Origin of the sequence: Bacteroides sp. D1 (assembly GCF_000157095.2) — a bacterium.
Taxonomy (GTDB): Bacteria; Bacteroidota; Bacteroidia; order Bacteroidales; family Bacteroidaceae; genus Bacteroides; species Bacteroides xylanisolvens.
This window is the reverse complement of record NZ_JH114332.1, coordinates 13098-56708: the sequence shown is the minus strand read 5'-3', so window position 1 is coordinate 56708 and position 43611 is coordinate 13098. Positions and strand designations below refer to the sequence as shown.

The 43611-nt window shown below is 43.2% G+C and carries 35 protein-coding genes and 1 pseudogene; 15 read left to right on the top strand and 21 right to left on the bottom strand.

The window, feature by feature from the left end; translation table 11 throughout:
• Positions 1–229, top strand: a 229-nt coding sequence (locus tag BSAG_RS18150) for a transposase (protein ID WP_008997370.1), incomplete at its 5' end; no start/stop codon positions are given.
• Between the two features lie 198 nt (positions 230–427).
• Entirely contained in the window at positions 428–1594 is a 1167-nt protein-coding gene (locus BSAG_RS18155; RefSeq protein WP_004314303.1) for a hypothetical protein, read from the top strand.
• A gap of 60 nt (positions 1595–1654) precedes the next feature.
• Here the strand turns inward: BSAG_RS18155 and BSAG_RS24865 are convergent.
• Positions 1655–2995 (bottom strand): annotated as a pseudogene (locus BSAG_RS24865) (sigma-54-dependent transcriptional regulator).
• 129 nt (positions 2996–3124) lie between these two features.
• Between BSAG_RS24865 and BSAG_RS18160 the strand changes: the two are divergent.
• The 4 genes from BSAG_RS18160 (at position 3125) to BSAG_RS18175 (ending at position 7537) form a co-directional block, all read left to right on the top strand.
• Complete coding sequence (locus tag BSAG_RS18160) at positions 3125–5650, top strand: FAD-dependent oxidoreductase (protein ID WP_008771272.1); 2526 nt, start codon at positions 3125–3127, stop codon at positions 5648–5650.
• A gap of 31 nt (positions 5651–5681) precedes the next feature.
• The gene (locus tag BSAG_RS18165; protein WP_004314299.1) at positions 5682–6032 is read left to right on the top strand and encodes a winged helix DNA-binding protein; all 351 of its coding nucleotides are present in this window, start codon (positions 5682–5684) and stop codon (positions 6030–6032) included.
• 227 nt (positions 6033–6259) lie between these two features.
• Positions 6260–6895: a DUF4136 domain-containing protein gene (locus BSAG_RS18170; protein ID WP_004314298.1), complete on the top strand. Its 636-nt coding sequence runs from the start codon at positions 6260–6262 to the stop codon at positions 6893–6895.
• A 15-nt stretch (positions 6896–6910) separates the two neighbouring features.
• Positions 6911–7537: an outer membrane beta-barrel protein gene (locus BSAG_RS18175; RefSeq protein ID WP_008019936.1), complete on the top strand. Its 627-nt coding sequence runs from the start codon at positions 6911–6913 to the stop codon at positions 7535–7537.
• Between the two features lie 88 nt (positions 7538–7625).
• Here the strand turns inward: BSAG_RS18175 and BSAG_RS18180 are convergent, their stop codons facing one another.
• The 3 genes from BSAG_RS18180 to BSAG_RS18190 are packed head-to-tail and all read right to left on the bottom strand — an operon-like array spanning position 7626 to position 12284.
• Positions 7626–10637: a glycoside hydrolase family 3 N-terminal domain-containing protein gene (locus tag BSAG_RS18180; protein ID WP_004315011.1), complete on the bottom strand. Its 3012-nt coding sequence runs from the start codon at positions 10635–10637 to the stop codon at positions 7626–7628.
• Complete coding sequence (locus BSAG_RS18185) at positions 10634–11473, bottom strand: bifunctional metallophosphatase/5'-nucleotidase (protein WP_004315010.1); 840 nt, start codon at positions 11471–11473, stop codon at positions 10634–10636. The genes BSAG_RS18180 and BSAG_RS18185 overlap by 4 nt, the downstream gene beginning before the upstream one ends.
• A 25-nt stretch (positions 11474–11498) precedes the next feature.
• Positions 11499–12284, bottom strand: coding sequence for a 5'-nucleotidase C-terminal domain-containing protein (locus tag BSAG_RS18190; protein ID WP_004315009.1), 786 nt, complete (start codon positions 12282–12284; stop codon positions 11499–11501).
• A gap of 155 nt (positions 12285–12439) precedes the next feature.
• Here BSAG_RS18190 and rplS point away from each other — a divergent pair, with 155 nt between their 5' ends.
• Positions 12440–12793 carry a 50S ribosomal protein L19 gene (gene rplS, locus BSAG_RS18195; RefSeq protein WP_004315008.1) on the top strand — a complete coding sequence of 118 codons (354 nt, stop codon included), beginning with the start codon at positions 12440–12442 and terminating at the stop codon, positions 12791–12793.
• A 316-nt stretch (positions 12794–13109) separates the two neighbouring features.
• Here the strand turns inward: rplS and BSAG_RS18200 are convergent, their stop codons facing one another.
• Positions 13110–14090, bottom strand: a complete 981-nt coding sequence (locus BSAG_RS18200; protein ID WP_004315007.1) for an ROK family protein — start codon at positions 14088–14090, stop codon at positions 13110–13112.
• A 179-nt stretch (positions 14091–14269) separates the two neighbouring features.
• Here BSAG_RS18200 and BSAG_RS18205 point away from each other — a divergent pair, with 179 nt between their 5' ends.
• The 6 genes from BSAG_RS18205 to msrB all read left to right on the top strand — a co-directional run bounded on the left by BSAG_RS18205 (position 14270) and on the right by msrB (position 21205).
• Positions 14270–14986, top strand: coding sequence for an ABC transporter ATP-binding protein (locus BSAG_RS18205; protein WP_004315006.1), 717 nt, complete (start codon positions 14270–14272; stop codon positions 14984–14986).
• Positions 14987–15069: 83 nt separating this feature from the next.
• Positions 15070–16329, top strand: a complete 1260-nt coding sequence (locus BSAG_RS18210) for an ABC transporter permease (protein ID WP_004315005.1) — start codon at positions 15070–15072, stop codon at positions 16327–16329.
• Positions 16330–16333: 4 nt separating this feature from the next.
• Positions 16334–17575, top strand: coding sequence for an ABC transporter permease (locus BSAG_RS18215; protein WP_004315004.1), 1242 nt, complete (start codon positions 16334–16336; stop codon positions 17573–17575).
• A gap of 56 nt (positions 17576–17631) precedes the next feature.
• Positions 17632–18732 carry an efflux RND transporter periplasmic adaptor subunit gene (locus tag BSAG_RS18220; protein ID WP_004315003.1) on the top strand — a complete coding sequence of 367 codons (1101 nt, stop codon included), beginning with the start codon at positions 17632–17634 and terminating at the stop codon, positions 18730–18732.
• Between the two features lie 19 nt (positions 18733–18751).
• On the top strand, positions 18752–20092 hold the full coding sequence (locus BSAG_RS18225) for a TolC family protein (protein ID WP_004315002.1): 1341 nt from the start codon (positions 18752–18754) through the stop codon (positions 20090–20092).
• Between the two features lie 84 nt (positions 20093–20176).
• Positions 20177–21205, top strand: coding sequence for a peptide-methionine (R)-S-oxide reductase MsrB (msrB, locus tag BSAG_RS18230; RefSeq protein WP_004315001.1), 1029 nt, complete (start codon positions 20177–20179; stop codon positions 21203–21205).
• Positions 21206–21347: 142 nt separating this feature from the next.
• On the opposite strand, the gene BSAG_RS18235 is transcribed toward msrB, so the two are convergent.
• The 9 genes from BSAG_RS18235 to BSAG_RS18275 all read right to left on the bottom strand — a co-directional run bounded on the left by BSAG_RS18235 (position 21348) and on the right by BSAG_RS18275 (position 32716).
• The gene (locus BSAG_RS18235) at positions 21348–21863 is read right to left on the bottom strand and encodes a DUF3836 domain-containing protein (protein ID WP_004315000.1); all 516 of its coding nucleotides are present in this window, start codon (positions 21861–21863) and stop codon (positions 21348–21350) included.
• A gap of 262 nt (positions 21864–22125) precedes the next feature.
• A complete protein-coding gene (locus tag BSAG_RS18240; protein ID WP_004314999.1) occupies positions 22126–23586 on the bottom strand; it encodes a hypothetical protein in 1461 nt (486 codons plus the stop codon).
• A 75-nt stretch (positions 23587–23661) separates the two neighbouring features.
• Positions 23662–24555: a hypothetical protein gene (locus BSAG_RS18245; RefSeq protein ID WP_004314998.1), complete on the bottom strand. Its 894-nt coding sequence runs from the start codon at positions 24553–24555 to the stop codon at positions 23662–23664.
• Between the two features lie 2 nt (positions 24556–24557).
• Positions 24558–25787: a hypothetical protein gene (locus tag BSAG_RS18250; protein WP_008026214.1), complete on the bottom strand. Its 1230-nt coding sequence runs from the start codon at positions 25785–25787 to the stop codon at positions 24558–24560.
• A 32-nt stretch (positions 25788–25819) separates the two neighbouring features.
• A complete protein-coding gene (locus BSAG_RS18255; RefSeq protein WP_004314996.1) occupies positions 25820–27343 on the bottom strand; it encodes a M14 family metallocarboxypeptidase in 1524 nt (507 codons plus the stop codon).
• Between the two features lie 7 nt (positions 27344–27350).
• On the bottom strand, positions 27351–28721 hold the full coding sequence (locus BSAG_RS18260; RefSeq protein ID WP_004314995.1) for a hypothetical protein: 1371 nt from the start codon (positions 28719–28721) through the stop codon (positions 27351–27353).
• An 18-nt stretch (positions 28722–28739) separates the two neighbouring features.
• Positions 28740–29885, bottom strand: coding sequence for a beta-aspartyl-peptidase (iadA, locus tag BSAG_RS18265; RefSeq protein ID WP_008997369.1), 1146 nt, complete (start codon positions 29883–29885; stop codon positions 28740–28742).
• A gap of 18 nt (positions 29886–29903) precedes the next feature.
• Positions 29904–31280 carry a C4-dicarboxylate transporter DcuC gene (gene dcuC / locus BSAG_RS18270; protein WP_008026208.1) on the bottom strand — a complete coding sequence of 459 codons (1377 nt, stop codon included), beginning with the start codon at positions 31278–31280 and terminating at the stop codon, positions 29904–29906.
• Between the two features lie 20 nt (positions 31281–31300).
• Positions 31301–32716 carry a leucine-rich repeat domain-containing protein gene (locus BSAG_RS18275; protein ID WP_004314992.1) on the bottom strand — a complete coding sequence of 472 codons (1416 nt, stop codon included), beginning with the start codon at positions 32714–32716 and terminating at the stop codon, positions 31301–31303.
• Positions 32717–32937: 221 nt separating this feature from the next.
• Here BSAG_RS18275 and BSAG_RS18280 point away from each other — a divergent pair, with 221 nt between their 5' ends.
• Positions 32938–34890 (top strand): transglycosylase domain-containing protein, encoded by a 1953-nt coding sequence (locus BSAG_RS18280; protein ID WP_004314991.1) that lies wholly within the window; start codon positions 32938–32940, stop codon positions 34888–34890.
• 27 nt (positions 34891–34917) lie between these two features.
• Here the strand turns inward: BSAG_RS18280 and BSAG_RS18285 are convergent, their stop codons facing one another.
• From BSAG_RS18285 to BSAG_RS18295, 3 genes are all read right to left on the bottom strand, one after another.
• Positions 34918–36153 (bottom strand): hypothetical protein, encoded by a 1236-nt coding sequence (locus BSAG_RS18285; RefSeq protein ID WP_004314990.1) that lies wholly within the window; start codon positions 36151–36153, stop codon positions 34918–34920.
• Positions 36154–36239: 86 nt separating this feature from the next.
• Complete coding sequence (locus tag BSAG_RS18290; RefSeq protein WP_004314989.1) at positions 36240–36932, bottom strand: DUF4476 domain-containing protein; 693 nt, start codon at positions 36930–36932, stop codon at positions 36240–36242.
• Positions 36933–37047: 115 nt separating this feature from the next.
• Positions 37048–37887: a S1 RNA-binding domain-containing protein gene (locus BSAG_RS18295; protein WP_004314988.1), complete on the bottom strand. Its 840-nt coding sequence runs from the start codon at positions 37885–37887 to the stop codon at positions 37048–37050.
• Between the two features lie 187 nt (positions 37888–38074).
• Between BSAG_RS18295 and BSAG_RS18300 the strand changes: the two genes are divergently transcribed.
• Entirely contained in the window at positions 38075–39076 is a 1002-nt protein-coding gene (locus BSAG_RS18300) for a malate dehydrogenase (protein ID WP_004314987.1), read from the top strand.
• A 71-nt stretch (positions 39077–39147) separates the two neighbouring features.
• On the opposite strand, the gene BSAG_RS18305 is transcribed toward BSAG_RS18300, so the two are convergent.
• The 4 genes from BSAG_RS18305 to BSAG_RS18320 all read right to left on the bottom strand — a co-directional run.
• Entirely contained in the window at positions 39148–39588 is a 441-nt protein-coding gene (locus BSAG_RS18305; RefSeq protein ID WP_004314986.1) for a Fur family transcriptional regulator, read from the bottom strand.
• A gap of 7 nt (positions 39589–39595) precedes the next feature.
• The gene (locus BSAG_RS18310) at positions 39596–41542 is read right to left on the bottom strand and encodes a heavy metal translocating P-type ATPase (RefSeq protein ID WP_008019914.1); all 1947 of its coding nucleotides are present in this window, start codon (positions 41540–41542) and stop codon (positions 39596–39598) included.
• A gap of 66 nt (positions 41543–41608) precedes the next feature.
• On the bottom strand, positions 41609–42244 hold the full coding sequence (locus tag BSAG_RS18315; RefSeq protein ID WP_004314984.1) for a porin family protein: 636 nt from the start codon (positions 42242–42244) through the stop codon (positions 41609–41611).
• Positions 42245–43358: 1114 nt separating this feature from the next.
• Positions 43359–43611 (bottom strand): transposase (locus tag BSAG_RS18320; protein ID WP_232287643.1); only part of this gene is annotated, 253 nt, incomplete at its 5' end.

Below are 43611 nucleotides of genomic sequence, written 5' to 3'. Positions count from 1 at the left end.
GGATATTAGAAAGTGGATTGAAAAAGCGAAGGCAACACGGAATATGGCACTGACGAACTTTGCATATGGTATTGAAAAAGACTGGGAGGCAGTACAGGCAGCTATTGATATCCCCTTTAATAACGGATTACTGGAGGGGACAGTGAATAAAATTAAAGCGGTAAAAAGGCAGATGTACAATAGGGCAGGAAGTAAACTACTGAGAGCCAAGATTCTTTATTCACAATAGAAGAAGTACCACCAAATTTGACGAAGAACCACTTATAGTAAAGAAATGTATTAAAAACATTGATTGCAACATTAACAGATTGATTTATACAGATATACCATATTCTAAAGCTAAGGAATGATTCTTAAATATCTTTCTCTTTTGAAAAAAGGCATATCATTTTGAAAAGAGTAGTAACCAATAAATAACCAGATAACAATGAAAGTTTGTAAATTCGAGAAAATTAAAGATGAGGATGAAATGAAGCAAGTAATCAATTGTATTCAGAAAGAACATCCTTATGTAGCTGTAGTCCCTATATTGGCACAATTACAGGAGTGGTTACAGGCTATTTCCAGCAGTTGGTTTCACGAAGAAGATGAAGCTTCTCATGCCACAGTCAATGCCATCGAAGCATATTGCTGTACCCTTGCCAATCATCTCATTACAGATTCGCACTTAAATCAGGAAATTAAGAACCGGATTCTGGAGTGCATAAAGAAAATACATATACTTGTAGAAGACAAAGCAGATTTGCTGATTGATAAAATGATAAAAGCGGAAATATACGGATTATCCAGCGATTTATTCACTTATTGCTTACGTCAACAGGGTCTTCGTGCCCAAACATTAGATACCGGCAAACTTATACAGATCAACCTGGAAAGAAAGCCGGACATCCCATATATTCAGGAATCTATCCAACAATACATTGACGAGAACCGGAATGTAGATATTTTTATCGCCCCACTTTCCATTTGCAGGAATGTGTATGGTGAAATAGACTTCATGAGCGAACAACGCAATGATTACTATGCAACAGTGCTTGCCACCCTATTCAAAGCGGACGAAATACTGTTATCCACCCCTATCAACCATATCTACGCAAACCGGAATTGTCTGCGAGAACAACATTCACTAACTTACATAGAAGCCGAACAACTGATTAACAGCGGAGTACACCTGCTCTACGCAGATTGTATCACCCTTGCGGCACGCTCTAATATAGTTATCCGCCTAACCGATACACACGATCTGTCAACAGAACGCCTCTATATATCTTCCCATGACACAGGCAACAGTGTCAAGGCCATTCTCTCACAGGATTCGGCTACCTTTGTACGTTTTACCTCATTGAATGTATTGCCCGGATATTTGTTTATGGGTAAGATATTGGAAGTTATCAACAAATATCAAATCAATGTCATCTCAATGGCCTCATCCAATGTATCTATCTCGATGATGCTGACAGCCAGCCGGGACACCCTGCGAATCATTGAAAGGGAACTACACAAATATGCCGAAATGGTTATGGACGAAAATATGTCTGTAATACATATCATCGGCTCACACTATCTGTGCACAGCACAGATAAAAACAAACTAATCAGTTCGCTATCCAAACAATTTCTCGAAAGCCAGTGCGTGGCCTGATTAAAATGTATATTCAGATTTTATATTCCTCTATCTTCCGATACAACGTAGTAAGTCCGATTTTCAACAAGCGGGCAGCTTCCGTTTTATTCCCTTTCGTATATTCCAACACACGCGCAATATGCCTGCGCTCCATTGCAGCCAGTTCAAAACGACCTGTACTATCGTCCGAACATTCATAATGAGTGTTCTGGATTTCCAAAGGAAGGTCGCAGATATCCAGCCGTCCACCTTCGCAAACAATCAGGCTACGCTCAATCACATTTCTCAACTCACGGATGTTCCCTTTCCATGGCTGTTGTTCCAGCGCTTCCAGAAAAGCAGGAGGCATCTCATTGATGGCATACGAAAGTTTTTCGGAGAAACTTTTGGCAAAAGCAGTTGCAAGAATTCTGATATCACCGGTACGTTCACGAAGCGAAGGAAGATGCACCTGAAAAACCGAAAGACGATAAAACAAGTCTTCACGGAAATGTCCTGCTTTGATCTCCTCCTACAGGTTGCGGTTGGTAGCAGCAATGATACGCACATTGACTCTTGTCGGCTTGGTATCACCGATCTTTATATATTCTCCTGTTTCAAGGATACGCAGTAACTTTGCCTGCAATTCGAAAGCCATCTCTCCGATTTCATCCAGAAAGATCGTTCCGTTATTGGCCTCTTCAAAAAGCCCTTTCTTATCTTTCAACGCACCGGTAAACGAACCTGCCTTATGTCCGAACATCTCGCTTTCGAGCAGTTCTTTGCTGAAAGACGAACAGTTGACCGCCACAAAATTCTGTTTGCTCCGCTTGCTGTTATAATGTATAGCCTGCGCAAAGACCTCCTTTCCTGTTCCGGTTTCTCCGGTCAGCAATACGGGAACATCTGTCACAGACACCTTCTGCGCCAAAGACACCGACTCTTTCAGCACTTTTGACTCCCCCAGGATAGAATCGAACGAGTACATTTGCCCGACCTTCTTTTCCAGTTTTTCGAGACGGACATTCATTTTTGCTTTCTCTACGGCACGACTAATGAGAGGGATAATCTTGTTATTATCGTCTCCTTTCGTTATATAATCAAACGCACCGTTTTTAATAGCCTGCACCCCGTCGGGAATATTGCCGTGAGCAGTAAGAAGAATCACTTCCACATTGGGAGCTATTTTTTTGATATTCAAAACCAGATCCACTCCGTTTCCATCAGGAAGAAAAACATCACATAAAGCTACGTCGGGCGATTGAATTTCCAGTTGTTTGATGGCAGTTTTGCAATCACCTGCCTGACACACTTCATAGCCCTCAAGTTCCAGCATACGAGCTAAAAGGCTGCGAATCTGGACTTCATCGTCAATAATAAGAATTTTATTCATACAATTTGTCTACATTAAATAGAAGAATGAAAAACAGGGTGCGCAAATATAGTTTTTTTATCTGAATCCATGAACTTTTCTTCCATGCAGTTTGTTATTTCCACAGGAAACTATTTACACTATAAACAGATGAAAATAATTATTATTGGGGGAGTTGCAGGAGGAGCCACCACTGCTGCCCGAATCAGACGAGTAGATGAAACAGCAGAAATTATCCTTTTGGAAAAAGGAAAGTATATATCATACGCCAATTGCGGCCTTCCTTATTATATAGGAGGAGTGATAGAGGAACGGGATAAATTGTTCGTGCAAACGCCCGAAGCCTTCTCTACACGCTTCCGTGTAGATGTACGTACAGAAAACGAAGCGATTTTTATTGACCGGAAAAGAAAGACAGTGACCATCCGGCAAAGCAGTGAAGACACTTATGAGGAGAGCTATGATAAATTAGTCATCTCCACCGGAGCCTCCCCGGTACGTCCTCCTCTTCCGGGAATCGACCTTAGCGGAATCTTCACGTTAAGGAATGTCACCGACACGGATCGGATCAAAGAATATATCAAGAGCCACGCTCCGCGAAAAGCCGTTATCGTAGGAGCCGGATTTATCGGTCTGGAAATGGCGGAAAACTTACATACACAGGGAGCGAAAGTGTCGATTGTGGAAATGGGCAATCAAGTGATGGCTCCTATCGACTTCTCGATGGCATCGCTCGTCCACCAGCACTTGATGGATAAAGGAGTCAATCTTTATCTGGAACAAGCTGTCGCCTCTTTTAGCCGGGAGGGAAAAGGATTGAAAGTAACGTTCAAAAATGGTCAGTCCATTTCTGCCGATATCGTTATCCTGTCGATCGGAGTACGCCCGGAAACCAGTCTGGCACGAGCTGCCGAACTGACTATCGGCCCCGCAGGAGGTATTGCCGTGAATGATTACCTGCAAACGTCTGATGAATCGATTTATGCCATCGGTGACGCAATCGAGTTCCGCCATCCGATCACCGGAAAACCCTGGCTCAACTATCTTGCCGGACCTGCCAACCGTCAGGGACGCATCGTTGCAGACAACGTTCTCGGGGCAAAAATACCTTACGAAGGTTCTATCGGCACTTCAATCGCAAAAGTTTTCGACATGACCGTTGCTTCAACCGGTTTACCCGGCAAGCGCCTGCGCCAGGAAGAGATAGATTATATGTCATCTACCATCCATCCCGCCTCTCATGCCGGCTACTATCCGGATGCCATGCCGATGAGTATCAAAATCACTTTCGACAAAAAGACGGGAAGATTGTACGGCGGGCAAATCGTCGGTTACGACGGAGTGGACAAACGGATTGACGAACTCGCGCTTGTCATCAAACACGAGGGAACGATCTACGACCTGATGAAAGTGGAACAAGCGTATGCTCCTCCGTTCTCTTCGGCCAAAGATCCGGTAGCACTGGCAGGATATGTAGCGGAAGACATCATTACCGGCAAAACCAATCCGGTATATTGGAGAGAGTTGCGGGACATTGAAATGGAAAATAAGTTCCTCCTGGATGTCCGCACCCCGGACGAATATTCTTTAGGCAGCCTACCGGGTGCCGTGAATATTCCGCTGGATGAGCTTCGTGACCGGCTGGCCGAACTGCCGAAAGATAAAATGATTTATACCTTCTGCGCTGTCGGACTACGGGGCTATCTTGCCTACCGGATATTGACTCAACATGAATTTGACAAGGTGCGTAATCTCTCGGGAGGACTGAAGACTTATCGAGCCGCCACTGCTCCGATTATCATACGCGAAGAAAATGGAAATGAAATAGACGAATCACCCGAACAACAGGGAGGTAGTCCCCAAGTTGGGCAACCTGCGGTTGCTAAGGTTTCGGATACCACGGTTACTGCCACGGCTGCCGTCACCGCCGATGCCCTTGCAACCCCCGCTAAAACAGTTCGGGTAGACGCCTGCGGGTTACAATGTCCCGGCCCGATTTTGAAAATGAAAAAAACAATGGATACACTGGCTTCAGGCGAACGGGTGGAAATCACCTCAACCGATCCGGGATTTCCGCGTGACGCCGCCGCATGGTGCAGTTCAACGGGCAATCAACTGATTTCGAAAGACAGCTCCGGAGGAAAATCTGTTGTTGTCATAAAAAAAGGAGAACCAAAATCGTGCAATATTGTTACTTCATGTGAGGGCAAAGGAAAAACCTTTATCATGTTTAGTGATGATTTGGATAAAGCTTTGGCCACTTTTGTACTAGCAAACGGCGCAGCAGCTACGGGGCAGAAAGTCACCATCTTCTTTACGTTCTGGGGACTGAACGTCATCAAGAAGTTGCACAAACCGGAAACCGAAAAGGATATTTTCGGAAAAATGTTTGGCATGATGCTGCCTTCCAGCTCCAAAAAGCTGAAACTTTCTAAGATGAGTATGGGCGGAATAGGCGGAAAAATGATGCGGTATATCATGAACAAAAAAGGGATTGATTCACTGGAATCCCTGCGCCAGCAAGCGCTGGAAAACGGTGTGGAATTTATTGCTTGCCAGATGTCAATGGACGTGATGGGAGTCAAACAAGAAGAACTCCTGGACGAGGTGACCATTGGCGGCGTAGCAACGTATATGGAACGGGCGGATAACGCAAACGTTAATCTATTTATTTAAAAAATGAACAAATGAAATATTTAAATAAGGTATGAAAACAATATGTGCAATGCGTGATGTATTCAAAGCAATGGGAAACTTTGAAACAGCATTTGAAAAAATGTACCAGATAACGCTTAATGAAGCAATGATATTGTGTGCCCTTAAAGAGGCTTCGGACAAAGTGACGGCTACCAACCTGTCTAAACAAACCGAACTAAGCCCCTCACACACATCCAAAATGCTGCGGATACTGGAAGAAAAAGGACTAATCGTCCGATCACTCGGAAGTGAAGACCGGAGACAGATGTATTTCCATCTGACTCAATTGGGTAAACAACGGGTAACTGAACTGGAACTTGATAAGGTAGAAATACCGGATCTACTAAAACCTCTGTTTTAATAAACGGATTTTTCAAATAAATATCTGTAAATAATAAACGGTGAGCAAACTCCCTGATAATAGGGCAGAGCGCTCACCGTTTTTCTTTCCGCCGGGCCAAAGAAATATGTTAATTTTCCGGCAAAAGAAATTTCCACGCGAACCTTTTTCCACCTTTCTTGTTGTTTGTATCAAAAGCCCAAGGTACCTGGGCGTGATTTTTATATAACCTAAACATTATAAAAGATATGAAGAAATTAATTCCTATTTTATTGGCGGTCTTTGCACTCGCTTCATGTGAAAAAGACCCGGACATGGGTAAACTGGATGACAATTATCTGGTATACACTAACTACGACAAGAAAGCCGATTTCAAAGTTCCTACATTCTATCTGGCACCACAGATTCTGGTCATCAGTGATAGTAAAGAACCGGAATATCTCGAAGGTGAAGGCGCAGAACAAATTCTGGCAGCTTATACAGACAATATGGAAGCTAGAGGTTACGAAGCAGCAGCTGACCAGGAAAGCGCAGATCTTGGTATCCAGGTAAGCTACATCGCAAGTACTTATTATTTCACCAGCTACACACAACCTGAATGGTGGTGGGGTTATCCCGGATATTGGGGCCCTGGCTACTGGGGTGGCAACTGGGGTGGTGGATGGTACTACCCGTATGCAGTAACTTATAGTTATAGCACCAACTCCTTCCTGACAGAAATGGTGAACTTGAAAGCCGAACAGGGAGACAGTAAAAAACTGCCTGTTGTATGGACAAGTTATCTGACCGGATTTGAAACTGGTTCCAAAGCTATCAACCGTACTCTTGCAGTAGAAGCTGTCAACCAGTCATTTACACAGTCACCTTATCTTACTAACAAATAAACAACTACAACTGTTATGAAAACAAGAAAAAATATATACTTCAAGGTAGTAGCCTTGGCGGCTATTGCCATCGCCTTCGCCATGCCGGCTAAGGCACAGCTATCGGACAATGGATATGCAAATATCGACTGGCAGTTCAACGCTCCGCTAAGTAACAATTTTGCTGATAAAGCAAGCGGTTGGGGTATGAACTTCGAAGGTGGTTATTTCGTGACTCCTAACATCGGTTTGGGTCTTTTCCTCAACTATCACAGCAACCACGAATATGTAGGTCGCGAAACCTTCCAGATGGGCGCCGGTGAAGTGACTACCGATCAGCAACATACCATTTTCCAATTGCCTTTCGGTGCTGCTGCACGTTACCAGTGGAATCGTGGTGGAGCCTTTCAACCATACGTCAGTGCTAAATTAGGTGCTGAATATGCTAAAATCCGCTCTAATTTCAGCATGCTGGAAGCAAGAGAAAACAGTTGGGGATTCTATGCTTCTCCTGAAGTAGGTATCAATGTATTCCCATGGGTTTACGGACCGGGGTTGCACTTTGCTTTGTACTACAGCTATGGTACCAACAAGGCTGACGTACTGCATTACAGTGTAGATGGATTGAGCAACTTCGGCTTCCGCCTGGGTGTATCCTTCTAAGACTGGCTGACAACTATCAGAATATTACGTTAATAATAAAAAAGGTAAAAGGTAGCTTTTAATATAGGCACCTTTTACCTTTCTTTTTTTATTTTTTCTTCATCGCATCATAAATAGCTCCCTGTATTCGCTCACGAATGTGCAGTTGGTTCAGTTTGCGATTTGTCACATCCGGATAAATCCGGTTGCTAAGGAATACATAAACCAGTTCATTGACCGGATCTACCCATGCACATGTACCGGTAAAGCCGGTATGACCGTACACTCCGGCAGGTGCGGCAGGAGCACAATTTCCTTTCTTCGGATCATCAGCATCCGGTTTGTCAAAGCCCAAGCCACGCCGGCTGATCTTTGAAGTTTCCGTAGTAAACAACTGGCAGGTTTCTTTGCTTAGATAGCGTTGACCGTCTATTTCTCCTCCATTCAGCAACATCTGATAAACGCGGGCTACATCACGGGCAGTAGAGAAAAGTCCGGCATTCCCGGCCAATCCGCCAAAGAAAGCGGAAGCCTCATCATGCACAAATCCCTGCAAAGTCTCTTTACGCAAGAAACGGTCTTTGTTGGAAGGGACAATTTCCGATTTGGCAAAACGGCGTAAAGGCAAGTAGCCTGTATGCTCCAACCCCATCGGTTCGTAAAACTCACGTTGCAGATAGGCTTCCATAGGCATACCGGCCAGTTGTTCTACCAACATACCCAACAGAATAAATCCGACATCACTATATACATAGCGTTTCTGCTTTAACGGAGCTTCCATTATTTTCTCTTCCATCACCTTCCGGAAGGAACGGTTTAACCACAAGCTATCACAGATTTGAACAGTGTAATCACCAGTCTTGACGGGAGAGACGTATTCACTTTTGAATTTGAACTTCGGATTCGCCCATGAAGTCGTTCCCAACTGTAACGGATGATGCGCGTCTTTGCGTGCGCTGAACAATCTTCCGTCATAACTATCTTTATCAATGGCTTCTTGGTAGAAAGGAATCCAGGAAGGTAAACCGGACTGATGATACAGGATTTCCTGAATCGTTATATCTTTCTTATCAGTACGTTGCAAAAACGGTAAATGATCCGAAATCTTATCTGTCAGATTGAAACGTCCCTTATCGTAGAGTTTCATGATGGCAAGCAAAGTGCCCGTCGTCTTTGATAGGGAAGCCAAATCGTAGATACTGGTAGATTCGACACGCGGACTTCCTTTACCCGCATAAGTGCCGAAAGATTTGTCGAACATGCTATGGCCGTTTTTCAACACTACCACCTGGCAACCGGGATAAGCTCCTTGGCGAATACCGTCTAATGCGATAGAATCGATGCGTTTCAGATGAGTGGAAGAAAGCCCATATTCTTCCGGCACGAAATGCAATGGCGTCTTGGGGGTAATGGTCACTCCTGCTCCCGTTGGAAACAGTTCTCCCAAGCTTGCCGACAACTGTCCGTCTGCGGATGCCTTGGCAAATAACACATCTGCGACCTGACGCTGCACGTCTACATTGTAACTATGTCCCAACACGACTGCCGAAGCATGAGACACGGCCCGCTGAATCTGCAACATCATCTTCCCCGGAGTGAAAAACAGATAAATAGCCGGACTTTGAGGAGCAAACTTCGCAAAGAAAGGCTGATAAGACGCCAAGCGCTGTTCGCTAACGGCTACAATGATTCGTTTATAGGTAGACAGAGAATCACGCAACCGTTGATTTTCCTCTTCTGTCTGATTGGCACGAAGGCAAAAGCGAGCTAAAGAGGTATAACGGGAAAGTTGTTTGGCCAATACATCAGTTTTTCCAGGATTTCCCACTTCGAGCAGTGCAATCTTCTGTTCCTTGTCTGTATGTAGAGGAAGGATATGATTCTTGTTATTCAAAACGGTTATTGCCGCTAAATTCAACCGACGAACCAGGTCACGTGTCTGCGGACTGTTAATGCGTTGTTCCAGACCGGATAATTGTACATACGATTTCTTCTTAAGTCCCAACACATATTTATAAGTCAAGACTTTGCGGCATTTGCTTTCAATCTCTTCACGGCTTAGTTCCCCTTTTTCAACAGCTGCCAGTACGGCCGGTATCTCTTCCTTCAGGTTACGGGGAGACAGTACCATGTCATTACCTGCTTTCAAAGCCTGCAAACTGACATTTCCATTTCCTGCCACACCTTTCATGGCAAGCGCGTCGGTAAATATCAGCCCTTTGAACGCCAGTTCATCGGTCAGCAAATCATACACGACATTGCGGGACAAGGAAGACGGAAGTCCGCCAATAGGTTCAATCACCGGAACTTGCAGATGCCCCACCATCATACCGCCCAGTCCGGCACGGATGGCCTCTTTAAAAGGATAAAGCTCCACACTATCCAGACGCTCGCGAGTGAAAGGAAGTACCGGAAGCGCTTTATGCGAATCGACATCGGTATCCCCGTGTCCGGGAAAGTGTTTGCACACAGATAACACCCCTCCACTTTCCAAACCGGAAGCATAAGCGATAACCTTATCAGCCACCTGTATCGGATCTTCTCCAAAAGAACGGGTATTGATTACGGGATTTTCAGGATTTATATTCACGTCCGCCACCGGAGCAAAGTTGACCTGTACTCCAATCTGTCGGCATTGACGAGCAACTTCACGCCCGTATTCATAGAGCAGCTTGTTGTCACGGATACATCCCAATACCATATTCCGTGGAAAAACAGGCATACCACGCAAACGCATGGCCAGTCCCCATTCTCCATCAAAGGTAATCATCAAAGGGACTTTTGCCTGCCGTTGCGCCCGGTTTGTCAGTTCAACCTGATTTTGCATCTTCCCACCGGAAAAGAGAAGTCCGCCCACTTTATAGGTGTCGATTACTTCGCGCAACAGTTCCAGATTTCGTTTGGTATCTACCGGGGCAATGGTATAGATGAACAACTGCCCTACCTTTTCTTTAAAGGAAAGCTTATCCATAACCGAATCAACCCAGTGCCGGCAGTCTTTGTCCTGAAGGGCTTTATACACCAGCAGAGGTTCAACGGTTGTAGCATTCTGCGCCGGACTTGAAACCGTGCCGGCCGCAATAAGGAATAAAAGCGTTACTATTGAGGGGATTATCTTCATTTATGTTTCAAAGTCAAATCGAGACGGCCTACACGAACACCATTTTTTCCCGTGTGCATAACAGGCACCTCTTTTCCGTCCATATTCAAGTATGTTTTGGGGCCTTTCATAAATGTATGAGAGTGCCCGCCCAGAATCACGTCGATATTGCGTGTTCCGGCAACCAGATGTTCATCCATTTGAATGCCCAGATGAGACAGGCATACTACCAAATCACAACCTTCTTCGTCTTTCAACAAAGCAGCTATTTCGTTGGATACGCGGACAGGATCTTCATAAACGACTCCTTCGCATTTATTAGCCTGAATCATCCCTTCCGGTTGGGTTCCAAGACCAAACACACCAATTCTCAAACCATATTTCTCAAGAACGACGTAGGGTTTAACTATATCTTTCAATACCGTAGCATCCAGATTATAGTTGGCACAAACGACCGGGAAATTAGCCATCTTGAAAATACGTTCCATATTATCCACATCAAAATCAAACTCATGGTTACCGATAGTCATAGCGTCATAACCCATTTCATTCATTAGTTTAACTTCCACTTCTCCGCGGAACATATTATAATAAGGTGTCCCTTGAGAAATATCTCCGCAGTCGAAAAGCAGCACATTCTTATGCTCCTTGCGGAACTGTTCGAGAAAAGCAGCCCGGCGAAGAAAACCACCTTTATTATAGTATTCGTCCCCCTTCTGATTGACAGGTTCGATACGACTATGCACATCGCTTGTTTGTAAAATAATCACTTCTTTGGTATCCTTATCCTGCGCAAAGATTGAGAAAGTAAAGCTCAATGCAAGACATAACAGGAATAATATCTGAAATCTTTTCATATTCAATATTTTTAGATTCTCCTTTTTATTTTATGGTAATACGTCCATCCAGTTTAGAGGTAATCGCTTTGCCTTCGGCAGTCTGTTTGCGTACATAATCAAGAAATAGTCCGCGTAAGGTTGCGTCTTCGGGGCATACTCTCTTTTCCGCCTGCAGGAAAGCATCCATCCGTCCGTTTCCATCTGCCAGATAGTCGATAGTAGCCACCGTGTAGAGCTGGTCATCCTTTAGTGGTTTTTCACCGACAAAGGCGTTCAGCAACTTTCCATCTTTGGTGATTTCAAGACGGATACCGCTCACTCCTTCTCCGTGTAGAGATGCAATCGCTTCAAAAAGACGTCTCAAATCTGTTCCTTTCATAGTCAGTACGCAAAGAGAATTCTCAAAAGGAAGAATTTCAAACACATCGCCTACCGTAATATCTCCTTCGGGCAAGATATTACGCAAGCCGCCCATATTTACCAATCCCATATCAGCAGGTTTCCCCAACACCTGAACAGCCGCTTGCTGCAAAACACCTGCAACAAGGTTGGAAAGTAAACTTTCGGGACCTCCTTTGTCCATTTTCATCGCACTGGTGCCGATGACTTCATACATCATCGCATCCACCTTTTCCTTATAAGGCTTTAAGATTTCGGCAGCTTTCGCGTTGGGATGGGTATCCCAAACAGAATCAATCGTTATCATGCTGCCCTCTACTTTAGTTACTTCGTACTGAGCCGTAGTCTCGCGTGCGGTCCGGCAGGAAGTAAACAGGAAGCCTCCTGCCAACGCTGCCACCATCAGATACTTTGCATAAGTCTGTTTCATGTTCGCTATTTTTAGATATGCTACAAATATACAAAAACATTTGGCTATCTGGCAAATAATTCGTTACTTTGCACCGCTTTCGCGCAATCGCTGTCAAGAGAAGAGATACTTGGTATGTTGCGTTGTAACGATGAAACAATTTAATAATAACAACAATGGATTTAATTAAAATTGCAGAAGAAGCATTCGCTACCGGAAAACAGCACCCGAGCTTCAAAGCAGGAGACACTGTAACAGTAGCATATCGTATTATCGAGGGTAACAAAGAACGTGTACAGCTGTACCGTGGTGTTGTTATCAAAATCGCCGGTCACGGAGACAAAAAACGTTTTACTGTACGTAAAATGTCAGGAACTATAGGCGTAGAAAGAATTTTCCCAATCGAATCACCGGCTATCGATAGCATCGAAGTGAACAAGGTAGGTAAAGTTCGTCGCGCTAAATTGTACTACCTGCGCGCTCTTACTGGTAAGAAAGCTAGAATCAAAGAAAAAAGAGCTAACGGCTAAGCCGAACTTTTCGATTCGAAATAAAAAAGGGAACTTCATAATGAATGAAGTTCCCTTTTTTATTGCTACCATTCTCGCAAAGCTATTATCTGGGAAGTACATTTTCTCAACTATACTCACACCTGTGAGAAAAAATACTCATACCTATGAGAATATATTCCCATTAGTATGAGTATTATTTCTCATACTAGTGAGAATAAACCCTTTTCTGAATAGGCTGTAGATGCCTTGTAGATGGCGGAAAGGAATAATAAAACAAAGCCCCGAAAGTCATAGACTCCCGAGGCTTCATCACCTTTATTATAATAATGATATATTATTCTTTCAAATCTTTCAGTTCCCAAGCCAATGCACTGGCACCCAGTACAGCAGCATCAGAATCCTTCAATTCGGAAACGAGCAATTTCGTCTTACCTTTATAGATATTCAGGATATTATCATCAATGGCCTTCTGAATCGGTTTCATGATATAGTCACCGGACTTAGCCAAGCCACCGAACAATACAATGGCTTCAGGGCTGGAGAATGCAATAGCATCCGCCAAAGCTTCACCCAAGATATTACCTGTAAATTCGAAGATCTCCTGTGCCAATTTATCTCCTTGTACAGCTGCGTCATATACATCTTTTGAAGTAATGTTTTCTGCAGGAATGTTACGAAGCAAGCTGGCATCCGTACGAGCGGCAAGGAATTCGCGAGCTGTGCGAGCTACACCGGTAGCCGAACAGTAAGTTTCCAGACATCCCTTACGTCCACAACCGCAAAGACGACCATCGCGACGAGCGATCACGTGTCCTAATTCGCCTGCAAAACCGTCATGTCCATATACCATCTGGCCGTTGATAACAATACCACTACCCACACCGGTACCCAGTGTAATCATGATAAAGTCTTTCATACCACGGGCAGCGCCATAAGTCATTTCACCGATAGCAGCAGCATTTGCATCGTTTGTCAAAGCAGTGGGGATACCCAGTCTTTCTTCAAACATGGCAGCCAACGGAAGAATTCCTTTCCAAGGCAAGTTTGGAGCAAATTCAATCGTTCCCGTGTAATAGTTACCATTCGGAGCACCGATACCGATACCTCTGATTTTATCAACGCCACCATTAGCAATAATCAATGGAAGCAGGCTTTTACACACTTCATCAGCGTATTCTTCTACTGTAGGATAACCAGATGTTTTGATTGAACTGCTGGCAATAATAGTTCCGCGTGCGTCTACAATTCCAAAGACGGTATTCGTTCCGCCTATGTCAATACCTACTACGTAGGGCTTTTCCATGTTTGAATTCATGATACTTTTATTTAAAAGGGTTAGTTAATCATTAAGTTTACTGCACACAAATTACGTAAAGAAGATTGAGTCTACAAAATGTTTTTCAAAAAAAGTTCAACCTCTTTGCAACTTTTCGTATCTTGCAGCCGTCTAATAGTAGAAAATTATTAGAAAACAGAATCTAAATAAAGAAAATTGTGATACAACTAACAAACGTCAACAAGACCTACAACAACGGAGCGTCTCTCCATGTACTTAAAGGTATCAATCTCAATATCGAACAGGGAGAATTTGTTTCCATCATGGGAGCATCCGGGTCTGGGAAATCAACTTTACTCAATATATTGGGAATTCTCGACAACTACGACACCGGAGAGTATTATCTGAATAACGTACTCATCAAGAACTTAAGCGAAACCAAAGCTGCCGAATACCGGAATCGCATGATCGGATTTATCTTCCAGTCATTTAACCTGATTTCCTTTAAAGATGCCGTAGAGAATGTAGCACTTCCTTTATTTTATCAAGGGATAAGCCGCAAGAAGCGAAATGCACTTGCCTTGGAATATCTCGACCGTCTGGGTTTAAAAGACTGGGCACATCACATGCCCAACGAAATGAGTGGCGGTCAGAAACAACGTGTGGCAATCGCACGGGCTTTAATCACCCAACCGCAAATCATTCTGGCAGATGAGCCTACAGGAGCTTTGGACAGTAAAACTTCCGTGGAAGTGATGCAAATTCTGAAAGATCTTCATAAGCTGGGAATGACGATTGTAGTTGTCACCCACGAAAGCGGAGTTGCCAACCAAACAGACAAGATTATACACATCAAGGACGGGGTTATCGAACGCATTGAAGATAATATCGACCACGATGCCTCTCCGTTCGGCAAAGACGGTTTCATGAAATAAGTATTAATTCCATGCGGTCGCAGCGCAGCCTAATACTTAATACCTAATACTTAATACTTACTTATCACCTAATACTTAAAAAAATGATTGATATTTGGCAAGAAATATACAGTACCATCAAGCGTAACAAGCTAAGGACTTTTCTCACAGGATTTGCTGTGGCATGGGGTATCTTTATGCTGATCGTCCTGTTAGGCGCAGGAAACGGATTGATCCATGCATTCGAGCAATCGGCTTCCGAACGTGCCATGAACTCCATCAAGATTTTTCCGGGATGGACCAGCAAATCATACGATGGACTGAAAGAAGGAAGACGAGTGCAATTGGATAATAAAGACGTGGACGCTACCGACCATTATTTTCCGGACCATGTCATTAAAGCCGGGGCAACTGTGTGGCAAGGAGGTATTAACTTAAGTTTCGGACAAGAATACGTCAGTTTGAATCTTTCCGGCGTATATCCCAACCATACGGAAGTAGAAGTGGTGAAACTCTTCAAAGGACGTTTCATCAATGAAATTGATATTAAAGAGCGCCGGAAAGTAATTGTGCTCCATAAAAAGACAGCAGAGATTCTTTTCGATAAAACGCATACCGAGCCTATCGGGCAGTTTGTCAATGCCAGTAATGTGGTTTATCAGGTAGTAGGGCTGTATAATGATAAAGGAGACAGCGGAGACAGCGATGCTTACATCCCCTTCACCACCCTGCAAACGATTTACAACAAAGGAGACAAGTTGAATAACCTTGTCATGACTACCAAAAATCTGGAAACGATAGAAGCGAATGAAGCATTTGAAGCTCATTACCGCAAGGTGCTGGGGGCTAATCATCGCTTTGACCCGACAGATCATAGTGCTATCTGGATTTGGAACCGGTTTACCAACTACTTGCAACAGCAGCAAGGCTCGAACATGCTACGCATCGCTATCTGGGTGATCGGTATCTTCACACTGTTAAGCGGGATTGTAGGAGTATCCAACATTATGCTGATTACCGTAAAAGAACGTACCCGTGAATTCGGTATCCGCAAAGCTCTGGGTGCCAAGCCGCTTTCTATTCTCTGGCTGATTATCGTAGAGAGTGTCACCATTACCACGATATTCGGATATATAGGAATGGTGGCGGGCATCGGAGTGACCGAATGGATGAATAACGCCTTTGGCAATCAGACAATGGATACCGGAATGTGGACGGAAACTGTTTTCCTGAATCCGACAGTAGATATAAGAATCGCCATACAGGCTACACTCACATTAATAATAGCTGGTACGTTAGCCGGATTATTCCCTGCCCGAAAAGCAGTCAGCATCCGACCAATCGAAGCACTTAGAGCAGATTAAGACTATGAGAATAGACATGGATACCTGTGAGGAAATCCTCATTACCATTACAAGAAATAAAACGAGAAGCCTGCTGACTGCATTCGGTGTTTTCTGGGGAATCTTTATGCTCGTCGCCCTGATCGGCGGCGGACAAGGACTGGAAGGCATGATGAAAAAGAACTTTGAAGGATTCGCAACCAACTCCGGCTTCCTTGCCGCACAGAAAACGGGCGAAGCTTACAAAGGTTTCCGCAAAGGCAGGTGGTGGAATCTGGAAGCTATCGACATCGAACGTCTCCGCTCGAAGGTCAAAGATGTGGAGGTCATTACTCCTTCCATTGCCCGTTGGGGTTCCAAAGCTGTATACGAAGATAAGAAATACGATTGCAGCGTGAAAGGATTATATCCGGACTATCTCCACATCGAATCACAAGAAATGGCCTACGGCAGGTTTATCAACGAAGTGGATATACAGGAAGCACGTAAAGTGTGCGTTATCGGAAAACGTATCTATGAAAGCCTGTTCAAACCGGGAGAGGATCCTTGTGGAAAATACATACGTGTGGACGGAATTTATTATCAGGTGATCGGCATGTCTTCCTCCGAAGGGGATATGAACATACAGGGACGGGCTTCGGAAGCTGTCACCCTGCCTTTCACCACGATGCAGCAAACGTATAACTTAGGGGGACGGATCGACGTCATCTGCTTCACCGTGAAGCATGGAATCAAAGTGTCCGACGTACAACCGGAAATGGAGCAGATTATTAAAGCTGCGCATTATATCGCGCCTAACGACAAACAGGCACTTATGTACCTGAATGCGGAAGCGATGTTCTCGATGGTAGACAATCTGTTTACCGGTATCAATATACTGGTTTGGATGGTAGGATTGGGGACTCTGTTGGCAGGTGCCATCGGCGTATCTAATATTATGATGGTAACCGTGAAAGAACGTACCACCGAAATTGGTATCCGCCGGGCAATCGGCGCACGCCCCAAAGATATTCTGCAACAGATTCTATCGGAAAGTATGGTGCTTACTACTATTGCAGGAATGTGTGGAATCTCTTTTGCCGTCATGGTGTTGCAATTGGTAGAGATGGGAGCAAACGCCGATGGAGGAGACGTCCGTTTTCAGGTTACCTTCGGACTGGCAATCGGCACTTGTGCTCTTCTGATCGCACTGGGAATGTTGGCAGGTCTCGCACCTGCTTATCGGGCTATGGCTATCAAACCGATTGAAGCTATCCGCGACGAATAAAGAAGTGCGAGGGATTTCAATTATTAATCGTAAACAATAAAAATATAAATAAAGTCATGAAAAAGTATCTGAAAATCACATTATTGGTAGTCATTGCTATCATTCTTGTCGGAACATTCGTATTCCTTTATCAGAAGTCTAAACCCAAGGTAATCACTTACGAAATAGTAAAACCGGAAGTCACTGAGCTCCAAAAGACTACAGTAGCTACCGGAAAGGTGGAACCGAGAGACGAAATTTTAATCAAACCGCAGATTTCGGGTATTATCGACGAAGTGTACAAAGAAGCCGGACAAGCTGTGAAGAAAGGGGAAGTTATCGCCAAAGTAAAAGTAATCCCTGAACTCGGTCAACTGAATTCTGCGGAAAGCCGTGTGCGCTTGGCAGAGATTAATGCAACACAGGCAGAAACGGATTTTGCCCGTGTAAAGAAGTTGTACGAAGATCAGCTGATTAGCCGGGAAGAATATGAGAAAAGTGAAGTAGCCTTGAAACAGGCTCGTGAAGAGAGACAGACGGCTAAAGATAATCTGGAAATCGTAAAAGAAGGGATTACTAAAAACAGTGCATCGTTCAGTAGTACGATGATTCGTTCTACCATTGACGGGTTGATTTTGGATGTACCTGTAAAAGCCGGTAACTCTGTGATTATGAGTAACACGTTCAATGATGGAACCACGATTGCTACGGTAGCCAATATGAACGACATGATTTTCCGTGGTAATATTGATGAAACGGAAGTGGGACGTATCCACGAACAGATGCCGATCAAACTGACAATCGGAGCTTTGCAGAATCTGACTTTCAACGCCATTCTGGAATATATCTCTCCGAAAGGGGTAGAAACCAATGGTGCCAACCAATTTGAAATCAAGGCTGCAATTACCATTCCAGATTCCGTTCAGATTCGTTCCGGATATTCGGCTAATGCGGAAATCGTGTTGCAAAGGGCAAATCAAGTATTGGCAGTGCCCGAAAGCACTATTGAGTTTAATGGCGACTCTACATTTGTGTACATCATGACAGATTCAGTGCCCGAACAAAAGTTCCAGCGTACGCAGGTGACTGCCGGCATGAGTGATGGAATCAAGATAGAAATCAAGAAAGGAATAACTGCACAGGACAAAATACGGGGTGCAGAGAAAAAAGATAAATAATTTAGTTTGACCCATAACAATGAGAATAAAAATAGCAATCCTGTTCTTTGCGGGAGCAATCACTTGTTCCGCACAAGAAACTGAAGTTCCCTTACGTGATTACACATTACGGCAATGTATCGATTATGCCATCAGTCATAATATCACCGTTCGCCAATCTGCTAATAATGTAGAACAGAGTGCCGTTGATATAAGCACCGCCAAGTGGGCACGCTTGCCAAACCTAAATGGCTCTGCCGGACAAAACTGGCGCTGGGGACGTAACAGTGTGACAGAGACTGATAAAGATGGAAACCAATATCAAGTTTATAAGAACACATATAATTATGGAACCAATGCATCTCTTTCGACTGAAATTCCGCTTTTCACAGGTTTTGAGCTACCCAATCAATATGCGCTAGCCAAACTGAATTTTAAAGCAGCCATAGCCGATTTGGAGAAAGCCAAAGAAGATATAGCTATTCAGGTTGCTTCTGCGTATTTAAAAGTTCTGTTAACTCAGGAACTGAAACAAGTTGCAATCAATCAGGTTGAACTCAGCAAAGAACAGTCCAACCGAATCGCCCGCCTTTTTGAAGTAGGCAAAGCTTCCCCTTCAGAAGTAGCGGAAGCGAAAGCACGTGTTGCCCAAGACGAATTGAGCGTAACACAGTCCGATAATGATTACCAACTAGCGCTCCTTGATCTGAGCCAACTATTAGAATTAAGCAATCCGCACCTTCTCTCCATACAGAAGGCTGACACTACATTTGTCACTACCCTGCTGACACCTCCGGATGAAATTTACCAATATGCACTTACCAACAAACCAGAGATTCAAGCAGCACAATACAGATTATTGGGAAGTGAAAAAAGTATCCGTATTGCACAAAGCGGGTTCTATCCGAAACTCAATCTGGGTGGTAATTGGGGAACGGGGTTCTCTTCTGATTTAAAAAACAATTTCGGTACTCAAATGAGAGAAAATCGAAACAAAAGCATTGCATTCAGTCTCAGTGTACCTTTATTCAATCGGTTCGCTACTCGAAACCGCGTTCGTACAGCACGTTTACAACATTTCAATCAAAATCTGAAACTGGATAACGCAAAGAAAGTACTCTACAAAGAGATTCAACAGGCTTGGTATAATGCTCTAGCTGCAGAAAGCAAGTACAACTCCAGTGAGGTGGCAGTGAAAGCTAACGAAGAGTCTTTCCGCTTGATGAGTGAGAAATTCAATAATGGCAAGGCTACCTTTGTAGAATATAATGAAGCAAAACTTAATCTGACTAAATCTCTCTCTGATAAATTACAATCTAAATACGAGTATCTATTCCGGACTAAAATTCTGGATTTCTACAAAGGACAAGTCATTGAATAAAAAGAAATATATTTGAGTTTAGTATAGTAGTTCCTTCAAACATATCCGTTGGTTCATTCGTTATTATAGAAAGAACTAACGGATATGAAGTATTTTATCATCATAGTGATCGTAGTGATTAGTAATACATTTTTAGGAGTTGCTAAACCAATGAAAAATCAAGCAGAAATCTATTTTGCAGGAGGATGCTTCTGGGGAACAGAACATTTCCTGAAACAAATTCGAGGAGTAGAAAGTACTCAAGTAGGATATGCCAACAGTAATGTTGCCAACCCAAGTTATGAACAGGTCTGTTCAGGAAAAACCAATGCTGCGGAAACAGTAAAGGTGGTTTATGATCCTAAAACGGTAGATTTAAATTTGCTGCTCGATCTGTATTTCAAGACAATTGATCCTACCAGCCTCAACCGTCAGGGTAATGACCGGGGAACACAGTATAGAACCGGAATTTATTATATAAATAAAGAAGATCTTCCTGTCATTAACCAGGCTATTAAACTATTGTCTACACAATATAAGACTCCTATCGCTATAGAAGTAAAGCCATTGACTAATTTCTATCCGGCAGAGACTTACCATCAGGACTATCTGGATAAAAATCCGGGAGGATACTGCCATATCAATCCTGCTTTATTTGAAATGGCACGCAAAGCCAATGCACCGAAAACAAAAGTGTATCAAAAACCGGATGACTCAACCCTCCGCAAGGAACTGTCGGCGGAACAATATGCAGTAACCCAGAAGAATGCCACCGAACCGGCCTTCCACAATGAATACTGGAATGAGCATCGCCCAGGCATTTATGTTGATATTACCACCGGAGAGCCTTTGTTTGTTTCTACCGACAAGTTCGATTCGGGTTGCGGGTGGCCTAGCTTTTCCCAGCCGATTCAAAAAGATATCATCGCAGAGAAGAAAGATACTTCGCATGGCATGATACGTACGGAAGTACGCAGTAAAACCGGAGATGCACATCTGGGACATGTATTCACAGATGGTCCGAAAGAGAAAGGCGGATTACGCTATTGCATCAATAGCGCCTCCCTTCGTTTTATCCCGAAAGAGAAAATGAAAGAGGAAGGTTATGGAGAATATTTGCCGCTCGTTAAATAGGCACCGCACCGGAAAGTAATACAAATCAATATAAGCTGTTTATCAGATAAACAGAACGGTGGACTTCCTCATAGGGCAATCCACCGTTTTTAATGCAGTTAAATTAAGAGAGAGAAGGAGTTTCACAACTCCTAATTTATTTTTATCTGCTGGCAGTCAACAGAGTTGCTTCATTCGTTGCCGGAGTAGCCACGTTCATAGCCCAGTTCACACTAGATTCTTCAATCCATTTATCATTCCATTTATAGTTCATATAAGCTACCGGCATATTAGCGTCGTTCAATTCGTACACGCTCTTTTCAACAGCCGCATCGTAAGCTCTGTGAGAATCATTCCAACGTGCGTATACCAAAGTGATTTCATTAGAAGAATAAGTATAATCAATCTTGAAGTACGGCAGCCATTTGTCAGTGGAAGCATCCCATTTGAAAGCCTCTTTGGTAGCCATTCTCTTTTGATCGTCATAGGTAAAATCATATTTCATGTGGCGATAAAGAGAGCCATCTAATCTGTAAATCACCTTCAATACTACAAGATCACCTACTGTTTCTTCATTAGTAATGAAGTTATTGTTTTGTGCCTTCACTGTTGCATTAGAGATACCTGCAAATACCATAGCAACTAAAACGATCATTCTGAATAATACTGTAGTTTTCATAATTGTATATTTTTTATTTGTTCAACATTCTGTTTTTTGTTCTTCTGTTTATTAGACGGATCAAGTGTCTCAAACGGTTGCAACATTCTGAACTTTTTTCATGTTTCTTCGTTGTCCGCTTGCGACTATAGATATGCAACGAGCGTGCCAAAAAGATAACAAGCTAATAATCAGAAAGATTGCAAAACAGAATGGTGTACGAAAATGAACAGTTGTACGCTTAGAATCGAACAACCAATTAAAAAACGAACAAATAAATAAATTACTGACTAATAATGCTATTGAAAGAATGTTCGAAAGGTTCGTCATACAGTGATTTATATTCCCTGCAGAAGTGTTCATAGGTAGTCTTAGCCATATATTGCTTACGCATGAATACGTATGTGGCACATTTGAGTCTAAGTGCCGCTTCGTTCACGGAGTCGAACCGGAAGATAATATCGGATATTAATAGTTTGGTATCAAAAGCTTCATGCTCATCCAGTAAAGTGGCGTACTTTAATAAAGACTCAATAAGATTGTCTGCTATCCGGCTTTTAAAAGCGTCAAGCCACAGATAGTCACATTCATTCAGCAAGCCCCCCTTAGCAGTCAGTGCTGCAATGATTTTGATTCGTTCAGTTGTCAGGCTATCGGGACGAATCCGCTCCGGAAGACATTCATAGTAATCCACAAAAGCGTTCTTCTCAAATTGCACCCGCCAGTTACCCGAGATCTTGGAAATCGTACACCCGCCAACAGATTCTACCAGCACCCGCAACTTGGAAAGATTAACCGCCCGATTGTTTTTGGCACTTACATCATCTTTATCAAACCACAACATGGTAGTGAGTTCTTCCGACGATATTCCATTCTCCGCCGACCGCAAGATCAGCAAAACAAACAACTCACGCAAAAGCGGAGAAAAACGTTGCGAGACTTCTTCACCATTACGGTCAAAAACCTGCAATCCACCAAACAGATAAACGGCATTATAGCGGGGCAACCTGACCTTTTCTCCTTCATCGCCAAATGAAGTGAGTATTTCAACCCGGTTGCTTGCCTTCAACCTCTTCTGGCGCCTACGCCGCCAATGCATCCCCAGAAATACAATCATGTCCACCACTATAATCAACAGAATCCAATACCAGGCGGACAGATGTTGTTCTTCCTTTCCAACCGACAACAATTCAGCGTGCCTCTCAAGTAACTTCAAATGAGAACGTTTATCGCCAAGAATATGGAACCGATACCCCCGGTCCGAACGGATACCATGCGACGAAAAGGCATAAGAATGTCCATTTGCGGATATATAAACGGAGTCTGCCGGAAAATAAACCGAAAAGCCAACCGACATGGTATCGGTTGAGATTGAATCTTCCGGAGAACTGACCTGCACTTTCTCCACCTCCGAATTGCACACCCATAATAATTCGGTACCGGCTTGAGGAGAACGGGAAAGAATCAGATTATATAACTCTTTATCTGTACTTTCAATGCGCATCAGCGACTCAAACACCACTTTATCCTGTCCGGGAAGCATGACTTGCAATGTGATGACACTTCCCTTATCCAAGTAATTAAACTGCTTGGTATCAAGTATCTGATCTGCCTTGACACTCTTAATCTCTTCTGCTGAACGCACAGCACGCAGGGATACAGTGAAAAGGAGGCAGAATATCAATAATATAATCTTTTGCCCTGAAGAATAGAAGCCTTGTATATACGATGCCGATAGAAACATTTTAAATACCTGTGTCTGATGAATAGGTCAACAAAAATAAGCTATTTAACTGATGACTCAAAATTTTGGTCTTACTTAATAGAGTATTTTTGCTCCGGCTGCCGCCATTTTAGCATACTCGTGCGCAACACCTGTCACCTCATACTTATCCCAGTTCAACGAATAACCGCCTTTGACACTGATACGCTTTGCCTCCGAAAAATAATACTTACCACGCTGATATCTGTTTGCGCCTTGTGCTTCGGCACCGGTTGAAGTGTTCAGTCCGTTACGATCCGTATCTGCCGTACCCAAATGAACAATCAGTTTACGGGCAAGCAACGATGCTACTTGGGAAGAAGTCGCGACATCCGTATTTTTCAGGCCATAAGGATAAGCAACATCCACATCAGGTAGTGTATACCAGCCTGCGTTGGCACTCACTGCCCTGTCGACACGAGTATCGGGCATAAACGTCACATACCGGTGCACAAACTGCGCTCCGGCAGAATGTCCCCACATATCATATTTAGTCCGCGAAGCACCGGTATCTTTCCGGACAGTATCAAAAACAGACTCGATAAGCGAGAATGTCCATTCCGAACGGTCGAGCAGTGTATTTCCCTGAAACATACCGCCTTCGATATACTGTGCAGTAGAGTAAGTCTCCGTAGGAAACTCAAACACAAATACCATCACATTCCTATTGGACGCTTCTGTACGCCATGCATTCAGATAATCAGCAGCATTCCTTTCCAGTCCGGGAAATACAAACAACACCGGCATCTTTTTCATATCCCCGTTGGCAGGGATATGAAAATGTATGCGGACAGGACGATCAGCCAAAGGCGCATATCCGGAATATGTCACGATACCGTCTCCCGGGAGAAACTTGGAGGTTTCTCCCAAAGATTCTGATTCGTCGTCTTTAAAACAACTCGTCATCAATACGGCAATAAGTAAAATCAATAAGTTTGCTACACGCATCATTATCAAAAGAGAATATGAAGATTCAACTTAACCTGAAATTCCTTGGATCCTGCACCCACTAACTGATTGTATGAGGTATATGAACCGGCCAACTGCAACTTGAACGTATTATTATTGAAATATTTAGATGCGCCGAAAGTAATGTTATCCGCCTCACGCAAGACACTCTGCCCCGTCTCTTTCCATTCGGGGTTCACTTTACTATAAGCGACATCCAGTGCCCATAATTTACGGAAAAGATATCCGGCCTGTACATTGAGTCCATTTCCCAAAGCCAAGTAATTGGCTATCTGACGCGGTTTCAATTTTGCACCCTCATCCTTTTCTACATAAAGTCCGTTCAAGCCATTCGCCGTTGCATTGACATACTCTGCCAACAACGAGAAGCCATTCCACTTGAATAGTAAATCGGCCGACAGCTTACGATAGTCGGGATAATCCGCAGCACCTTCTTTATCATACATCTGAAAATCATTATGCCCTTCACCTACCATATTGCTGGCACCGACATTATAACTATATGCCACACCGATAGCCAGTTTAGGAGATTTCTCACGAATAAAGTCATTAAAGACCAACTCATTACCGCTCGTAAAGAAACCCAACGGATAAACAGTGACACGTCCGCCATATTTCAATCCGCCCAAATCCGGATCAGTACTTGAGGAGCCAAATGAATTGCGTCCGTCACCGGAAGTTACAGCAGCGCCTAAATCGAATCCTAACTTGCCAAGTGACAAGCGGCTTTCAACAAATAATCCCAATTCACGCCCTGTGCGGGAGAATGTACGATCCATCAACGAATGTTCACCGAAAGCAAGTCCCTGATCGAGCATCATCATTTGCCGGGTATTAGTAAAGGTCTGTTTCTGTCCGGCACTGATTTTCAATTGTTTCCAGGGAGCATACGAAACCCATGCATCCAATAAAGGATAAGAATCGGCAAAATCAGCTTGCAAGAAGAAGCCCAGTTTCTCATTCAGGAACGAACCTTCCAGGCTCAAATAAGCATGATCGATATCAAATCCATATTCCGACTCTGCGTTCTTTATATCTGTATAGTAACCGGAACCCTGAAGATAACCGCCAAAACGCAGTTTCTGACCGGGTGCTCTCAAGTTCAAGTCAAGCAAACCATCTTTCAGTTGCGGAAATGCCTCGTTTCCAATTGTCTGCGCATACAGACCAGTAGCCAAAATCAAGGAGAAAACTCCTATTATTATCTTTTTCATATCTTGTATTCTATTTATCGTCATTAATTAATCTATTTCATTTTACGATAGACGCCCAGCGTATTATTTACTGCAGCATCAATCACGCGGTAGTTGACGAAACCATTGGCCGATTCCGGTTCCAGCAATACTGTCACAAGGGTAGCCAAAGGTTGGGACATGGAAATACGATAGCTACCGGCCGGAAGAGTAATCGTACGGTTACTGGTATTTGTTACCACGTTCAACGGCAAGATACCAGCCACTAAATCATGACTTTCTACCGCCTTGGTAACGGTATAGCACTCCAGTTCAATCGTTTCCGGAGATGCCAGCCGCTCCAGTTCAACTCCATATTGCTGCAATATTTCGACTGCACGATTTTGGTTCGCATCCAGATAATAGGCAACAGGACGTTGGCGGGTCAATACGACCTCCGATTCGGGAGCAATACGCGCCTCAACAGGCACAGTCACCTCTTTACAGGCAAGCATGTCGATAAAGGTCAATGGATAACCGGAAGCGGCCTTTGAACGGAATGTCACAGCAACATCACCATTATAATGAGCGGATTCGTCCACTGCTTTTCGTATTTGGCCTTCATGTTCAAAAGTAGTACGGGCAAATGACTCTGCCAATTTGTAAACAGTATATACCCTACGCTTATAGGAGGTACGCCCCAGACCGACACCACGTACTTCCATCAGCATGGAGATAGCTCCACGCAAGGCCATGATATTAGTGGAAGAACGGGGTGAGAAACCGCCAATATTGAATATAATTTCTCCACGATTACTTTTGGTAGTGAAATAGGTGTGATGTGTCAGCCCTTCCGCATCGGCCATGCGAATGGCTTCAGGCACATAAAATTCGTCTACAACAGTACGCAATGCCGGAGACACATTCGGGTTGCTGCTCCACAAAAACATAAAGTCGTTAGGGTTGGTAACCAGCAGTCCGTCGGTCACTTCTTCATAAGAAGCGCGGAGTGGTTTATACTCATGGAAGTCAATAAACAAATGAGGTTTGACTGTCAAAGCAACCCGTTGTAAGGTACGTGCTTCCGGAGTTGACAAAAGCGTCTGATCACGGTTCAGGTCTATACCATTAGCAGTGACCCGTTCTCCCTGTTCGCTTCCGTCAATATTTACCGAAGGCATAATATAGAAGTCCATTTTATCAAGCAGAGCAGACAGTTGAGAGTCACAAGTCAGTTGTTTCATAAAATACAGAAGACCTTCGGTGCCAGCAGGTTCATTTCCATGCACACACCCTGTATAGAGGACACGTAATTTATCATTTCCTCCCTTGCTCACTTTTATCATGGGTATTTCACGTCCACGCTGGGTGCGACCAACAATTTGAAGTTTCACTCGTTCCGGATACGTAGTAGCCAGGTCATGTAAGAACGTCATCATCTCACGATATGTGGTGAAGCCGTGTTTCTTGGCAAATGCCGGGGTATCAATATCGACCTGCGGATCCGGGAAAAACTTCGCCGTCACCTTTCCAGTCTGTTGAGCATAGAATGGAAGACCGGACAATAAAAGACAGAGTATTAATAATATTCGTTTCATAGCTTCATCAGAATTTAAATTGGAACAATAGGTTACCTATCCACTCATTGCCATTATAGGTGTATGTACTATCAGGAGTACGGTTTTCACCATTGCTACGAGCCAGTCCGACAGTCAATTGTATCTTGGCAGCATAATTGCGTGTCAGATATTTGGAGACACTGAAATCATAAAAGTTATGCCTGTTGAAATACAGATTATTATTCATATACGAATATTCATCAGGCTTAAGGTATGTATAGCGCAAATCAAAACTCCAAAGACTACGGAGCATATATCCTGCCTGGATATTAAATCCTTGTCCCAACATCATTCGGTTTTTGATGTAAGCTTCTACATTCTGTTCTCCGTTCACGTCAAAGGTGGTAGCGGTGGAACCGTCGTTTCGTACCCGTTTCGTTATAGAAGAAGGAACATATCCCCATGTCTTTGCATATTCGCCCAACATCGAAAATCCGCGATACTTAAAAGCAAAGTCCGCCACCAGTTTAGCATAATCGGGAAGATCTATTTCATCACGGTCATTCATATAAAGAATATCTCCGTTACTGCGCCCGCCACGACGGTCGGATGTACCGTCCGCATAGCTATATGCAACACCGACACTCAACTTCGGAGTCAGTTCGTAAGCCATATCCCCTTCTCTGCTTCCTCCCATCGAACGGAAAGCTCCAAAAGGAAGGTAATTCAACCGGCCGCCATACTTCAATCCACCATAACGCTTTCCTTCCGAGATCGGACCGGAACCATCGGTGATAGCAATGGAAGGACGTAAAAGTCCTTTGCTGCCTAGCCGGAAAGAACTTTCGGCAAAAACACCCAATTCACGAATCGTGCTAAATGCAGAAGTTATTTTACTACGTTCACCAAACTGTAACGTGTGAGAACTCATCTGCAATTCATAGTTATCCGTAGGAGTGGAACGCTGCCCAAACGAAATGACAAGTTTAGAGCCCCAAGGGCGATAGGCAGCATAGGCATCCATCAATAACGACCCGGAGTCATCATCCGTCTCACTACCTTTCACCAAGTCGAGTCCCAACCGGAAACGCAATTTATCGTGATAGACACTTCCATCAAAACGTACACGGGCACGACGCACACGAAAACGGTTGTACATCTGATCCACATCTTCAAAGCGACGGCTTTCTACCGATGTTTGTACCATCCCGCTGACCGTCAGTTTATTGCCGCCTTGTGTTGTGAATCTTAAGCCATCCCCCATTTTATAGCGATGGAGGACTACTTTATTGTCGATATCTGATAAACTTTCATCGCTGGCTTCCACTATTTCGGCGTCATCACTACCTTCGTCTGTCTGTGCCATTACCGGAAGGAGCAAGAATAGCCCTATCAGGAATAATAGATATTTTTTCATATCCATGTTGTTTTAGTATTACATTTCAAAATTTCCCTTACGCATCACGACACCTTCGTGCATCATTTCCGCACCACGGGCATAGACACCTTGCAGTTTCCAATTGTCATCAAACAGCGTTATATCCGCATCCCATCCTTCCCGAAGTTCTCCTTTTCCTTTCAGCTTCATTGTACGGGCAGGGTTGGAAGTTATCAGGCGGAAAGCATCCGAAGGAGCAATGCCTCCGTCCACAATCAGCCGGATCACTTGCTCTAGGTTTCGATGTAACGGCGCCACAGTATAACTATCCTCACCGGTTATCGGATCCTTACGACGTACGCCGGCATTACCATCCGATGAGAAAGTCATACGGTCAATAGATACTCCGGCATTCAATCCCTCCAGTACACTTTCATAAGGTTCACAATATTTTGTTCCTCCTGTGGAAATATCAATCATTCCCCCCATACGGGCAAATTCAATTCCTTGCAAGAATAAATCGTGTGTACGTCCCATGTGAGTAGGAGAAATATAGCTGATTAATGAAGGATACTCCCGTGCTATCTCTAACAATAGCTCAATTCCTCCGGGCAAAGCTCCCAAATGCACATGCATCACTCCGCCTTTGGCAGAAGTAAAACCTCCCAAGCGTACTTGCTGAATGATACGCATCAATTCGGTTTTAGTAGGATAGGAACTACGGTCGTCACTGATTGCTATCTTACAGCCAATCACTTTATCAATGAAAATCAAATCGTTGGCAATGCTATCTGTCAATGTGGGAGTGGGCAGGCCATAGTAACCGGTAAGCATATAAGCGGATATACCGTCCATGCACAGTGCTTTCGTTTTGGCATACAGTGCCGGTAATTGTTTCACGAAACCATCGGTTCCCAACAGTCCGACTACCGTAGTCGTTCCACAAGCCAGTAAACGGCTTAACGGTACTTCAGGGGCCAAAGAAAAGTAGCCGGTTTGTCCGCCTCCGCCAATGATATGTACGTGCTGGTCTATACAGCCGGGAGCAGCATTCATGCCTGCCCCATCGATCACTTCCACCTCTAATCCCCGAATATCGATATGGGGTGCGATACAAGCAATCTTTTCACCACAAATAAGCAGGTCGTTCATCCCCCTGTCTTCAGGAGCATAAAGATGTATATTTTGAATCAGTTTGAACATCATAATCAGTATTACTTGTTAGATAAAAAAGTGAATAACTATCATTACAATCAGTGTAATTGTCAGCGGAATGATATTGCGTTTGGCCAAATCGGTAGCCGACACGCCGGCAATCTCCGAGATAGCAATAATGACACCGGCAATAGGTGATGCCGCCCGTCCCATGCTCGATGCTAATTGCATAGGTAATATCATATCTACGGGAGTCATACCGACTTTGGTAGCAATTGACGGAACCAGCGGACCAAACGAGAAGAACGAAGCATTTCCACTTCCCATCAGGATAGCAGCCAGGAAAAGAATCAGGATAATGACAATCGAAACCAAAATGCCAGAGAATCCCAGACTGGTACATCCTTCAACCAACGCATCAATAAAGCCAAGGCTAATTAACCCCTTAGAGAAGATTTCTGCCGCAACAATCAGTGTCACCACATTGGTAAATACCTTACCCATCCCTTCCCAGAATGATTTCATAGTCATAAAAACAGCTTTAAAAGAACGAAGACGTATCAACTCAAACAACATGGAAACTGCCAGAGAGACAAACATAGCCGTAGTGGTATCCAATTCAATCGGAGGGTCGAACAGGTGTACATATTTCGAAAAGATGATTAACAGGAATAACGGCAACACTGGCAGAATCGCATAAATCAATGGAATATCCACCTTGAAATCTTTTGTATCCATCATTTCTGGTTGCGTACGTCCTGACTGGCGATCCTTGCGGTCAAAATAACGATTGGTGAGATAGTAAACAATCATTAGCAAAATAGTAAGCGGAATGGCCAGCGGAAGCTGGTGTTCAACAAAGTACAGCATATTATTTTGACCGACAAGTTCCGCCGCCCGGGCGGTATTGGCCGAACCGGGACCCATATCAAAAATAGTGCAGGCAGAAATAACCGATACTGCCGTCAGACGACTCACTCCCAAACCTACCAAAATAGGAAAGATAGAAGCAACCAGCAACAAACCAAGTCCTGTTGCGCTCGGTGTACAAATGAAAAGCATCTGTCCGATAGGGATTACAATGGAAGCAGCGATATAGGGAAACTTCTTGAAAATAGCCAGCGGTTGCATAGACACATATACCAATGCATCACTAGCCTTGATCTTTTTCATGTAAGCTACATAACCTCCAATAGTCATAATCATCAAACCAACACGAAGCATGTTCGATGAAAAAGTTTCTTTTATAATCCGAAAGAGGTCGAAAACCGGCGTCCCCGTTGTTTCGGTCAGACTTAGCGAATGCATACCAAGCAACATGCTAAGTGCTAACATCAAAATCCCGGCTACCATCAATACTCCTTGCGGGTTATTCTTTTTCATTAGCCAATAAGCTACCAATACAATTACCTGTAAGGCTATAAATGCACCTATATATATCATCATAGTATTCTTTATTTGAATTATTCTGCTTCTACACCTTTGTTTTTAGTAGTAGTCAAATTATTAAATATTGCGCTCGGAATCTTGAAGTTTGCACCAGGATTGCCACTTAAGTCGAGTTCTGTCAATTTAACCAGATTCGAAACATTGATTTCTGTCAATTTATTATTTTTCAGATTAAGAGTTTCCAGATTGGGGGTATATGAGAGATTAATGGTCGAAAGCGTACCATATCCACTTTTCGTACTACCATTACAATTCAAAATACGCAACTTAGGGTTACCACTCAAATCCAATGAACCGACTCCTGCCGTATTCACTTGTAGGACCTCTAAATTACTAAGTCCAGTAAGCGGAAGTGCCTCGGTAAACTTATTTGAGGTGGCAGTAAATTCAACCAGTCCTGTAAAGAACTGCAAGCCATCTACAGAAGCTATAGGGGTCTCTGCCGTTTCAAGACCGGCTGTAACCAACTCACTGGTAGCGGCTGATGTTTTCGCTACATTTACCGCCGTAACAGTAGCCGCCATCGTCTTATCCAACTGATATTCATTGCCCTCTTTCACAACCAGCCCTTGTGGCAATTTACCAGCATCTGTTGAAAGATAATAAAGATACTCTCCAAAAGCCTTATCCGGGATTGTGAACAATTCACCGTCTTCACCTCCTCCACCTTCGGAATCAGCCACCACTCCGACAGCAGTAGTCAACTGGGTCATTAAATCCTCCGGAATAGCAAAAGGAGCAGCCGGGTTATTGCTCAAATCAAGTTCTTTCAATGCTGCATAGTTTGAAGGAAGAATAAAGCCATTCTCCTGAAGATTTTGGTTCTTTAAATAAATATGTTCTATCACATTATTATTTGCAAAGCTAATTGTAGAAAGTTTGGTAGATGTATCACCGGCCGAATTTCCACCATAGCGAAAGCGAATAAGTTTTGTATTCTGCGACAAGTCCAGTGCTGCAACAGAGTTATTATTCATCTCAACCGTTTCCAGCTCGGTCAATGCAGTCAGATCCATACGCTCCACCGAATTGGAAGTAATCTTCAATGTCTTTAGAGCGGTAAAGAACTGCAAACCGTCCATATCTACAATCTTCACTGCAGCTGTAGCCAATCCCGCATTCTCCAGTTTAGCTATCTGCGCATCGTTTTTTACCAGATAGAGATTTTCTACGGTAGCAGCCTTTTGGGTGTTCAGGTAGAATTTGCCATTTTCCGCAACAGCCATTTCATAAGGAAGCTTGTTTTCGTCTGTACGGCTACAGTTATAAACAAGGTATTCTCCCAACGCACGATCTTTAATTTCATAAAGGTCTTGCTCACCACCTCCCTGTATATCTTCCACATCATTAGTGGTACAAGATGAGAGTCCTCCAAGCAATAATGCCATGCAAAACATTGCAGTAGTCATCGGTTTGTTCATTCGCATCATAATTTCAAAAGTATTGGTTTTGAGCGTAAAAGTAACATTAACGAGTAAACGAAAAGATTAATACAGACCTTAACAAAAGATTAATATTGCAAATAAAGCGCCTTTTTTTTGTATTTTCTTCTCTCTACTGATGAATATAACTCTAAAAATGGGAAAATACTCCGCTTGTTGCCCAAATTATTATCTACCTTTGCAACGATTATCATATCAAGAAAAAGAAGATGGAAACGTCCAGCAAAAAAAGAATTATTATTCTATCCGCTACCGGTATCTTGCTTACCGGGCTCATTTGTCTCTTTATATCCCGCAATATTATTTTATGCCATATCGTTGACAAACGGACTACACGTATCGAACAGGCATACGGACTGCAGATTCATTATCAGAAGTTACAAATGGAAGGCTGCAATAAGGTGGTTTTACAAGGACTTTCTATTATTCCCAACCAACGGGATACCCTGCTGACATTGCAATCTGTCAACGTAAAACTAAGTTTTTGGAAGTTACTAAAAGGAGAAGTCGAAGTACGCAATGTCCATATGGATGGGCTGGCAATAAACTTTATCAAATATGATTCCCTAGCCAACTATGACTTCCTGTTCCTTAAACGACAACAAGAGACAGAGTCAAAGCCTGCCATAGAGAGCAACTATGCCAACCGCATCGACCGGGTATTGAACCTCATTTACGGCTTTCTGCCCGAAAACGGCCAACTCAACCAAATAAAAATAGCCGAACGCAAAGATAGTAACTTCGTTGCAGTCAACATCCCCTCCTTTGTTATTAAGGATAATCATTTTCAATCAACCATTCAGATAAAAGAAGATACACTGCCTCAACAACAATGGCAAGCATCGGGTGAACTGAACAGAAGAGACTATACATTAAAAGCAGCTCTCTTTGCTCCGGAGAAAAAGAAAATCTCACTACCTTATATTACCCGCCGTTTTGGAGCAGAAGTCACTTTCGACACATTATCTTATAGCATGACTAAAGATAAACGTGCGACCGCCCAACTGCTCCTCAAAGGAAAAGCAAGAGTGAACGGACTGGACGTATTTCATAAAGCCCTCTCTCCTGAAATCATTCATCTCGATCGCGGACAACTCTGTTACGAGATGAATATAAACGGACACTCATTTGAATTGGACAGCACCACCATTGTTGACTTCAACAAACTCCAGTTTCATCCTTATTTACGGGCCGAGAAGGAGAAGGGAAACTGGCATTTCACTGCAGCAGTCAACAAATCCTGGTTTCCGGCAGACGATCTGTTCAGTTCTCTGCCGAAAGGATTATTCAGTAATCTGGAAGGCATCAAGACAAGTGGTGAGCTGGCTTATCATTTTCTGTTAGACATTGATTTTGCGCAACTGGATAGTCTCAAACTGGAATCTGAATTGAAAGAAAAAGATTTCCATATCATAAGCTATGGAGCTACTTCACTCTCCAAAATGTCCGGTGAGTTCATTTACACAGCTTATGAGAATGGAGTGCCGGTACGAACCTTCCCTATCGGCCCTTCATGCAATCACTTTACACCCTTAGACAGCATTTCCCCCATTCTAAGAATGTCTGTCATGCAAAGCGAAGATGGAGCATTCTTTTATCATCGCGGTTTCCTGCCCGATGCCTTACGGGAAGCACTGATTTACGACCTGCAAGTGAAACGCTTTGCACGCGGAGGAAGTACGATCACCATGCAACTGGTAAAGAATGTATTCCTGAACCGTAACAAGAACTTTGCGCGTAAACTGGAAGAAGCATTGATTGTGTGGCTGATAGAGAATGAAAGACTAACTTCCAAAGAACGTATGTACGAAGTATATCTGAATATTGTAGAATGGGGACCGCTCGTTTATGGTATTCAGGAAGCGTCTGCTTATTATTTCAAGAAACGCCCTTCGCAACTGACCACGGAAGAAAGTATTTTCCTAGCTTCCATTATCCCGAAACCCAAGCATTTCCGCAGTTCTTTTGCAGAAGACGGACAATTAAAGGAGAATATGGAAGGTTACTACAAGCTGATTGCAAAACGTCTTGCACAGAAAGGAGTAATAAGTGAAATCGAGGCGGATAGTATCCGCCCCGATATCCAAGTTACGGGCGACGCCCGGAATAGTCTAGCCGGTGAAAAACCGAAGTCTAGTTCTCCTACCGCTGAGGAGCAATGAGATTGATATAAATAATAAAGGAATAGGTTATCTTCTTGAACTGCTGTTTCTTTCAGAAGAACGGGAAGAGCTTTGAGTGCTATTACTTCTCGTACTTCCGGAAGAAGAGCGTCTTTCTGTTTGTCCGCTGGAAACATTGCTCCGGGTAGAGCTACCGCTGCTTCGAGTAGAACTCGAACTACCGCTACTACGGCTAGAGGTAGTACTACTGCTACGGCTGGTAGTATTTTCACTACTGCGACTGGAAGAACTACGACTGGAGCTAGAACTGCCACGATTGGAACTAGAACTGCCACGACCGGAGCTACCACGACTGGAAGAACTATTGTTTCTATCAGAACTGTTATTTCTATTATAGGAACCACTACTATCGTTTCGCCTACTTGAACTTTCCCTTGAGCTGCGACTTGTCTTTCCACTTTCACGGTTGGAACCGCTACTTGTCGAACTTCCGCTTGTCGGTCTGCGATTAGAGCTTGAAGAACCGGAACTTGTTTCCGGACGGGGACGAGTCGACGTACCAGGTCGCGTTGTCGTTCCGGGACGAGACGTATCAGGACGAGTAGATGTGCTTGGACGAGACGTTCCGGGACGTGTTGTTGATGAACCCGGACGGGAAGAATTACCCGGACGTGTCGGTGCATTATGCGGACGAGTGGAAGTATTCGGACGGAACCGGACAGAACCAAAGTCCGAACGACGATAAGAGTGATATACTCTCTGATCTCTCACCCGGTGCGGTGCAGAGTAATGGTTGAAATTAGTATATCTTCCCCGATAGTAGCTTGTATGGTGAAAGTGTGGACGATAATGCGCTCCACAATAAGTACGGTAATGATAAGGCACACCAAAATAGAACAAGCTACGGTTCGGGTAATTGATGTAAACCCTGAAACTCCATTTCCCTCCGGTTACATAAATCGGCCGATAGAAATACTCGGCACCGAGAAACCGACGATACTGCGCATCACTCAATACCCAGCGAAGATCGTCGTTACGGATATCCAAAGCTTCATAATAATCATCCAATGCCCATTCGTAACCACGTGCTACGTAATCCATTATATTACGGACAGAATAAATAAAGTCGTAATTAATCTCATACGCATCATTATATTGCTGTGTACTCAAACTCAATTCATACGCCATCTTATCGGTAAGAAAACGTGTCTCCTTACGTACCTTGCTGGTGCTCATTCCAGCCATTACGGTCATATTGGCAGTCAGACCGACCGCAAAGAGTAAAAAAAGTATTCGTTTCATAATTCAATCTCCTATCATTTATTATTCCGATAATATTCCTCAATAAACATGCGTAACATATCTCTATAACCGTACAGTTAATAGTATCAACGCCGACCATACCCTATCACAAAATCATTCATCTTGTCCTTGCTGGAAGTAAATGTCAGGGTATTAATCACTGTAAAGAAAGCTTCTTTATCTACAATGCGGGGATACATTATCTTCATAATTTCCATCCGGTCATCGTCAAATGTATAAAGTTTGGTCAGTTGGAGACATTGGGCAGATGTAAAATCAGAACCGGCCAATGCAGCATTAAGCAACTTTATACGATCATCTTTAAAAGGCTCCTTCTTCATCTCATTATAAAACGTTTGAAAGAGCTGATCGTTCATGACCCTGTTGTAACCATATCCCGGGCGGTGTTCTCCTTGTCCCGGACGATGTCCCCCCTGTCCGGGGCGGTCGGGTCTTTCCGGATGCATGTTATCACGTCCGTCTACCCATATCTCTTTCACTCCCCTACCATCGAAATAAACATAGTCTTTATACAATTTTTCTCCTTTCCATACTCGCTCTCCCGGACGGGTAAAGCGGGTGGCATATACTTCAACAGTATAATGTCCGGGATTCAAATTGGCTATAAAGCAGGTAGTAGTAGGCAAACTGATTTGGTTTCCTCCCAAGTAAACAAGTATCGGAGTGTTCCCACCGTCGATACGGATTCCGTTAACAGACTGCGCTTGTAAGGAAAGGGCAGCGAACAGGATGCAGAAACTTATTATAATCTTACGCATAACTTATCTCGTTTTTATTATTTATATCTTTAATCTGATACCACAAAAATAGGGTGAGGAAACTCCCCACCCCAATGATTCTCTCTATTCGTATGTAGGGAAATCCCTATTCTGTTTAGGAATCCGCCAAAACAATGCCATCCTCGTGCAAGGTAATCAGACGTTTCTTATACAAGTCGCCCACTCCTTTCTTAAAGGTTTTCTTGCTGACACCAAACGTATCGTAGATATCTTCCGCAGGACTTTTATCATTCAAGTTAATTCGTCCCCCGTGCTCTTTGATATAGTCTAGCAGCGTTTTCGAAAAATCGTCAATCTTTTCAAAACCGGGTTTCTGAAGAATCAAATCTACTTTACCATCTTCACGCACCTGTTTCACAAAAGCTTTCATTTCCATCCCTGTCTCCAACGGACAGAATATTTCATTTTCATACAACAAACCGCTATACATATCATCTATAATTGCCTTAAAGCCTAAGTCCGTCTTCTGCCAGATAAGAATATTCACCTCTGCTCCCGGAGCATATTCCGGCTTTTCTTTCGACAGATAACGTTCCACTTTTGCTGAAGCCACAATACGGTAACTCTCTTCATCCACATGTGCATGAACCACGTATTTCCGTCCAACCTGCATTTTCATCTTCTGCTCACGGAACGGCACAAATAGGTCTTTCATCAATCCCCAGTTCAGGAAAGCTCCGTATTGATTTACCCAGGAGACTTCCAGACAAGCAAACTGTCCGACCTGCACTAACGGGGTCAGTGTCGTAGCAATCAGCCTCTCATCCATATCCAGGTAAAGAAACACATTCAAAAAATCTCCTATCTTACAATCCTCGGGCACATAGCGGGTAGGCAACAAAATCTCACCTTCTTCCCCACCATCGAGATATACGCCGAAATCGACTTCCTTCACGACTTCAAGCTGGTTGAACTTTCCTAATTCGATGCTCATATTCTTATCTATTATATTATATAAGCAGCAAAGATAATCTATTTTGAATAGATCCCTCAATCTGTCAGCTATAACTTTTCGTTATCGAGAAAAACTATTTGCAATGAACAATCTGCGTTCTAATATGTTAACTTTGTAGCGACAAAAAGAAAGAGTAAATTATTCACCTTTTTAAACATATAAAATTATGGAATTTCTAACCAACGAGAAACTTACGATTGTGGGAGCTGCCGGAATGATCGGCTCCAACATGGCACAAACAGCCATGATGATGAAACTCACTCCGAATATTTGTCTCTATGATCCATTCGCACCAGCTTTGGAAGGAGTAGCTGAAGAACTGTATCATTGCGGTTTTGAAGGTGTCAACCTTACCTATACTTCCGACATCAAAGAAGCGCTGACCGGAGCTTCTTATATTGTTTCTTCCGGTGGAGCAGCCCGTAAGGCAGGTATGACCCGCGAAGATCTGTTGAAAGGAAATGCAGAGATTGCCGCTCAATTCGGAAAAGACGTTCGTCAATATTGCCCGAACGTAAAACATATCGTTGTCATCTTTAATCCTGCAGACATCACCGGCTTGATTACTTTGTTGTATTCAGGTTTGAAACCTTCACAAGTTTCTACATTGGCTGCGTTGGATAGCACCCGCCTGCAAAACGAACTGGTGAAATACTTCCATATCCCCGCTTCCGACATTCAGAATTGTCGTACGTATGGCGGTCATGGAGAACAAATGGCTGTATTTGCATCTACCACCAAAATAAAAGGAGAACCCCTGACCGATTTCATCGGTACTACCCGCCTTCCGTTGACGGAATGGGAAGCACTGAAAGTACGTGTCATCCAGGGTGGAAAACATATCATCGACCTGCGCGGCCGTTCTTCTTTCCAAAGCCCGGCTTATCTGTCTATCGAAATGATTGCTGCTGCTATGGGCGGACAGCCATTCCGCTGGCCTGCCGGAACGTATGTTTCCAATGGCAAATTCGACCATATCATGATGGCGATGGAAACTTCAATTACTAAAGACAGCGTTACTTATAAAGAAATAGCCGGAACTCCTGCCGAACAGGAAGAATTAGAAAAGAGCTACGAACACTTATGTAAACTTCGTGACGAAGTGATTGAAATGGGAATCATCCCAGCCATCAAGGACTGGCATGCTTTGAATCCCAATATTGACTAATCAAACAATATTAGCGAAAGCAGAAGGCCGAAACCTGACGATCTTTTTATCGTTCCGGGTTTCGGCCTTTTTTATTTCATTGCCAATGTCATTCCCACGGAAGAACATTCCTGACAAATCCCTTTAAGGACATAATTAATGCTATGCAAAGTAAATCCTTCAGGCAAATCAATCACCGGGATATGGGTACCTTCCAGGCAGAATGTACGATGACATTTCTCACAATAAAAATGCGAATGTAAATCCTGTACCACACAATTGCAAGAGTTGTCGCAAACGGCATACTTCAACGAGCCGCTTCCATCGTCTATGCTATGTATGAGGTGATGAGACAAGAAGAGAGCGATGGTACGGGATATGGTCGATTTATCAACTGTGTCGAGCAATGTTTCGAGGTCAAGCAATGACACTGCACGCTCTGCCTGCATCATCTCTTTTATCACCAAGAGCCTTATTGCAGTTGGCTTAATGTCTCTTCTGACCAGCTTATCCAAATAAATATCTTCTTCCATCTTTCTCCTATTTTATCATTTTCTGTATTCTGACGGCGTTCATAATAGCAAGCAACGCAACGCCTACGTCTGCGAAGACAGCTTCCCAAAGAGTAGCGATTCCACCGGCTCCCAAAATCAATACAAGCAATTTCACTCCAAATGCCAGTGATACATTCTGCCAAATGATTCTTCGTGTCAACTTTCCTACTTTGATAGCTTCGGCTACTTTCGACGGCTGATCTGTCTGTATCACGACATCGGCTGTTTCAATGGCTGCATCACTGCCCAATCCTCCCATAGCAATACCGACATGACTCAAAGCAAGCACCGGTGCGTCATTCATTCCATCGCCGACAAATGCAATCCGGTTTGCCTCATCCTGACGCAATTCTTCTAGGTGTTTCACTTTCCCTTCCGGCAGCAAGTCGCCATAGGCTTTCGATATGCCGAGCTTCTCCGCAAAGTTAGTAACAATACTCTGTTTATCACCGGATAATATCTGTATGTTTTCAATATTTAAAGCTTTTAAGCGATCAATAGCTACCTTTGCGTCTTCTTTCAAGGCATCAGCCAACAACAGATAACCGGCATAACGGTTTCCAACAGCACAGGCTACAATGGTATCTGTCATCTTCAACAATTCTTGCGGAAAGGATATATCAAACTTGGACAGTAACCGGCAATTACCAACCAGAACCGGTATTCCGCCTACCGTTGCTTCCAATCCGAAGCCGGCATATTCTTTCGTATCGGTAACGGTTACGCGTTCTATGTTTTGTTCTTTTGCGTAGTTTACAACAGCCTTGGCAATCGGATGTGTGCTATCACTTTCTACCGAAGCAATCAGTTTCACTAATTCTTCTTCCGAAATATCGCCTGCACTTTTACAGGCCTGCACGTCAAAGGTTCCTTTTGTCAGGGTTCCTGTTTTATCGAATACCACCGTATTGATCTTAGTGATAGCGTCCAGATAATTACCGCCCTTGAATAAAATACCCAATCGGGATGCCGCTCCGATACCACCAAAATAGCCTAATGGAATACTAACCACCAATGCGCATGGACATGAAATCACCAAAAAGACCAAAGCTCTGTATAACCAATCATTAAATGTGAATACAAATGCAGGATTGATAAGTGAATAGACAAATGGAGATAATACAATTAATACGGCCAGTATGATAACAATCGGTGTGTAAACACGGGCAAACTTGCGAATAAACAATTCTGCCGGGGCTTTGCGTTCGGCGGCATTCTGAACAAGTTCCAATATTCGGGCGAGTGCGCTCTTGTCAAAAGGTCTCGTCACTTCAAGTCGGATTACCTTGTCGGTTACAATCATTCCGGCAAGCACTTCCTCCCCTTTCCGAATATTACGAGGCACGCTTTCGCCCGTTAATGCAGCTGTATTAAAGGCGGCAACTTCATTCTGCATGATTCCATCCAATGACACTCGCTCACCTGCCTTTATTTCTATGATTTCACCGACTTTTATCTTTTTAGGACTTTCAGTAACAAGATTACCCTCTCTAAGTACCAGTGCTTTTTCGGGTCTTACGTCTAATAAGGCTCCGATATTACGTTTGGCTTTATCTACCGCTTTACCCTGAAACAGTTCTCCTACTGTATAAAATAGCATCACGGCTACGCCTTCCGGATATTCACCAATATAGAAAGCCCCCAGAGTAGCAATAATCATTAGAGTAAACTCACTGAAATAGTCTTTTTCCCTGATGCTTTCCCAGGCTTCTTTCATCACCGGAATTCCTACCGGAAGATAGGCTACGATATACCATATCAAAGAAACATATCCTTCACGGAAGAATGCTAAATCGAGAGCATTCATTATTATTCCACCTGCCAGCAGCAGGAGAGAGAATATCACTTTCCCATATTCATGGAAGTTCGAAACCTTTGCATCAACCTTTTTTTCTGCTGCGCATGAATGAGCGCCACAACTACAATGTCCCATAACATTCATCATTTAGTTGATGCAAAGGTAGCAAATGATTTATGCAACAAAGTTGCAAAATCGGTTTTAGAACATATATCCCAATGAGATCATCAGGTTTCTGTTCTTCATTCCTACTTCTTTGATTACCTCAACAAGTCCGAAATCATAGCTTATGGCAACCTGATATTTCTTACTGAACTCAACTCCGGCTTTCAGTCCAAGACCGAGGTCGAATCGTTTCAGACCATCGTCGCCAAATATATCTTCGGATGCTGAATTGCCTCCTATTTCATCAAAATCAAAATAATCACCGTCCACTTTCGCTTTTGCTTTTCCAAACAGTCCGACAGCAATATAAGGACCTACACTACCAAATAATGAGAAATCATCATTCACTGCATATTTATATCCTACACGTACTGGTACTTCCAGATAGTATGGATTAAATGTTATGCTTGCAAGTGATCCGCCATCAACTTTAGCACCTTTCAATGTCAACAATGCAGCGAAATCCATATAGGCACCACTACCATTCGCATCCTGCGACAATCCCACTTCTGCTTTAACTCCTGCGTGAAAACCTATCCTGCTGTCAAAACCTGTAATGGTGTATTTACTAACATTCATACCTGCCATCACACCCCATTTCAGGTTGTCTTGAGCATTGATACTCACTACGCTTATCGCTACTAGAGCGAACAATAACAAGGCCTTTTTCATACGAATAAATAATTTAATTATTGTTTAGAAATTATGTGAGGCAAAAATAACAATAATTCGCATAACTCCGAGAGGTTTAGTGAAAATATATAAAATAAACGATATGAATCTTATGAGATATAGTCATAGCAAGGGAACCAGACTATTTCAAACGATTTTATGGAACATAGAACAAAAACACTCTGCACAGAGAAAAAAACATAGGATGAAAGACTGTATAACTTAATTAATTGTTATCTTTGCACAATCAGTCGTAGCGCGACTGTATTGTTTGTTTTAAGAAAAAAAAGCGTTTAGCTGATTTCTGTGCCAGTGAAAAGTCCAAAAATTCCAAACACACAGAGAAGCAGATAAATGCTCCTTGCAATATGCGGGGAGTGTTTCCTGTTTGTGTGTTTAGGGCTTGGACTCCCTCTCTGGCGGATAGGCAAATGCTCTCCGCTTTTTTTGTGCCTATAAATTTGCGGTAGATGTAAAACAACAAGTTAATAATAACCACAAAGGCAAGTCAATTCGGATGGAGCGACACCCGAACGACTGCAAAGTCGAAAACGTAACATTTAGATGTTGCTACTTGCCTTTGAAAATATAAGAGGTAAAGGCTAGCAATACCCTCGAGGGGAACAAATGGATTCATCCAGGAGTTCCCCTCTATTTTTGTAAAGATGTGTACTATTGGAAAGACAGATATTAGGTCTACATATAAATTGGTTCTTAATCAAATTCCGTGCTACTTATTTATGTTCAATAACCTTATTCATGGCTATTCCGGGGTACTTTAAGATGCATATAGCTTGGATAATTTATTTGCTATTTCTAATATGCTGATATCCCTTTATCCATCAACCTTTCAATGAGCTTTACTAGCACGGAATTTGAAGAAGAACCAAATCGGGGGTTCTTAATCAAATTCCGTGCTACTTATTTATGTTCAATTACCTTATTCATGGCTATTCCGGAGTACTTTAAGATGCATATAGTTTGGATAATTTATTTGCTATTTCTAATATGCCGATATCCCTTTATCCATCGGCCTTTCAATGAGCTTTACTAGCACGGAATTTGATTAAGAACCTATAAATTTGGTTCTTCGTCAAATTTGGTGGTACTTCTTCTATTGTGAATAAAGAATCTTGGCTCTCAGTAGTTTACTTCCTGCCCTATTGTACATCTGCCTTTTTACCGCTTTAATTTTATTCACTGTCCCCTCCAGTAATCCGTTATTAAAGGGGATATCAATAGCTGCCTGTACTGCCTCCCAGTCTTTTTCAATACCATATGCAAAGTTCGTCAGTGCCATATTCCGTGTTGCCTTCGCTTTTTCTAATCCACTTTCTAATATCCTTATCATAAGTGTTCCCATTAAT

Coding starts and splice junctions, on each gene's coding strand:
- BSAG_RS18170 (WP_004314298.1), top strand. CDS start 6,260: ATGAAGAAATTAATTCCTATTTTATTGGCGGTCTTTGCACTCGCTTCA.
- BSAG_RS18155 (WP_004314303.1), top strand. CDS start 428: ATGAAAGTTTGTAAATTCGAGAAAATTAAAGATGAGGATGAAATGAAG.
- BSAG_RS18275 (WP_004314992.1), bottom strand. CDS start 32,716: ATGATGCGAATGAACAAACCGATGACTACTGCAATGTTTTGCATGGCA.
- BSAG_RS18185 (WP_004315010.1), bottom strand. CDS start 11,473: ATGAAAAGATTTCAGATATTATTCCTGTTATGTCTTGCATTGAGCTTT.
- dcuC (WP_008026208.1), bottom strand. CDS start 31,280: ATGATATATATAGGTGCATTTATAGCCTTACAGGTAATTGTATTGGTA.
- iadA (WP_008997369.1), bottom strand. CDS start 29,885: ATGTTCAAACTGATTCAAAATATACATCTTTATGCTCCTGAAGACAGG.
- BSAG_RS18305 (WP_004314986.1), bottom strand. CDS start 39,588: ATGGAAGAAGATATTTATTTGGATAAGCTGGTCAGAAGAGACATTAAG.
- BSAG_RS18225 (WP_004315002.1), top strand. CDS start 18,752: ATGAGAATAAAAATAGCAATCCTGTTCTTTGCGGGAGCAATCACTTGT.
- BSAG_RS18210 (WP_004315005.1), top strand. CDS start 15,070: ATGATTGATATTTGGCAAGAAATATACAGTACCATCAAGCGTAACAAG.
- BSAG_RS18235 (WP_004315000.1), bottom strand. CDS start 21,863: ATGAAAACTACAGTATTATTCAGAATGATCGTTTTAGTTGCTATGGTA.
- BSAG_RS18215 (WP_004315004.1), top strand. CDS start 16,334: ATGAGAATAGACATGGATACCTGTGAGGAAATCCTCATTACCATTACA.
- msrB (WP_004315001.1), top strand. CDS start 20,177: ATGAAGTATTTTATCATCATAGTGATCGTAGTGATTAGTAATACATTT.
- BSAG_RS18280 (WP_004314991.1), top strand. CDS start 32,938: ATGGAAACGTCCAGCAAAAAAAGAATTATTATTCTATCCGCTACCGGT.
- BSAG_RS18300 (WP_004314987.1), top strand. CDS start 38,075: ATGGAATTTCTAACCAACGAGAAACTTACGATTGTGGGAGCTGCCGGA.
- BSAG_RS18295 (WP_004314988.1), bottom strand. CDS start 37,887: ATGAGCATCGAATTAGGAAAGTTCAACCAGCTTGAAGTCGTGAAGGAA.
- BSAG_RS18310 (WP_008019914.1), bottom strand. CDS start 41,542: ATGGGACATTGTAGTTGTGGCGCTCATTCATGCGCAGCAGAAAAAAAG.
- BSAG_RS18175 (WP_008019936.1), top strand. CDS start 6,911: ATGAAAACAAGAAAAAATATATACTTCAAGGTAGTAGCCTTGGCGGCT.
- BSAG_RS18260 (WP_004314995.1), bottom strand. CDS start 28,721: ATGAAAAAATATCTATTATTCCTGATAGGGCTATTCTTGCTCCTTCCG.
- BSAG_RS18245 (WP_004314998.1), bottom strand. CDS start 24,555: ATGATGCGTGTAGCAAACTTATTGATTTTACTTATTGCCGTATTGATG.
- BSAG_RS18240 (WP_004314999.1), bottom strand. CDS start 23,586: ATGTTTCTATCGGCATCGTATATACAAGGCTTCTATTCTTCAGGGCAA.
- BSAG_RS18285 (WP_004314990.1), bottom strand. CDS start 36,153: ATGAAACGAATACTTTTTTTACTCTTTGCGGTCGGTCTGACTGCCAAT.
- BSAG_RS18160 (WP_008771272.1), top strand. CDS start 3,125: ATGAAAATAATTATTATTGGGGGAGTTGCAGGAGGAGCCACCACTGCT.
- BSAG_RS18200 (WP_004315007.1), bottom strand. CDS start 14,090: ATGAATTCAAACATGGAAAAGCCCTACGTAGTAGGTATTGACATAGGC.
- BSAG_RS18255 (WP_004314996.1), bottom strand. CDS start 27,343: ATGAAACGAATATTATTAATACTCTGTCTTTTATTGTCCGGTCTTCCA.
- BSAG_RS18250 (WP_008026214.1), bottom strand. CDS start 25,787: ATGAAAAAGATAATAATAGGAGTTTTCTCCTTGATTTTGGCTACTGGT.
- BSAG_RS18290 (WP_004314989.1), bottom strand. CDS start 36,932: ATGCGTAAGATTATAATAAGTTTCTGCATCCTGTTCGCTGCCCTTTCC.
- rplS (WP_004315008.1), top strand. CDS start 12,440: ATGGATTTAATTAAAATTGCAGAAGAAGCATTCGCTACCGGAAAACAG.
- BSAG_RS18315 (WP_004314984.1), bottom strand. CDS start 42,244: ATGAAAAAGGCCTTGTTATTGTTCGCTCTAGTAGCGATAAGCGTAGTG.
- BSAG_RS18165 (WP_004314299.1), top strand. CDS start 5,682: ATGAAAACAATATGTGCAATGCGTGATGTATTCAAAGCAATGGGAAAC.
- BSAG_RS18180 (WP_004315011.1), bottom strand. CDS start 10,637: ATGAAGATAATCCCCTCAATAGTAACGCTTTTATTCCTTATTGCGGCC.
- BSAG_RS18220 (WP_004315003.1), top strand. CDS start 17,632: ATGAAAAAGTATCTGAAAATCACATTATTGGTAGTCATTGCTATCATT.
- BSAG_RS18190 (WP_004315009.1), bottom strand. CDS start 12,284: ATGAAACAGACTTATGCAAAGTATCTGATGGTGGCAGCGTTGGCAGGA.